The following is a 54,725-nucleotide window of genomic DNA, read 5'->3' on the forward strand; positions in this document are numbered from 1 at the left end:
CGGATCACCGCGGCGTACCCGCGGTACGCGGCTACGACATCCTGCGCAGCTCCCTCGCCAGCCATGTGCTGATCTACGGCTCGGGCACGATGGGCCTGATGATGCTCGAACTCGCCAAGCGCACCGGTGCCGCCACGGTCGACAAGGTGGACCTCAACGAGGACCGGCTCGATGGCGGTCCTGCACGGCTACGAGCGCGCCGCCGAACTGTTCGCCGCCGGAGTACTCGACCCGGTCGCCTTCATCAGCGACCGTCTGCCCCTGGCGGACTGCACCGGGGCCTGGCAGCAGTTCCAGGCCGGCAAGGGCCGGAAGATCCAGGTCCTGCCGTGACCGTCGGTCCGGGGCGGGCACCGGCAGGCCGGGACGCGTGACCCGTGTGCGCACGCCTTTGCATACGTCGGCGATATGTGGCGTTGCCTAGGCTGCGCACATGCGCGTGCTGATCGTGGAGGACGAGCCCTACCTGGCGGAAGCCGTCCGTGACGGTCTGCGGCTGGAGGCCATCGCCGCCGACATCGCCGGGGACGGAGACTCCGCCCTGGAGCTTCTCAGCGTCAACTCCTACGACCTCGCGGTGCTCGACCGGGACATCCCCGGCCCGTCCGGCGACGAGGTCGCCCGGCGCATCGTCGCCTCCGGCAGCGGCATCCCGATCCTCATGCTCACCGCTGCCGACCGGATCGACGACAAGGCTTCCGGATTCGAGCTCGGGGCCGACGACTACCTCACCAAACCGTTCGAGCTGCGGGAGCTCGTCATGCGGCTGCGGGCGCTCGACCGCAGACGCGCACGCGCCCGGCCCCCGGTCCGCGAGATCGCGGGCCTGCGGCTGGACCCCTTCCGCCGGGAGGTCTTCCGCGACGGCCGCTACGTGGCGCTGACCCGCAAACAGTTCGCCGTGCTCGATGTCCTGGTCGCCGCCGAAGGCGGTGTCGTCAGCGCCGAAGAGCTACTGGAGCGGGCCTGGGACAACAACGCCGACCCCTTCACCAACGCCGTCCGCATCACCGTCTCCGCCCTGCGTAAACGACTCGGGGAGCCATGGCTCATCGCCACGGTGCCGGGCGTCGGCTACCGCATCGACTCAGGCTCCCGCCTCGGCGACCCTCATGAATAGACGCCCAGGGCTCAGCGCCAGACTGAAACTGACGCTCAGCTACGCCGGATTCCTTCTCTTCGCCGGTGCTCTCCTGCTGGCCGTGATGTGGGTGTTCGTGCTGCGCTGGCTCCGGACCGACAACCCCAAAGCCATCCAGCACAAGGCCGGCGTTGTCATCATCACCGGGTTCGACCGCTCCGATGCCCTGCGCGGCTTCGTCCCCGCCGCGGCCGCGGCACTGGCCTTCCTCCTCGTGTTCGGCCTTCTGGGAGGATGGATCCTCGCCGGCCGGATGCTCGTACCCCTCACACGGATCGCGGACGCGGCACGGCTGGCGGCGAACGGATCGCTGTCCCACCGGATCGGCTTGGAGGGCCGCGAAGACGAGTTCCGCGAACTCGCCGACGTGTTCGACACCATGCTCGAGCGGCTCGAATCCCACGTCGCCGAGCATCAGAGGTTCGCCGCGAACGCCTCCCACGAACTGCGCACCCCGCTGGCGATCTCCCAGACGCTCCTCGACGCCGCCCGCAACGACCCCACTCGGGACCAGGGAGAACTCATCGAACGCCTCCACACCGTCAACGCGCGGGCGATCAACCTGACCGAGTCCCTCTTGCTGCTGAGCCGCGCCGACGGCAGAAGCTTCACCCGCGAGCCCGTCGACCTCTCCCTCATGGCCGAGGAAGCCGCCGAGACGCTGCTCCCCCTCGCCGAAAAGCGCCGGATCACGCTTGCCGTCACCGGCGAGCCAACACCGACGGTCGGCTCCGCGGCGCTCATCCTGCGGCTGGTGACGAACCTCGTCCAGAACGCCATCGTCCACAACCTTCCCACCGGCGGCACCGTAACGGTGCACACCGAAACGCAGCAGGACGCGAGCGTGCTGCGGGTCGAGAACACGGGCCTTCCGCTGCCACCGGAACTGGTACCGACCCTCACCGAACCCTTCCAACGCGGAACAGAACGCGTCCGCACGGACGAACATGCCGGCGTCGGCCTGGGACTGGCCATCGTGGACAGCATCGTCCGGGCCCACGACGGCACCCTTGACCTCGCCCCCCGCCCCGCCGGCGGCCTCGTCGTCACGATTCGACTTCCAGGGCAGCACTGCCCTGCGGTCATGCAGTAGCCGAGGGCCTCCGGCCGACGTCCAAGCGATGACGTGGCATGGGGTGCCGAGCCGGCTACGGACGGGGGCTGTACGCAGCTCGGGCCCCGGTCGGCGGCGACCGGATGCCGGGCCCGCGAATGGCAGGGTCAGTCCGCGGCCGCCCGCTCCCCAGCCGGGCGCCTGCGCCCGGCACGCTCGGTGAGCGACGGCGGCTGCCAGACGCCGTCGGCCCGATAGAGATCGGTGCCAGGCGCCACGATCTCGTCGATCCGGTCGAGCACCGCGTCGTCGAGCAGCAGGTCGGCCCCCTCCAGCAGCGAGGTGAGCTGGTCCATGGTGCGCGGACCGATGATCACCGATGTGACGGCCGGATGCACCAGCGGGAAGGCGACGGCCAGTTCCGGCAAGGTGCGGCCCAACTCCTCGGCGAGCGAAACGAGTTGCTCGACGGCCGCGAACTTCGCCGGGTTTCCCGGGACTGCGGGGTCGAAGCGGTGCGGGGTGCGCTGGGCGCGGCCGGTGGTGAGGTCGACCGGCCGGCCCTCGCGATAGGCGCCGGAGAGAAATCCCGAAGCGAGCGGCGACCAGGTCAGCACGCCCATGCCCAGCCGCTGCGCGGTGGGCAGCACGGACCGTTCGATGCCGCGCGCGAGAATCGAGTACGGAGGCTGCTCCGTGCGCAGCCGCATCAGTCCGCGCCGCTCCGCCACATGGTGAGCCTCGACCAGGTCCTCGGCGGGGAACGTGGAGCAGCCGAACGTCCGGATCTTGCCCGCCCGCACCAGGTCGGTGAGGACGGAGAGCGTCTCCTCGATGTCGGTGGTGTGGTCGGGGCGGTGCACCTGGTACAGGTCGATCCAGTCCGTGTCCAGGCGCCGCAGACTGTCCTCGACGGCCTCGAGGATCCAACGGCGCGAATTGCCGCTGCGGTTGCGTCCCTCTCCCAGCGGAAAGTGCACCTTCGTGGCGAGCACGACCTCGTCGCGTCTGCCCTTGAGAGCCTTGCCGACGATCTCCTCGCACTCGCCGGACGAGTACATGTCGGCGGTGTCCACGAAGTTGATGCCGGCATCGAGCGCCGCATGGATGATGCGTGTGCTGTCCTCGTGGTCGGGGTTGCCGACGGCGCCGAACATCATCGTGCCGAGGCAGTGCGTGCTGACCTCGATGCCGGTCTTGCCGAGGACTCGATAGCGCATGGCGTTGCTCCGTCGCAGACGAGGGCGGGTCGGGAGCGTGACTCTAGGACTTGGAGTGCACTTGACGGCAAGCCCGTCGGGGGATTCCGTCGAAGATCGGCCGCACGGCGGGAGGTGCGGGCGTGGCTACGATCGAGGGGAAGAACAGCCCCCGAAACGGTGAGATCGTCATCAACGACCGTCGCGGCGCTCGAGGTTGAAGTCGAACGCCACCGTTCCCGCGTCGAGCGCCGTGACTCCGCCGTCCACCGTGAGGACCGCGCCGTTGACGAACGACGCGGCGGGAGAGAGCAGCCAGGCAATCGCCTCGGCAACCTCGCACGGGTCGCCGGGGCGGCCTGCGGGCACCAGCTTCGTCGCCTCCTCGTAGGCCTTCTCGACTCCGGCGCCCAGTTCGGACTCCTCGGCGAAGCGAGCCATACGCCGATCAGCCATCTCGGTGCGCACCCAGCTGGGGCAGACGGTGTTGGCGCGCAGCCCCTGGCTGCCGTAGTCGACGGCCAGCGAGCGGCACAGCTGGAGCAGCGCGGCCTTGGAGGTGGCGTACGCGGCGTTGCCCGGCCCGTTGCGCAACGCCGAGACGGAGGCGACGGCGACGACCGAACCGCGGGTCTTCAGCAGGTGCGGGAGTGCGGCGCGCAGCAGCAGGAAGGGGCCTGTCACGTTGGTGCGCATCACCAGCTCCCAAGTCTCGTCCGAGAGATCGCCCACCGCGCCGCCGCGTCCGACACCCGCGTTGAGGACCAGCCCGTCGAGCCTGCCGTAGCGCGAGACGGTGGCGTCGACGAGTTCACCCACGGCGGTCGCGTCACTGAGATCAGCGGCGTGCGGCACGGCGCCGGTTTCGTCGGCGACCCGCTGCAGCGGTTCGGGCCGTCGTCCGCCGATGACGACGTCGTGTCCACCGGCCCGCAGCAGCCGGGCGGTTGCGGCGCCGATGCCGGTTCCGCCCCCGGTGACCACCACAACACGCTTGTCAGTCATGGCTGTTGGGGCTCCTCATCAACCGGAAACAGGCCTGCGTGATCTTACGCAGTCAGCTCACGCGTTGTTCGGCCAGGTCCAGCCAGTGCTCCACGTCGCTGGGGGTGAAGTGCCTGATGGCCCAGTCGACCATGCGAAGGCTCAGGTGAGCCCATGTGGGCCGCAGGATGTCCTCGGGCAGCGAGTCGAGGACGGCGTCGAGACGCTGTGCCACGCCCGGGCCGCTTTCCTGCGCGTGGAGGCCGAAGCGCAGGGTGACCAGGTCGAATCGACGATCACCGCGGGCGGCGCCGTCCCAGTCCACGACCCCGGTGATCGCCCCGCCGTCCGCCAGCAGGTTGCCGGGGTGGAAGTCGAAGTGCACCGCGTCGGCTTCGGTCAGCGGGGGCGGGCTCTCGGCGCCGACGGTGGCGATCCACCGTTCCAGCGCCGCACTGCGGCGGTTGTGCTCACGCAACGGACCGTGCAGGCAGTAGCCGGCACCGTCGTCCTGCAGGTGAAGGTCGACTGCCGGGATGTCGGGGCGCTCGGAAAGCCGGCCTGTCTGCAACTCGTTGAGCTGGAGCACCTGGTCCAGGCTCCGGTGGTCGAAGCGGTCGATCTTCCTGCCCGGCAGCAGCTCTTGCACGATGACGACCGCGTGGCCGACCTGGGTGACCAGTTCGGTGGCCGGAGCCGGATAGCCCGCCCGTCTCAGCGCCTCGGTCACGGCGAGCGGTCCGGCCCGCATCTCTTCGGCCCGGCTGTGTGGCCGCCACTTCAGCACGGACCGGCGACCGTCCGCCCAGCGCACGTAGGCAGCACCGACCTGGCCACCCGAGCAGGCGCCATCGAGAGTCAGCCGGACACCGGTCTGCGCATGCAGGGCGTCCACCATCCGGGCGGCATCGAGCCGCTCAGCACGCGCCCACCTTTGAGGAGAGGAACTCACCGGGTCGATTATCGATGGCACATTGACCTCAAGTGCGCTTGAGGGACGAGTCTTCAGGCATGGATACCGAAGAGACACAGCGACAGTTGCAGATCCTGACCGACCGCGCCGAGATCACCGACCTGTTGGACCGCTACCTGCGTTCCCTCGACAACGGGGTCTTCGACGAGGAATGGGCTCGCGCATTCCACACCGAAGACGTCACCGCGGAGATGCCCATCGGCACCGTCCACGGCCGCGATGCGCTGCTGGCCCGCGTCCGGCAGGCCATGGCACGGTTCGACCGAACCGTGCATCTGGGCACCAACGCCATCATCGAGATCGACGGTGCGCGGGCCACCACCCGAGGCGCCCAGCTGAGCACCCACGTCCTGGCGGACGGCACGGGCAGCGTCTTCATCTCCGCCGGCCATGCCGACGCCGAACTGGTCAGGACGGCCGACGGCTGGCGGATCTCCGCCTCGTCGCTACGGGTGGTGTGGACCCAGGGTCCCCCTCCGCGGCTGACGGAAGAACAGGAACCCGTCCTCCCCTAGGGGCCCGGCTTGACGGTCTTCATCATGAAATGCGACGTCACGTTCTTGATCCGGGGGATGGTCATGACCCGCCGGCTGAGGAAGGCCTCGTAGGCGGGCAGATCGGCGACGGCCACGCGGACGAAATGGTCTGGGCTGCCGAACAGCCTCCGCAACTCCAGCACTTCCTCCGCCTGCGCCAGCGTCTCCTCGAAGCGCTCGACGGTCTCCGCGTCCTGCGCCTCCAGCGCCACAGGCGTGCATCTGGCCTTCGGCCGTCGCACCATACTCAGCGTCGGCGCCGGCACGGCCGTGTATGTCGTACTGCTCAACGCCCTCTGAATCCCCCGTACCCCCGAACTCCCCGAAATCCCTGAGGAGAAGCACCAGTTGAGCCCCGGCTGCTACTACGAACCCATCGACGACCACCACTACAAGCCGACTCCGCATGCGAGCGGAGCCTGGGCCCCGGACGAGCAGCACTTCAGTCCGCTGGGCGGGCTCGTGGTCCACGCCCTCGACCGTCACCGGGCCGGCTGCCCGGACGACGGCCTGGTGCTCTCCCGGATCAGCTACGACATCCTGGGCCGCCTCGCCCTCGACGAGTGCGAGATCCGGGTGGAGACCGTCCGCCCCGGCCGGACCATCGAACTCCTCGAAGCCGTCGTACGGATCGCCGGCCGGCCGGTCGTCCGGGCCCGCGCCTGGTTCCTGGCCGCCTTCGACACCACCGCGGTCGCGGGTGGCCCCGAGGACCGCCTCACCCCGCCCGAGTCACTCAAGCCGTGGCATCTGTCCGAGGTCTGGCCCGGCGGGTACATCGACTCCGTGGATGTCCGCCCCGTCGCGCCGCCGCGGCCGGGCCGTACTGCCGCCTGGATCTCCACTCCCCTGGACCTGGTCGCCGGCACTCCGGTCACACCGCTGGCGTCCTATCTCGCCCTGGTCGACACCGCCAACGGCATCGCCGCCCGGCAGTCGCCCACCGCGTGGATGTTCCCGAACGTCGACCTGACCGTCCACCTGCACCGCCAACCGCGCGGCGACTGGACCGGATTGGACACCACGGTCGCCTTCGGCCCGTCCGGCCAGGGCCTCACCAGCACGGTCCTGCACGACGTCGACGGCCCGGTCGGACACGCCCAGCAGATCCTCACGGTCCGGCCCCTGCCCGGGAAATAAAACGGGGCCGGACGCCCGGCTCAGTGGACGATTCGATAGAGGTGTTCGGGGCGGCCGGTGGTTCCGTACCGAAGTTCGAGCCGGACCATTCCCTCGCGTACAAGGTACGAGAGATAGCGCTGGGCCGTGGCGCGGGAGACGCCGGTGAGTTCGGCGGCCTGGGCCGCGGACAGAGCCTCCTGAGAAGTGCGCAGGACCTGGTGCAGGAGGGCCAGGGTCGGCGCGGAGTGGCCCTTGGCCGGAACCCGTGGCACGGCCGGCGGGCGGGCGGCGCTGAAGAGGGCGTCCACGTCGGCCTGGTCGGTCCGAGGGGCCAGGCCGAGGGCGTCCACGCGGTGCTGGAGTTCACGGTAGGCGTTGAGCCGCTCGGCCAGGTCGGCCGCGCCGAACGGCTTGACCAGATAGCCCACGGCGCCGAGTTTCATGGCGGTCCGAACCGAGGCGATGTCCCGGTCGGCGGTGATCATGATCGCGTCGGGCCGGGCGCCGCCCTCGTCCCCACTGAGCTGCCGCAGCACATCCAGTCCGCTGCCGTCCGGCAGGAAGATGTCGAGCAGCAGCAGATCGGGGTGGAGGGTGCGCACCGCGTCCAGCGTCTCGGCGACGGTCGCGGCCCGGCCGACCACCTCGAAGCCCTCGACGCGGGAGGCGTAGTCGCAGTGGATGTTGCTGACGCGGAAGTCGTCGTCCACCACCAGAATTCTGATCATCCGCGGTCACCTCCGGTCGGCGAGGCAGTCGTGAACCGTGCGTCTCGTGGTGCGGGGGCGGCGTCCGTCAGGGGCAGTACGACGGTGAAGACCGCGCCCGGGCCCTCGCTGACCATGATCGTGCCGCCATGCCGCTGTGCCAGCCGGTGGACCAGGGCCAGGCCCAGGCCGCGCCGGGCGGTGCCCCGGTCGGGCCGGGTCGACCACCCGTCCTCGAAGATCGACTCGGTGGCGTCCGGCGGAATCCCAGGGCCGCTGTCCGCGACCCGCACCATCACCTGGTCGACGGCCTCGATCAGCGAGAGCCGCACCTCGCGGCCGCCCGCCGGAGGCGGTCCGCCGGCCGCCGCGTCGATCGCGTTGTCCAGCAGATTGCCGACGATGGTCAGCAGCCGGCGCAGATGCGGCGGGTCCTCGCCGAGCGCGGAGTCGTCGCTGAGCACCATCCGGACCCCGCGTTCCGCGGCCACCGTGGTCTTGGCGACGATCAGTCCGACGAGCAGGGCGTTGCCGATCCGCTCACGTACGGACTCGGTCAGCGCCTGGTCGGCGCCGGCCGACTCGACGGCGAACTCGTAGGCGGCGTCGTGATCGCCGATGTCCAGCAGGCCGGCGACGGTGTGCATGCGGTTGGTGAACTCGTGCTGCTGGGCGCGCAGGGCGTCGGTCAGCCCGCGTACGGAGTCCAGTTCACGCAGCAGCCCGATCAGCTCGGTGCGGTCGCGCACGGTGACGACGGCGCCCAGCTCCCTGCCGTGCAGGGCCACCGGCATCCGGTTGACGACCAGGCAGTGGTCGTCGGTGAGCACGCTGATGTCACTGCCCGCGAGGGTGCCGTCCAGGGCACGGCGCAGCCGCCCGTCCGGCAGCACCTCCTCCAGCGTGCTGCCGAGCGCGGTGCCGACGCCGAGCAGGTTGCGGGCCTCGTCGTTGACCACCGTGATCCTGCCGTCGGGGTCGAAGGCGACGACTCCCTCACGGATGCCGTGCAGCATCGCCTCCCGGTCCTGCAGCAGCCCGGCGATCTCCTCCAGTTCCAGCCCGAACGTCGTCCGCTTGAGCCGCCTGGCCAGCAGGAACGCGGCAGCCGAGCCCAGCGCGACGGCGATCGCGCTGTACAGGCCGAAGGTCGGCAGCTCACGCCACAGCTCACCCAGCACATGGTGCTCGGTGATGCCGGCGGACACCTCGCCGACCAGCTTGCCGCTGGGTCCGTACAGCGGGGCCTTGCCGTTGGCTGAGCGTCCCAGCCCGCCCGGGTCGGTGCCGACGTGCGACTTGCCGTCCAGCACCACGATCGGGTCACCCGTCGCTACACCGATCAGCGCCGGGTCGGGGTGGGAGTGCCGCACGCCGCGCAGGTCGAGTACGACCACGTACGAGGCGCTGGAGGCCTTGCGGATGCGTTCGGCCACCCGCTGCACCACGTCGCCGCCGCCCCCGTACTGCATGGCATGCCGGATCTGCGGTTCGGCGGCCGTGGTCTGCGCGATGGCCAGCGCCCGCTTCTCGTAGGCGCGGTCGATCTCGTCCCGCTGCGCGAAGGCGAACAGCACGAAACCGATCAGCCCGGTCAGCGCCAGGATGACCAGCTGGTTGGCGAGGATCCGCGCGGAGAGCCGCCCCTTCCCGCCACGGCCGATCGGGATACGGATGCGTCTCACGGGTGTCTCTGCCTGTCGTACCGGGCCCGGGCGCGGCCCCTGCGCCGTACCCGTGGTGGCGTGATTGTGCCCCCGCCATCGACTGTATGCCCACCCCCGGCCTCTTGAGCAGAACGAGCAGAACTCCGGGTAACACGGCTAACGCGGGTTACGGATGAAACAGCGACGTAACACCCGGGGGCCTCTAGCGTCTGCCTTCCTCGACCTCCGAGGTTAGGAAGGAGAGGCCTCAGATGGCTTCACGAAACGATGCGGCGGTGAGCCCGGTCGCCGAGAAGGTCGGCCAGGACAGCGCACGAGTCGAGATATCCGGGCTCACCAAACGATTTCTGACTCCTGCGGGTGAGGTGTTCACGGCGCTGCAGGACGTTTCGTTCACCGTGGAGCCCGGCCAGTTCTGCGCGGTGGTGGGTCCGACCGGCTGCGGCAAGTCGACGACACTGAGCATGGTGTCCGGGCTGGACCGACCCAGCGAGGGGTCGGTCAAGGTGGGCGGCCGTGAGGTGGACGGCGTCACCGACGGCGTGAGCTTCATGTTCCAGGCCGACGCGCTGCTGCCCTGGAAGACGGTCCTCGGCAATGTGCTGATGGGCCCGATCTTCCGCGGGGTGCCCAAGCAGAAGGCGCAGGCCTCGGCACGCGACTGGCTGCGCCGGGTGGGCCTCACCGGGTTCGAGGACCGCTATCCGCACCAGCTCTCCGGCGGTATGCGCAAGCGCGTGGCGATGGCCGCGGCGCTGATCAACGAACCCCGGATCCTGATCATGGACGAGCCGTTCGGCGCCCTGGACGTGCAGACCAAGGCGATCATGTCGAACGAGCTGCTCGGCCTGTGGGAGCAGATCCGGCCGTCGGTCATCTTCATCACCCACGACCTCGACGAGGCCGTGGCACTCGCCGACCGGGTCGTCGTCATGACGTCCGGCCCCGGCTCGGTCAAGGCGGTCTTCGACATCGACCTGCCGCGCCCGCGCGGCTCGGTCCAGGAGATCCGCTTCCAGCCCCGCTTCATCGAACTTCAGCACCAGATCTGGGACTCGCTGCGCGAGGAGGTGGAGCGCGCCTACGCACGCACCGCAGGAGGTACGGCATGAGCACGACGTCCACCGTTTCCGCAGCTCCGGTCAAGGGCGGCGCACAGCCCTCGGCCGCGGCAGCCGCCAAACGCAAGGTCCGCAAGCAGGCCGCACTCCAGTGGGCGGGCCGCATCATTCTCGCGGCCATCGTCATCGGCGGCTGGCAGGCGTTCACCACCTGGGGGATCGTCGACAAGTTCTTCTTCGGGCAGCCGACCGGCATAGCCAAGCGGCTGGTCGAACTCTTCCAGAAGGGCACCGAGAACGGGTCCTACTACGCGGACATCTGGACCACCGTCCAGGAGGCGCTGATCGGCTTCGTCCTCGGGACCGTCTCCGGAGTGGTCTTCGGCATCGCGCTGGGCCAGAGCCGCTACCTCTCCGGGGTGCTCGGTCCCTATATCAAGGTGGTCAACGCGATCCCGCGTATCGTCCTCGGCTCGATCTTCATGATCGCGTTCGGTATCGGTACGCTCCCGAAGGTCCTGCTCGCCGCGGTCCTGGTGTTCTTCATCGTCTTCTTCAACGCCTTCCAGGGCGTGCGCGAGGTCGACCCCAACATCCTCGCCAACGCCAAGGTGCTCGGCGCCTCGGAGCTGCAGATCATCCGGCACGTCACCGTGCCGTCCGCGCTCACCTGGATCATCGCAAGCCTGCACAGCGCCTTCGGCTTCGCCATCGTCGGCGCACTGGTCGGCGAGGTGCTCGGCGCGCAGAAGGGCCTCGGCCTGGTCATCAAGACCGCGCAGGACAACTTCGACCCCAATGGCGTGTTCGCGACCATGGTCGTCATCGCGGTGATCGTACTCGGCGCGGAGTGGCTGATCGGCAAGCTCGAACACCGGCTGCTCGCCTGGCGCCCGCCGGCCCCGTCCGAAGTCAGCTCCCTCTGACTCCGTCTCTGTCACCCCCCTCTGATTTCCCCCTCATCTTGATCCTCCCCTGAAGGAAAGTGGCCTGCCATGTCCAGACGACCCGCCGCCGTTGCCGCGTCTCTCCTCACCGTCCTCACCCTCGGTGCCGCCACCGCCTGTTCCAGCAGCTCGGGCAGCTCCAGCAGCTCCAGCGGCACGCCGACCGTCAAGCTCATGGTCGGCGGCATCGACAAGCAGATCTACCTCCCCTACGAGCTCGCCCAGAACCTCGGCTTCTACAAGAAGTACGGCGTCAACGTCTCGCTGAGCACCGAGAGCCAGGGCGGTCTCGGCGCTGAGGACGCCATGGCCTCCGGGCAGGTGGACATGGCGGGCGCCTGGTACGTCCACACCATCGACTTCCAGGTGAAGGGCAAGGCGGTCGAGGGCCTCGTCCAGCTGTCCGGCGCGCCGGGCGAGCGGGAGATGTGTGTCCCGAAGAGCGGCGTCCACTCCGGCGCGGACTTCAAGGGGAAGACGCTCGGCGTCACCGACATCGGGTCCGGCACCGACATGCTCACCCAGTTCATGGGCGCGCAGAAGGGCGTCAAGGCCAGCCAGTTCAGCCGGATCGGCGTCAGCCAGGGCGCCACGGCCATCGCCGCGCTGCAGAACGGCAAGACCGCCTGTGTCATGACGACGCAGCCGACGGTGGCCGCGATCGAGAAGAAGGGCATCGGCACCTCCGCGATCGACCTGGCCACCACCGCGGGCGCCCAGCAGGCGCTCGGCGGCACCTGGCCGGCCGCGACCGTCCTCGCCCAGACCAGCTGGGTCAACTCGCACAAGGACACGGCGCAGAAGGTCGTCGACGCGCTCGTCGCCACCATGCACTGGATCAACACGCACAGCGCGGCCGACATCGCGAACAAGCTGCCGCAGTCATACGTGTCGAACCAGCTGGTGACGAAGGCCGACTACATCAAGGCGCTGGACCAGGACAAGGGACAGTTCCTCCCGGACGGCATCATGCCGGCCGGCGGCCCGAAGACCGTTCTGGCCTCCGAGGAACTCGTCGGCCACGCGACCTCGAAGGTGAACCTCGGCACGACCTTCACCAATGAGTTCGCCCTCAAGGCCAACAAGACCGAGGGCTTCAAGGTCACCACGACCCCGGCGGGCTCGAACGGCTGAGTTCCACCGACACCGATGCCCCGCCGGAGAATCCGGCGGGGCATCGGCGCGGTCTTTCAGAAGTACAGGTAGGCGGTGGGAGTGCTGTGGGTGCCGTTAATACCGGACCCCACTACTTCCAGCACCTTGGAGTACTGGCTGGGGAGAAGCTTGTAACTCGCGTTCGCGGTTTCGGTCGCACCGCCGTTCGCGTAGACCTTCTTGTACTGCTCATTTCCACTCTTGTCGATCCAGACGACCTCAAGGTACACCTGGGAGCAGTAGATGGAATTCGCCGACGAGTCCCCGATGAACACATAGCCGCCGTACGTCGAGCTGTACGAGGAGTGCCCGCTGACGGTGACCGTGCAGTTTCCGTACGACACGTTCTTGCTCTGCTTGGGGTAATTCACGCCGGACGCGAACGCGCTGGTCGCCGCGAGGACAACCGCCGCACCGGACACGCCGGTCACCGTCAGAGCTCGCTTGAGGCTTTTCAGCATTCCTTTTCCTCTCTCTGGGCAGGCGAGAGCAATTTGCGGGACGGATCAGCACATCCCGACCCGCAAACCGAAAGAACGCCCCCCGTTGAATTTTCGCCCGGACTCTTCCGGACTTGATCAGGCTGCGACACGCGCATACCCCGCAGCAAGAGGCACGGGCACTTGATGATCGAGACTTTACGCTCGATTGATTACCTTCAGCCAATTCGGCGTGCCACCCTCAAGGAAACCTCAAATTCTCTGAGCGCATACTCCGTCGGCATGAGTAAAGGGCTGAGCCCGGACCGTTCAGTCCGTGCTCGGGCGCGCGAGTCCGAGGTCGTAGGCGAAGATCACGGCCTGAATGCGGTCCCGTGCGCCGATCTTGGCGAGGACGCGGCCCACATGGGTCTTGACGGTGGACTCGGACAGGACGAAGTGTGCGGCGATCTCGCCGTTGGTCCATCCCTTGCCGACGGCGACGAGAATCTCCCGCTCGCGGTCGGTGAGGGAGCTCAGCCTCGGGTCCTCGGCGTGGCCGCCCCGGTGTGCGGGGACGTACTGGGCGAACTCGTCCAGGAGGCGGCGGGTGAGCGCGGGCGCGATCACCGCGTCACCGAGGGCGACGGCACGGATGCCCGCGAGGAGTTCGTCAGGGCGCGCGTCCTTGAGGAGGAAGCCGCTGGCACCGGCGCGCAGAGCGGCGTGAACGTACTCGTCGAGGTCGAAGGTGGTGAGCACGAGGACACGCGACCGCTCGCCGGCGGCGACGATACGGCGGGTGGCCTCGATGCCGTCCATGCCTGGCATCCGGATGTCCATCAGGACGACGTCCGGCCGCAGTTCGGCGGCCTTGCGGACGGCCTCGCCGCCATGCGCTGCCTCACCGACGACCTCGGTCTCGGGGACGGATTCCAGGAGGATGCGGAAGCCGTACCGCTGCAGCGGCTGGTCGTCCACGACGAGCACCGTGGTCACCGGACACCTTCCTGGGGCGTGAGGTCGAGGACGGCCTCGACGCTCCATCCTCCGCCGCCCGCCGGTCCCGCGCTGACGGTCCCGCCGTACAGCGCCGCCCGTTCCCGCATGCCCACCAGGCCGTGTCCTTCCTCGTACGGTCCGGGCGGTGTCGCCGGGCCGGTGTCCTGGACCCGGATGTTCAGCCGGGTCTCCGTCTCGACGATCGCCAGGTGTACCCGGGTGTCGGCGTCGGCGTGTTTCAGGGTGTTGGTGAGGGCTTCCTGGACGATGCGATACGCCGTCAACTGCACCCCACTGTCGAGGGCGTCCACGTCGCCGGAGGTCCGGTAGACGACCTCCAGCCCGGCGGCGCGCACCTTGGCGCACAGTGCGCCGATGTCCGCGATGCCGGGCTGAGGGCTGAGTTCGGGCCCGGCCGAGGGTCCGTCCGCCGCCTCGCGCAGCACACCGAGTACGCGCCGCAGCTCGCCGAGGGCCTGGCGGCCGGTGTCGCCGATGAGCTGGAGGGCTTCCTTGCCGCGTTCGGGTGCGCTGTCGGTGGCGTAGGCGCCGGCGTCGGCGAGCGTGATCATGACGGACAGGTTGTGGCCCACGATGTCGTGCATCTCGCGGGCGACCCGGGCGCGTTCGGTCACCGCTGCCAGCCTGCTGCGCTGGTCCCGCTCGACCTCCAGCCGGGCGGCCCGCTCGCGCAGTCCGGCCAGCTGGGCCCGGCGGATGCGGACCATCAGGCCGAGCGCGAGGGCCGCGGTGGTCGTGCTCAGCAGGAAGAACAGCGCGTCCCAGACCGACATCGCCGCGGACACGCGTACGGCGACCAGCACCATGGCGCCCGCCATGGCGGCGCAGGCCCACGGCAGCTGCCGCAGCCGTCCGTGCAGGGCCAGGCTGTACAGGGCGATGAAGAGGGCGACGTCCGCGCGCAGTGCCGCGCCGAGGGACCACTGCAGGACGAACACCGCGGCGATGACACCGAAGGCCGCCAGGGGCCTGCGCCGCCGCCACAGCAGGGGCAGTACCAGTCCGGCCTGCAGCGCCAGCATCCCGGCGACGGGCAGCTGGGTGAAGGCGAGCCGGAACCGGCGCGGGCCGTCGCCGTCGCCGGAACCGCCGTGCAGCAGGTCGGCCAGACAGAACATCAGGAAGACCAGGACCACGACCGCGGTGTCGAGCACCCACGGACGGGTCCGGTCGGCCTGCCGCAACCGCTGGCCGCCCCGGGACAGACGGGCGACCAGCGGTCCCATCCCGCTGATGTCATCGGTGGTCACGGACGTCACCTGTCCATGGTGCGTCAGACGTCGCTGCGCGCGAGCCGGTAGGCCGCGCCGCACAGCGCCAGCACCGTCCAGCACAGGAAGACCAGCAGCCCGGCGCCGGGCGACAAGGTCGTCGAGTCGTGCGTCAGGGCGAACATCGACTCTCCCGCATTGGACGGCAGGTAGGGGCTGATGTTGTCCTGCCAGGAGCTCGGCAGCAGCGAGATCAGGCCCGGGATCAGCATGAAGGTGGCCACGAGCACCGAGATCCCGCCGGCCACCGAGCGCAGCAGCGCGCCCAGCGCGGTGCCGATCACCGCGACCAGGCCGAGATACAGCCCCGCGCCCAGCAGGCTGCGCAGGACACCCGCGTGCGAGAGGCCCATGGCCGCGGGCGTGCCCGAGACGATGCCGCTGCCGAACAGGAAGGCGACGAACGCGCCCAGCGTCGCCACCGCCAGTGCGACGAGCCCGAACACGGTCGCCTTGGACCACAGCACGGGCAGCCGGCGGGGCACCGCCGCGAGCGTGGAGCGGATCATGCCGGTCGAGTACTCCCCCGCCGTGACCAGCACGCCGAGGACGCCCAGGGCCAGCTGGGCGAAGTTCGTACCGAAGAGGGACAGGCTCACGGCCGTCGACGTGGCGAAGTCCCGGTCCATGTGGCCCGAGTTGATCCCGGACTTGTACCGGCTCGCGGCGATCAGTCCGAACGCGACCATGAACAGCAGGCCGAGGCCCAGGGTGATCCAGGTCGAGCGCAGGGACCACAGCTTGGCCCACTCCGAGGACAGCACGCGTCGTCCGGTCACCCGGTAGGCGGGGCGGGCCGGTGCGGTGCGGGGTTCCTCGGTGGTTGCGGTGAGGGTGCTCATGCCGGCCTCCCGAGGGTCTCGATCCCGGTCGTGGAGCCGTGGTACTCCACGGCCTCCCTGGTCAGGTCCATGAATGCCTCCTCCAGCGACACCGTCCTCGCGCTCAGCTCGAACAGGGGGATCCCGTGTTCGGCCGCCGTCAGCCCGATCTGGCGGGCGGTCAACCCGGTCACCTGCAGTTCCTCGGAGCCGACACGCCCCGTGATGTCGACGCCCGGCCCCGCCAGAACGTCCCGCAGCCGCGCCGGGTCCTGTGTGGCGACCGTCACCGTGTCGCCGCCCGCCTCGCGGATCAGGTCCCCGACGGTGGTGTCGGCCAGCAGCCGTCCCCGGCCCACGATGATGAGATGGTCCGCCACCAGCGCCATCTCGCTCATGAGATGCGAGGAGACGAACACCGTGCGGCCCTCGTCGGCGAGCGCCTTGAGCAGGTTGCGGATCCAGAGCACGCCCTCCGGGTCCAGGCCGTTGACCGGCTCGTCCAGCATCACCGTCTGCGGATCGCCCAGCAGCGCGGCCGCGATGCCCAGCCGCTGGCCCATCCCGAGGGAGAAGGCACCGGCCCGCTTCTTCGCCACACTGGCGAGGCCGGAGAGGTCGATGACCTCGTCGACCCGGCGGCGCGGAATGCCGTGGGTCAGCGCGAGGGCCCGGAGGTGGTTGTACGCCGAGCGGCCCGGGTGTATCGACTTCGCCTCCAGCAGGGCCCCGACCTCCTGGAGCGGGGCGCGGTGGCGGGCGTAGTGGTGGCCGTTCACGGTGACGGAGCCGGTCGTCGGGGCGTCGAGTCCGACGATCATGCGCATGGTGGTGGACTTTCCCGCGCCGTTGGGCCCCAGGAAGCCGGTCACCGTGCCCGGCTTGACGACGAAGTCCAGCCCGTCGACGGCCGTCTTGTCGCCGTACCTCTTGGTCAACTGCCGTGCGTCGATCATTCGCGTTCTCTCTGTCGGCCTGCGGCGTCCGTCGCTTCCGACGCCTCACCGGCAACGTTAGGAGCCGATCCGCCGGATCCCGTGGTACTGGGAGGCTGACCCGCACGGTGCAGGTGGTACCGCGGTACTACACGGTTACGTGCGGTGTCCGCGTTCGTGGGCTCCGGGACGGCCGCACCGGGCATCCGGTGGCTGGGCGGGCCCCGCATTGCGGCATCCGGGTGCTAGAGCCCCGCCTCCGGCCCGGTCACCGTCCCGCACGCCGTATCGATTCCTACGTTGATCATATGATCACCCACTTCTCGCCCCGGACAGCCCTCACCACCTGCGCGCTCTGTGCGGCAGCCGTCCTTGCGCTGACACCCGTCGCGGTCGCCGCCGGCGCGGAACCCACCCCGCCCGGCGTGCCGGGGGCGGCGGTGCCGGATCCGTCGTTCCTGTATCGCGAGGGCACTCAGGTGCGGCCCCATCACGGGGCGCCTCGGGTTCCGGACGTGTCCGCGTTGTCCTGGCTGGTGGCGGACGCCCGGAGCGGGGACGTGCTGGCCGCGCACGAGGCGCATCGCAAACTGCCGCCTGCCAGCACGTTGAAGACGCTGTTCGCGCTGACCGTGCTGCCGGCGCTGCCGGTGGGTGACCGGCACACGGTGCGGGAGGAGGAGCTGGAGGGCATCGGTGAGGGCAGCAGCCGGGTCGGGGTCGCCGAGGGGCGGACGTACCGGATCGCCGATCTGTGGCGCGGGGTCTTCCTCAACTCCGGGAACGACGCCGTGCACGTGCTGGCCTCGCTGAACGGCGGCTTGCAGACGACGGTCGAGCGGATGCAGGCCAAGGCCCGAGCGCTGGGCGCCCTCGACACGCAGGTGCGGTCGCCCGACGGGTACGACACGCCGGGCCAGGTGTCGTCGGCGTACGACCTGGCGGTGTTCGGCCGGGCGGGGCTGCGCAATCCGGACTTCGCGCGGTACTGCGGGACGGCCGTGTCGAGGTTCCCCGGCGGGGGCGGCTGGTCGTACGAGATCGAGAACACCAATCGGCTGCTGACCGGGGCGGACGGCGTGGAGCCGTACCCGGGACTGATCGGGGTCAAGAACGGCTACACCACCGACGCGGGCAACACCCTGGTCGCCGCCGCCCGCCGGGGCGGGCGCACACTCGTCGTCACCGTGATGAACCCTCAGGCGGGCGGTGGGTTCACCGTCTACGAAGAGGCGCGCGACCTGCTCGACTGGGGGTTCGAGGCCGCGGGGCGGGTCGAACCGGTGGGCTCGCTGGACGCACTGCTGGCCAAGCCGCGGCCGGGGCCGCACGCCACGCCCGTGGCCGTCGCGCCGGACGGCGGCTCGGGGTGGCCGACGGCGGGCGTCGTCTCGGGTGCCGCCGTGCTCGGGGCCGCAGCGGTGGTGCTGGTGCTGTGGGGCAGGCGTGGAATGTCGGCGCGGAGTTGACCCACCGGCAGCCACAGCAGCAGACCGAGGGTGATCCAGGTGTAGGTGTTGCTGCCCAGGAAGCCGTCCACACCGGACGCGTCGTGGAACCAGAGCCACACCACACTGGTGCACAGCACCGCGTACAGGGCGCCCGCGACGCGCGCGTGTCCGGCGCGGATCAGCACCGCGAAGGACGGCAACAGCCATACCAGGTGGTGGACCCAGGTGATGGGGCTGACGAGGCAGGCGGTCAGGCCGGTGAGGGCGAAGGCGGCCGGCCAGTCGGCCGCGGTGACGGCCCGGCGGGTGCGCCAGGCCCAGATGCCGAGGACCACCAGGACCGTCGCGGCCCAGACCGCGCGGTCCGTCACCCCGAGCCGGGCCAGGATGCCCTGCAGCGACTGGTTGGAGACGTAGTCGAGGCGGCCCACCCGGTTGGTGTCCCACAGGGCCTGGGTCCAGTAGAAACGGGACGCGCCCGGAGCCACCCAGGCGGCGAGCGCCGTGGCCGCCGCCGCGACGGCCGTCGCGGCCGCCGCGGCACGCCGGCGGCCGGCGAGCAGGAGCAGGCCGACGAAGAGGGCGGGGGTGAGTTTGACCGCGGCCGCCAGGCCGATGCCGACGCCCGCCCGGCGCTCCCGCCCGGTGGTCAGCAGCCAGGCGTCGGTGAGGACGAGGGCCAGCAGCAGCAGGTTGACCTGGCCGAAGCTGAAGGTGTCACGGAGCGGTTCGAACAGAGCGAGCACGCACGCGCCCAGGGCACATCCGAACCAGCCGAACCGGCGCCATGCGCCCTCGGTCAGGATGTGCAGGACCCAGGCCAGGGCCGCCAGGTTCAACAGCAGGGAGCCGGCGATCGCCGTGCGCAGGCCGACGAGGGCCATGGGCAGCATGCTGACGGCGGCGAACGGCGGGTAGGTGAAACCGTATGCCGTCTCCGGCACCTGGTAGTCGTAGAGGTGTCCGCCGTGGTGCATCCAGCTGTTGACGGCACCGTAGTAGACACGCAGGTCGAACCAGCCGCGCAGCAGCGGCACAGTCCCGGTGAAGGCCGTGACGACGACGGCCAGGGCGAGAACCAGGACGAGGCGGCCACGGTCGGTACGAGGCAGAGTCATGCCGCTTCTCCCAACGCGGGTACCTGGGCCGCCTGGTGCACCTGCCACAGAACGACCACGGCCAGAGCCCCACCGGACACGGCCAGCATCAACTGCCCACTGTCGACCGGACCTCCGCTCGGCAGGGTGGCGAGGGCGAGTACACCCGCCACCGCCGCCACCCGGTGGCGTACCGAGGTGGTGGGGGCCGCCGCGGCGATGAGGAACAGCCCCCACAGGGCGTACCAGGGGCGGATCGCCGGGCCGAAGGCGGCCACGGCTGCGAGACTCAGGCCGAGCGCGTAGACCGGGCGGGGGCGCAGCCGCCACCATATGGCCGCGATCACGAGCGCGGTGATCGCGAGGCCGAGCAGATGCCAGACCGGCAGGGCAAGGGGTGCGAGATCGCTGCCGAGGTGTTCCAGCAGGGCTCCGGTGGCGCGGCCGAGGAGGCTGGTCAGGGCCCAGTTGTGCGGCGAGACGGGGGTGTCGAGGGCGCCTATCCAGCCGTACCCCGTGCCGGCGAATGCCGTTGCGGCGACGGTGGTGGCCCCGGCGGCGAGGGCGGTCGACAGGACGACCTTCGCGGGGTGTCGCCCGGCCCGCGCCTGGAGGACGACGACCGCGGCGAGCCCGAGCACGGCGGGCGCCTTGACCAGGGCCGCGAGGGTGACCAGCACGGCGCCCAGGACGGGCCGGCGGCCCAGTGCGGCGACCAGGCCGGCGCCGAGCAGACCGAGCATGATGGCGTCGTTGTGGGCGCCGGCGACCAGGTGGAGCAGCACCAGCGGGTTGAGGGCGCCGAGCCAGAGGGCGGCGGCCGGATCGGCGCCGCTGTGCCGGGCCAGCCGGGGCAGTGCGGCCGCCATCAGCGCCACGCCGAGCAGCGCGACCAGCCGCATCCCGACCAGCCCGGCGGGGAGTTCGCCGCGGGTCAGTCCGGACAGCGCGGAGGCGACGGCGAGGAACACCGGGCCGTAGGGGGCGCCGGTGTGCTGCCACAGCGGGGCGACCTCGTCGGCGAGCGGGCCGCCGAGCTGGGCGGGCCCGTATGAGTAGACGTCCATGTGGGCGTCGACCATGGCGCCCTGCGCCAGGTAGCTGTAGACGTCCCGGCTGAACAGCGGCGGAGCGAGCAGCAGCGGGGCCGCCCAGACGGCGAGCACGAGCAGCAGCTCGCGCGGGGTGGGCGCGTCGGCGCTGCGCACGAGCCGCCCGAGCAGCAGCCAGGCGGCTATCAGCAGGACGACGCCGAAGTACACGCCGACCAGGCCCAGGGCCGCGCGGGCGGTCGCCGGGGCCAGGAGATCCCGCACGGGCAGGGCGCCGGCCGTCTCACCTCCGAGCGCGAGGAAGGCGGTGCCGGCCAGGCCCAGGACCTGACAGCGGCGGAGATCGACGGGGAAAGCCATGGCCAACACTCGGGAAGCGTGTCAACGCCGGGTGGCCGGAAATTGACGCGCCGCCTTCCGGGCGGGGACCTGCGTGTGACCGGCACGTGATCGGACGGGCGGAGCGATGACTTCTTCGCGGCCGACCGGTCTCCCCTGCATCCGAGGTGTCCGACCTGCGCCGGCCACGGAACGGACGTGACGACCGTGCCGGACCACGCCGCATACGCCAAGGTCAACGGCCTGGAGATGTACTGCGAGAGCTACGGGACCCCCGGCACCCGCGAGGGCACCCGGCGGCCACCGGTGCTGCTGCGCGGCGGGGTCCACACCGTCGGCCTGTCCTTCGCGGCCGTACTGCCCGCGCTCACCGGCGGCCGCCGGGCAGTGGCGCCCGAGTTTCAGGGGCACGGCCACACGGCCGACACCCCTCGTGTGATGACGGTGGCGAACCTGGCCTCGGACGTCGTGGCGCTGATCGACGAACTCGGTTTCGTGCAGGCCGACTTCATCGGCTTCAGTCTCGGTGGGCCGGCCGCGCTCGAGATCGCGGTACGTCACCCCGAGCGCGTCGGGCGGCTGGTGCTCGCCGCCACGCAGTGCTGGCAGGACGGCTGCCACGACGACGTCCGTACACCGGACTACACCTCTCCCCGGCTGCCCGGCCGGGCGGACTTCCAGGAGATGGCCGACGCCTACGCGGCCGTCGCCCCGGACCCCGGGCATTCCAGGACTTCCTCGCCAAGGTCACGGCCACCGCTCACGCCCCGCTCCCCTGGGCGGCCGATGACCTGCGCGGGCTGGGAGGCGCCCACGCTCCTCGTCGTCGGCGACACCCACTTCGTACGTGTGGAGCACGCGGCCGAGATGCAGGGGCTGGTCCCCGGGGGCGGAGCTGGCGGTCCTGCCCGCCACCACACATGTGGTCCTGATGCGGCGCACGTCCCTGCTGGTGCCGCTGCTGACCGGCTTCTCGGCTGACTGCCCGCTCGAAGGCGCGCCTCAGAAGACCGACAGGCCGGTCAGGGTCGTGAAGCGGTCCAGCGCCGCGACGCCCGCCACGGAGTTGCCGCGCTCGTCGAGGCCGGGGCTCCACACGCACAGGGTGCAGCGCCCGGGGACGACCGCGATGATGCCGCCGCCCACGCCGCTCTTGCCGGGCAGGCCCACGCGGTAGGCGAATTCGCCCGCCGCGTCGTACGTTCCGCAGGTCAGCATCACCGCGTTGACCTGCTTGGCCTGGCTCTGGGTGAGCAGTCTGCCGCCGTCGGCGCGGATGCCGTGGCGGGCCAGGAAGCCGGTGGCGAGGGCGAGGTCGGCGCAGGAGGCGGTGAGAGAGCACTGGCGGAAGTACTGGTCCAGCAGCACCGGGATCGGGTTGTCGATGTTGCCGTAGGACGCCATGAAATGGGCGAGGGCGGCGTTGCGGTCGCCGTGTGCGGACTCGGAGGCGGCGACGTCCTTGTCGAAGTCCAGGGCCGGGTTGCCGCTCTCGGTGCGCAGGAAGGTCAGCAGTTCGCCCGCCGCGTCTCCGGTTCGGGTCTGCAGGCGGTCGGTGACGACGAGGGCGCCCGCGTTGATGAACGGGTTGCGCGGGATGCCGTTCTCGTACTCCAGCTGGATCAGGGAGTTGAAGGGGTTGCCGGAGGGTTCGCGGCCGACGTGCTCCCACAGTTCGTCCCCCTCGCGGGCCAGGTCGAGGGCGAGGGTGAAGACCTTGGTGAGGGACTGCGTGGAGAACGGTTCGCGCCAGTCACCCACGCCGTACACCGTCCCGTCCAGTTCCGCGACGGCCATGCCGAAGCGACGCGGGTCGCAGGCAGCGAGTGCCGGGATGTAGTCGGCGGGGCGGCCTCGGCCAGGGGTGCGTTCGATCTCCTCGGCGATGCGCTCCAGGACCGGCTGGAAGGCGTGGGACGACGTCGTTGTCATGATCACTATTGTGCCTCCGGGGCGGTCCTGGCGCGCGGCCGTGGGTCAGGCTATGACGGAGCCGCTGCCCGCGACGACCTCGGGCCGCAGCAGGTCGGCGAGCCGGTCGGCGGGCAACAGGCCCTTCTCCAGGACGAGTTCGGCGACACCGCGTCCGGTGGCGAGAGCCTCCTTGGCGATGTCGGTGGCGGCCGTGTACCCGATGTGCGGGTTGAGGGCGGTCACCAGGCCGATGGAGTTCTCCACGCTCCTGCGCAGTGCCTCGGTGTTGGCGGTGATGCCGTCGACGCACCGCTCGGCGAGCGTCAGGCAGGCGCTCTGCAGGTGCGTGATCGACTCCGACAGGGAGTGCAGGATGATCGGCTCGAAGGCGTTGAGCTGCAGCTGTCCGGCCTCGGCGGCCATGGTGATGGTGACGTCGTTGCCGATCACCTCGAAGGCGACCTGGTTGACGACCTCGGGGATCACCGGGTTGACCTTGCCGGGCATGATGCTCGAACCTGCCTGCACCGGTGGCAGGTTGATCTCACCGAGGCCCGCGCGCGGCCCGGAGGACAGCAGCCGCAGGTCGTTGCAGCTCTTGGAGAGCTTGACGGCGATCCGCTTGAGGACCCCGGACATCTGCACGAACGCGCCGCAGTCCTGGGTGGCTTCGACCAGGTTGGCGGCGGTGACCAGGGGCAGACCGGTGATCTCGGCGAGGTGGCGGCGGGCCGACTCGGCGTATCCGGCGGGGGCGTTGAGTCCGGTACCGATGGCCGTGGCGCCCAGGTTGATCTCATGGATCAACTGGACGGCCTCGTCAAGACGGTTACGGTCCTCGTCAATCATGACAGCGTATGACGAGAACTCTTGACCGAGCGTCATGGGCACCGCGTCCTGCAACTGTGTACGGCCCATCTTGAGCACGTTGCGGAATTCGACGGCCTTGCGGGCGAAGGCGTCCTGCAGTACGGCCATCGCCTTGAGCAGTCCACGGACCGCGAAGACCGTCGCTATCTTGACGGCGGTCGGGTAGACGTCATTGGTGGACTGGCCGAGGTTGACGTCCTCGTTGGGGTGCAGGTGCTGGTACCGGCCCTTCTCGAACCCCAGCAGCTCCAGCGCCCGGTTGGCGACGACCTCGTTGGCGTTCATGTTGGTCGAGGTGCCGGCGCCGCCCTGGATGACGTCGACGACGAACTGGTCGTGCAGCTTGCCGTCACGGATCTCGCGGCAGGCCTCGACGATGGCGGCGGCCTTCTTCGGCTCCAGCAGGCCGAGTTCCTCGTTGGCGAGGGCGGCGGCCTCCTTGACGGCGGCCAGAGCGTCGATCAGGTGCGGGTAGGCGGAGATCGGGGTGCCCGTGATGGGGAAGTTCTCCGTGGCGCGCAGGGTGTGAACACCCCAGTACGCGTCGGCGGGGACGTCGCGGTCTCCGAGCAGGTCGTGTTCGCTGCGGGTGGCGGCGGTCATGAGGTGCGGGTCCTCTTTCTGAGGGTGGTGAGGGTTGGGATGCCGGCGACGTCGGGGGTGGGGTGGACCCGGCTCGGGCGGTACGGGGTGACGCCCGCCCGAGCCGGTCGAGGCACCGGCCCGGTGGTGACGGGACCGGTGGTTCGGGGGCCGGTCGTCGGCGAGCCGGCCGCGTGGATCCGGCCGGCGAGCGACCGGATGGGGTGTGTTCCTCCGGTGGCCACCGCGCACACTCGGTGGCCACCGGAGGCGGCTCTCAGGCGCAGGCGCGGACCGCGAGGGGTTCCAGGGCGCGGACCGGACGGACCGAGCCGACCTGTTCGCCTCCGCCCAGGAGGGGTTCGCCCGCGAACGCCGTGAGGAGGGCGGGGTCGACACCGGCCCGGGCGAGAGCGGCGGCGGTGACGGGGATCCGGGCGCGGTTCGCGCCGTCGGAGATCTTGACGGCGACGGCGCGGCCGTCGGGGAGGGCGGCGACCTCCACGCCCTCGAAGCCGTCCTTCGCGAGGAGGCCGGGGACGGCCCGCATCAGGGCGGCGACGTCACGGCCGGCGCCGGAGGCCATCTCGGCGTGATCGCGCATGGCGTTCGCCACCCGGGCCTCCGGAGTGCCCTCGGCCGCCGTGGTGATACGGGCGGCGGCCCGGACGAGGCCGTGCAGGGAGATGGAGAAGAGGGGGGCGCCGCACCCGTCGACGGTCGTCTGTGCGATGCGCTGTCCGGTGAGGTCCTCCACGATCTCCGCGATCGCCTGCTGGAGGGGGTGGCCGGGGTCGAGGTAGCCCTCCAGGGACCAGCCGTTGAGCTTGCAGGTGTACAGCATGGCCGCGTGCTTGCCTGAGCAGTTCTGGGCCAGTCGGGAGGGCTCACGGCCCTCGCGCATCCACGTGTCGCGGACCGCCGGGTCGTACGGCATGTCCTTGACGTTGCGCAGGTCGTCCTCCGTGACGCCCGCCAGTTCGAGGATCCGCCGGGTCCCGGCGAGGTGGCGTTCCTCGCCGGAGTGGCTGGCGGCGGCGAGCGAGAGCAGTTCCCCGTCCAGCGGCAGCCCCGCCCGCACCATGGCGGCGGCCTGGACCGGCTTGAGCGCCGAGCGCGGGTAGAGGGCGGCCTCGATGTCACCGAGCTGGAGCTGGACCTGCCCGTCGGCGCCGAGGACGGCGACGGACCCGTAGTGGATGCCCTCGACGACCCCGCCGCGTATGAGGTGGGCGAGGGGGGCGTGGAGGGGCTCGCGGACGAGGGGTGGGTCCGCGACGGAACTGCTGTACATCTCTGCCTACTTGTCGTGGAGCGGCGCGTGAGTCACGCGTCGGCGCCGGGAGTGGGTTCTGACTGGGTGGACTTGCGTGCGACCCGGCCGCGGATGCCGAACCATCCGCCGACCAGCGCTCCGACGATCAGCGGCAGGCACAGCACGGTGGTGCGGCCGGCCCCTCCGTCGGCGTACATGAGGACCAGGACGGAGGCGAGGAAGGCCAGCGTCACGAGTTCGGTCCACGGGGAGCCCGGCAGTCGGTAGCCCGGGCGGGTCAGCTCGCCCTTCTGGGTCTTCTGCCAGAAGAGCAGGTGACAGATCATGATCATGCCCCAGGTGGAGAGGATGCCGATCGCCGCGAAGTTCAGGACGATCTCGAAGGCGTCCGCCGGGACCACGAAGTTGAGGCCGACGCCCAGCACACAGATGCTGCTGGTGAGCAGGATGCCGCCGTACGGGACCTGGCTGCGGCTCATCACCGAGGTGAACTTGGGGGCGGAGCCGGACATCGCCATGGAGCGCAGGATGCGGCCGGTGGAGTACAGGCCGGAGTTGAGCGAGGACATGGCCGCGGTGAGGACGACGAGGTTCATCACGCCGCCGGCCGCCGGGATGCCGATGTGGGACAGCACCGTCACGAAGGGGCTCTCGGCGGCGCTGTACTTGTTCCACGGCAGCAGCATCGAGAGCAGGACGACCGACCCGACGTAGAAGAGGCCGACGCGCCACATGATCGAGTTGATCGCCTTCGGCATGATCTTCTCGGGGTTCTGCGTCTCACCCGCGGCCACGCCCACCAGCTCGACGGAGGCGTAGGCGAAGACGACGCCCTGGATGATCAGCAGCATGGGCAGCAGGCCGTTGGGGAAGACGCCGCCGTTGTCCGTGATCAGGGCGGGGCCGGGGTGGGCACCGTCGACGGGGTGCTGGGTGACCAGCAGGAAGATGCCGATGCACATGAAGACCACGAGCGCGCTGACCTTGACGATCGCGAACCAGAACTCGAGTTCACCGAAGATCTTGACCGAGATCAGGTTGACCGTGAGGACGACCGCCAACGCGATCAATGCGATCAACCATTGAGGGATGTCGGAGAACATGCCCCAGTAGTGCGTGTAGGTGGCCACCGCGGTGATGTCGGCGATACCGGTGGTCGCCCAGTTCAGGAAGTACATCCAGCCCGCGGTGTACGCGCCCTTCTCACCCATGAACTCGCGGGCGTACGACACGAAGGCGCCGGAGGAGGGCCGGTAGAGGACGAGTTCGCCGAGGGCGCGCACGACCAGGAAGGCGAAGACGCCGCAGACCGCGTAGGCGATGAACAGGGACGGTCCGGCGTCGGCGAGGCGGCCGCCCGCGCCGAGGAAGAGGCCGGTGCCGATCGCGCCACCGATGGCGATCATGTTGACGTGCCGGGACTTCAGCGACTTGCTGTAGCCCGCGTCGCCTGCGTCGACATGTGCGGCCGGTGTGCGCGTCTCGTCTTTGAGGTGCTCGCTCACGCCTCGGGTCCGCCTTCCGTGGGGATGTCCGTGCGCGCGGGGCGCACGATGTCGGTGAGGGTCGTCTCGACGCGGTCGAGGTGGTGCGCCATGGCGTCCACCGCGTCGAGTTCGGAACCGTCCATCAGCGCCTCGACGATCGCCCGGTGCTCGCGGTTGGACTGCTCGCGGCGTCCGCCCAGCTCGTTGAGGAAGGCCGACTGACGCGCCAGTGCGTCCCGGATCTCCTCGATGACCCGGCGGAAGACCGGGTTCTGGGCGGCCTGGGCGACAGCGAGGTGGAACAGCGTGTCGAGGGCGACCCACGAGGTGGTGTCGGTCTCCCGCTCCATGCGCTCAAGCAGGTGCGCCAGGTGGTCGAGGTCCTCGGGGGTGCGGCGCACGGCCGCGTAACCCGCCACCGGGATCTCCACATGGCGGCGCACCTCCAGCAGGTCGCTGGCCGCGTAGTCGCCGAAGGTGGGGTCCTCGACGGTGCTGGCGACGACGAAGGTGCCCTTGCCCGTCTTGGAGACGGTCAGGCCCATCGTCTGCAGGGCCCGCAGGGCCTCGCGCAGCACGGGCCGGCTGACCTCGAGGGTGCGGCACAGCTCCGCCTCGGAGGGGAGCTTGTCCCCCACGGCGTACTCACCGTTCTCGATGGCGGAACGCAGATGTGCCAGGACCGCTTCCATGGCGCTGATGCGCCGCGGACCCTGACTGGCTGTCTTGCTGTCTGACAGGTTCACGGGAGTGATCCTGCGGGTGGCGGGCAGGGGCTGTCAAGAGGCCGGGCGACGGGAGAGGCGAACGACTCGCCACCGTGCTGAAGCCTCGCGTGCAAGGCTGGGTAGACGGGTTCCTGTCCGGGACGGACCGAGATGCGGAGGACGGTATGGACTGGGCTCGGTTCGCACAGCAGATGGCGGCGATGGCCAGGGATCTCCTCGCCCAGCAGTCGGTCGATGCCACGCTGGGACGGATCACCCACTCGGCCACCGAGCTGGTGGAGGGCTGCGCCGCGGCCGGCATTCTGATGCTGCACGGCACCGAGGTGGAGACGCTCGCCCCCACGGAGCAGCTGGTCGTCGACAGTGACAACCTGCAGGGGCGGCTGGGCGAGGGGCCGTGCTTCGATGCCGCCCGCAACACGGCCGGCGAGAGGGTGTTCCGCATCGCCGACTTCACCCGGGAGCAGCCGTGCTGGCCGGCCTACGCCCCGCAGGCCCACGCGCTCGGCGTGGGCAGCATGATGGGATTCCTGCTGTTCACCGAGGACGAAGAGCTCGGTGCGCTGAACCTCTACTCCCGCAAGCCCGGTGCCTTCACCGAGGCCAGCGAGCTGGCCGGCTGGCTGCTGGCCTCCCATGCCGCCGTCGCCTTCTCCAGCGCCCGCGCGCAGGCACAGATGGAACGAGCCGTCGCCACCCGCCACCTCATCGGCGAAGCCATGGGCATCCTCATGGGCGCCCATGACCTCACCGAGGAGCAGGCTTTCGACACCCTTCGGCGCTTCTCACAGGAGAACAACATCAAACTCCGTGAGGTCGCCCGCCGGGTCTGCGAGCAGGGCAGCGTGTCCTGACCACGGAAGCGGCCCCTCCGGCTCGTTGTCTGAACCAGAGGAGCCTGACCGGGCCGGCCCCCAGGGGAACGCCGCTCGACCCGACCTGAATCCCAAGTCCCCAGCACCGCACCCCTCACGCATCCCAGCCATGTCAGACGTGCGCGAGGAGGCGCTCCAGGGGCCGGGGGACGCGCTCAAGTTCCAGTTGCTCGACCAGCGCCCGCGCGTAGAGCGCCTTGCGGCCGCTGCGTGTGCCCATGAAGCGGCGCAGCTGGTGCTCCACGGGGCGGCCCCGCTGTGCCGGCTGGCCCTGGAAGGTGTGGAAGGGGCGTGTCTCGCCCTGGGCGTCGATCACCTGCTGCACGTCCTCGGCCCCGAGCGCTCGGATCAGCTCGTCCTCCAGGTCGGCGACGCACAGATGGAATCCGAGCGCCTCCAGTCCGGCGCGGGTCAGAGCGGACCCGAGCCCGACGCGCTCCAGATGACGCCGGAAGTGCCGCTCCTCGCCGATGTCGCACAGACCGGCCAGCGGGAGGCCCAGCCCTGGAGGGCCGCACACGTCCAGGAAACGCCCGATGTTCGTCGCTCCTCCGAGCGGCACCACCGCGACGCCCTGCGCACCGAGGTCGCGCCCGTGGCGCGCGGCCAGCGCTTCGAGCGCGACCTGGTCACTGCTCCCTTCGACGAGCACGATCATCCGCACACCGCCGTCGGCCGGCTGCCGCGCCGCCTCGGCGGCCGCACCGGCCCCCGCTCCCCCGGCAGCCCACGCCCCCAGCGCCCGGCAAAACCGCCTCATCTCGTCCACGAGACCTCGCTGCCCCGCGCCATCGTGGCACGGCGGAGATCCCGTACGCACGCACGTTTTCTCGGGGCGATGCCTCGAGAAAACAGCGAATGCGGGGGCTCCCGGCATCGCCGCACACCAGGGGCTCGTGCACGGCGATCTCCTGCTCTCCGAGAGGCGCCCGTCTCCGCGTCCGCGGTCAGCTGCTGAGGCCACCCGTGCTGAGCAGACCCAGCAGCAGCACGCCGACGACGATCCGGTAGACGACGAAGGCGTTGAAGGAGTGCTTGGCGACGAACTTCAGCAGCCAGGCGATGGAGGCGTAGGCGACGACGAAGGAGACGATCGTGCCGACGGCCAGCGGGGCGGCGCCCACGCCCGTGCCCAGGGCGTCCTTGAGCTCGTAGAGACCGGCGCCGGTCAGGGCCGGGATGCCGAGGAAGAAGGAGAGACGGGTGGCGGCGACGCGGTCCAGGTCGAGGATCAGGGCCGTCGACATGGTGGCGCCGGAGCGGGAGAAGCCGGGGAAGAGCAGGGCGAGGATCTGCGAGCCGCCGACCAGCATCGCGTCCTTGAACGTGGTGTCGTCCTCACCGCGCTTGTGGCGGCCCATCTGGTCCGCCGCCCACATCACACCACTGCCGACGATCAGCGAGGCGGCGACCACCCACAGCGAGGCGAGCGGGCCCTCGATGAGCGGCTTGGCGGCCAGGCCCACGACCACGATCGGGATGGTCGCGTAGATCACCCACCAGGCGAACTTGTAGTCGTGGTGGTACCGCTCCTCCTTGTTGCGCAGGCCGCGGCCCCAGGCGGAGACGATCCGCACGATGTCCTTGAAGAAGTAGAGGAGCACGGCGGCGATCGCGCCGACCTGGATCACGGCCGAGAAGCCGACGACGGCCTTGTCGTCGACCGGAATGCTCATGAGCCCTTCGGTGATCTTCAGATGTCCGGTGGAGGAGACGGGAAGGAACTCGGTCAGCCCTTCCACTACTCCGAGGACGGCGGCCTGACCGACGTTGATGACGCTCATGGGATCCAGTTCTGAGGAGTTGGTCGACAGTGCTGTAGACAGTCTTACTACGCCCGGGAGGGAGGCCGGTCACCTACCCCCACAGGGCCTGGGCGATCGACACCCCGGCGAATGCCGCACCGAGGCCCGCCGTCACACTCCCGACGACGTTGGCGGCAGCGTAGAGCCCCGCCCCGGACCCGGTCAGCCGCAGGGTCTCGTAGGAGAAGGTCGAGTACGTCGTCAGGGCCCCGCACAGGCCGGTGCCGAGGAGCAGCTGCAGATGGGGGCCGGCGGCCCCCTCGGCCACCGCGCCGGTCAGCAGGCCGAGGACCAGACACCCGGTGACGTTCACCACGAAGGTGCCCCAGGGGAAGACCGAGTCGTGCCGCGACTGCACGGCGCGGTCGGTGAGGTAGCGCAGCGGGGCACCGGCCATGGCGCCCGCGACGACCAACAGCCAGTTCACAACGACCTCTTACCCTTCGTGTCCGTTTCACCGGGGCTGTCCCCGCGGCCCACGTAACGGATGACCTCGCAGTCGTCGAGCATGACGAGGCCCTCGCCGACGAGTTCGTCGAGCTGCGGAAGGAAGGCGCGGACGCGTTCCTCGGTGTCGACGACGACGATCGCGACGGGCAGGTCCTCGCTCAGGGACAGCAGCCGCGAGGTGTGGATCAGGGAGGAGGCGCCGAAGCCCTCGATACCGCGGAAGACGCTGGCACCGGCGAGGCCCGCGGCGTGGGCGCGGTGCACGATCTCCGAGTAGAGCGGCTTGTGGTGCCAGGTGTCGTTCTCGCCGATGAAGACGGTCACCCGCAGGGCGTTGCCGGTCAGCCTCGTCATGGCTGCCTCCACTTCAGGACGCGGCGGGCCGCGGTGACCGCGAGCCACACCGCCGTGAGCGCCGCGAGCAGGGTCGCGGCGAGGTAGGCCAGCCCGGTGCGGGGGTGACCCGCGTCGACCAGCTTCTGGATGTCGACGGCGTAGGTGGAGAAGGTGGTGAAGCCGCCGAGCACGCCGGTGCCGAAGAAGGGGCGCACGAGGCGGTGGGCGGCCCATACGTCGGTGATGACGACCATGAACACGCCGATCACGGCGCAGCCGACGACATTGGTCCAGAAGGTCGCCCAGGGGAATCCGCCGGGCTGGGTGGGCCACCACAGGGACAGGGCGTATCGGGCGGTGGCGCCGAGGGCTCCGCCGAGTGCGACCACCGCGACGACGGGGGCCTGGCTGCGCCAGGCGGGCCGTCGCGGGGCACGGGGGCGGGCGCGGACGCTCTCGGCTTGCGGGGCTGTCATGGTCGTACGTCTCCTACTCGCCGGGGCCCGGGGCGTGCGGGCGCCGCTCCTTCGCAAGTAGGGACCGTTGGCGGCACCACTGCCGCGGTTCGGGTACGGCGGGCCCCACCGCCGCGCCGCGAGGGGTGCTCACGGCCGGGCAACAGGGTAGCGCCCGGCCCGGACCCGGGTCACTTCGGGGCAGGTCGCTCACACACGGCGATACCCCGCTCCCACAAACTGCCCAGGACCAGGTGGCCGGCGGCCTCGCAGACACTGGTCACCATGCGGTAGCCGGAGCGGCGGCGGGCGAGGCGGTGGACGATCGTCCCCTGGTCGTCGACCGCGAGGGCGCCGATGGTGCCGGTGGGGCGGAAGGGGGCGCGGACGGCGATGCGGGCTGCGGCGCCGCGGACGGCGGGGGCGGTGCGGTGCAGCAGGTCGAGCGGGGGAACGGGGGGCCCGGCCAGGGAGACCCAGACCGGGCCGTCCGGGGTGCCGCGCCAGAGGTTGTCGGGCATGCCCGGGAGGTTCTCGACGAAGGGGTCGCTCCGTCCGGCCCGGTCGCCGGTTAGCCAGTAGCGGGTCAGCCGGCGCGCCCCGGTCTCGGCGACGACCAGGAACGATTCATCAGCGCTCAACGCCAGCCCGTTGGCGAACTGGAGCCCTTCAAGCAGGACTTCGGGGCTCTCGCTGCCCGGGGCGAGGCGCAGCAGGCGGCCGGTTCCGGTGTGCTCGACGAGGTCGCCGATCCACTGGTCCAAGGGGTAGCGGCGACTGGAGACGGTGAAACAGACGCTGCCGTCGGACAGGGCGACCGCATTGCTGCAGAACCGCAGCCTCTCCCCCGCCACCGAGTCGGCGAGGATCCGCACGATGCCCTCGCCGAGGTCGACGCGCAGCAGCCCGAGTTCGGCGTCGCACACCAACAGGGCGTCGTCCGGGAGTAGTTCGAGGCCGAGTGGCCGGCCGCCGGTTTCGGCGAGCACTTCGACGCGGGCGCCCGAGGGCTCCGTCAGTCCGTCGATGCGCAGGATGCGTCCGTCCTCCACTCCGGTCAGCACCCGGCCGCGGGCGTCGGAGACGACGTCCTCGGGGCCGCGGCCGCCGATGGCGACGTACCGGAGCGGGACCAGTTCACTGGGACGGTCCATGAAAACCTCCTCGTCGAGGTCGGGACAGTTCATGCTGGCATGTGTAGGGATGCCCACCGGGTGCCGGGTCACCCGATCAGGTTTACCGGGACGCGTTCCCGGCCACTCAGGACACCACCACCGGTAGCTCCGGGCCGGAGGAAGGGGTGGTCCCCATGTCACGGCTGGCCGCCTGGCACCGGCTGGGGCTCGCCGAGCTGCACCGGCGCGGCGCGGAGCTGGAGTTGATGCACCGGGCCATGGGCTTCGCGACACTCGCCCTGGTCACGCTGGCGCCGCTGCTGATCGTGGTGGCCGCGGCGGATCCGTTCGGGCATGGCGGCTTCGCGCTGTGGCTGGTGGACGGCATGGCCCTGAACGGCCGGTCCGCCGCCGCGCTCGCGCATGTCTTCGGCCCGACCCGCAAGGTGATCAGCACCACCAGCGCGCTGAGCCTGGCACTGCTGGCGCTGTTCGGCATGTCCTTCGCGTCGAGCGTGCAGAACGGCTACGAACGGATCTGGAAGACGGCCGCCGCTCCGTGGCACCACCTGTGGCGGCACGCGGTCTGGCTGGTCATGCTGATGGCGTACCTCTACGCGCAGGTGGAGACCCGGACCGTACTGGAGGGTCCGCCCCGCATCCTGCTCAGCATGGGGGTCGGCGTGCTGTTCTTCTGGTGGGGGCCGCACTTCCTGCTCAGCCGAAAGGTGCCCTGGCGGTATCTGCTGCCCGGTGCACTGGCCACCATGGCGGGCCTGGTCGGCCTGCGCGGCTTCTCGTATCTGGTCTTCACCCCGCTCCTGGTCACCAACGCGATCAGCTACGGCCCGGTCGGCACGGTCCTGGTGGTGGAGTCCTGGCTGGTCGGCGTGGGGTTCGTCGTCTACGGCGGTGCGCTGCTGGGGCGGCTCATCTGTGAGTGGCTCGGGCACCTCGACGAGCCGCCGGACCCGCCCGGGCGGACGGCACGGGCGCCGACGGACCGCGGGCAGGGGCCGTCGGCCCTGCGCTCCTAGCGGGGCGATACCGCAGCCCTGACGGCGCCTGCCTGGCCCTTTCGCACATGGGCGAGGGCCCGGCCGCTCCCCTGCGACCGGGCCCTCTCCACACAGGTTCAGCGGTGGCTGAACCAGCTCGTGGCCGAGGTGGCCTTGTTGTCGTAGTCGAAGAGGGCCTGGTTCTCCCAGCCGTTGCCGGAGGTGGAGTCGGTCGGGTCCCAGCCGTTGCCGGTGACCGCGGTCCAGGTCGCCTCCCAGTAGAAGACGCCGAGGCCCTTGTGGCCCGGGACGGCCTCCACGATGTTCGCGACGGCGTTCATCCAGGCCAGCTGGCCCGACTGGGTGGCCGGGTAGCCGCTGACCAGTTCGCCGGTGGTGTCGATCTGGTTGGTGAGCGAGTCCTTGCTGTCCAGCCGGAACGGGTAGGCCGTCTCGGCGATGAACACCGGCTTGCCGTAGCGGGAGACCACGTCGTCCAGGGTGGTCTGCGCTGCGGCCAGGGAACCGTGCCAGTAGCCGTAGTACGACAGGCCGATCACGTCGTAGTCGATCCCGTAGGTCCTGGCGTTGTCGAACCACCAGCGGACCGTGGCGTCGTCACCCGCGTTGGCGAGGTGCAGCGCCACCTGGGTGCCGGAGGAGACGGCCTTGACCGCACTGTAACCGGAGTTGATCAGGCCGGCGAGCTGCGACCAGTTGTCCGTGGAACCTTCGGACCAGAGCATGCCGCCGTTGATCTCGTTGCCGACCTGGACCATGTCGGCGGTGGTGCCCTGGCCCTTGAGCGCGTTGAGCACGTCGTACGTGTGGTTGTACACGTCCGTCTTCAGCTGGCTGTAGCTGTGCCCGGACCAGGCGGCGGGCTTGGTCTGCTTGCCCGGGTCGGCCCAGGTGTCCGAGTAGTGGAAGTCGACCAGCAGCTTCATGCCGGCCGCCTTGATGCGCTTGGCCATGGCGAGCACGTGCGTCTTGTTGTTGTAGCCGTCGGCGGGGTTGACCCACACCTTCAGACGCGCGTAGTTCATGCCGGCGTTCTTGAGGATGGTGACCGCGTCGCCGGCGGTGCCGGAGCCGGTCCTGTAGACACCGCCGAGGGCCTCGCTCTTGGCGAGGGAGGAGATGTCGGCCCCCTTGACGGCCAGGCCGGTGGAGCCGGACGCGAAGGTCAGGTCGTCAACATTGATCCAGTTGCCGGCGTTCGCGTCACTGTTGATGCTGATCGTGCACTGGCTGTTGGTCACATTGATCGACGTGACGATGCGGACCCAGCTGCTGGTGGACACCGGAAGGTCGGTGCGCTGGTCGGAGCTGCCGCAGTTCTTCAGGGATATGTAGGCGGAGTTCTGCCCGCCGCTGGAGCGGGTCCAGGCGGTGAGGGTGTAGGTGCCGTCGGTCAGCCCCGACAGGTACTGGTACGTCTCCACCTTGTAGGCGGAGGCCGAGTAGTGGGACAGGCGGTAACTGCCGCTGTGGCCACCGGACTCGGTGTACGAGGCGGCGTTCTGGCCCGCTGCCGAGTACGTCGACCAGCCGGTCGGCGTGGCGGTGCCGGTGCCGTCGGACTCGAAGCCGCCGTTGGTGAGCGTGCCGGCCGCCTGCGCGCTGGGTGCGGGCAGGGCGATCAGGGCGAGCCCGGCCACGAGCGGCAGCAGCAGGACCCTGAGGGTGCGTCTGGGATGGAACATCGTCGTCCGTCGTCCCTTCGACGAATGGGGATGGGGAGATCCCTGAGGATGGGGGTGTCCCTCCGGTGGGTGCGGAGGGAGGACCCCTCCGCCCGCGGCTCTCGTGGCACGCACGGGCGGAGGGGAGTCGGCTCAGCCGTCGAGTCGTACGACCCGGACGGCTCCCGCGGGGACTTCGAGCCGGCCCGCGGCACGTTCGCCGGTCAGCAGCTCGGTGCCGTGCGCCTCCAGCGGCACCTTGGCGTCCGACGCGGTGTGGTTGACTGCGAACAGGTAGCTGCCCGACTCGCCGGTGCGGCGCACCACCTCGACATCCCGGGGCAGATCGGCGTGCGGGGCGACACGCGCGTCCTCGATCGCCCAGCCGAGCAGGGCGTCCAGGCCCTCCGCGCCCAGCCGGGTGGAGACGTACCAGGCGGTGCCCTCGCCTAGGCGGTGGCGGGTGACGGCCGGGTGGCCCGCGGTCAAGCCGTCGGCGTAGGTCCACACGGTCTCGGCGCCGCGCGGGACGACGAACTCCGTCCACACGTCGCCGCTGAGCTCGGAGCCGTCCGGGCCGCTGACGCGCACCGACTGGCCCTGCAGCAGCGGCGAGAACTCCTCGACAGTCAGCCCGAGCACATCGCGGAGCGCGCCCGGGTAGGGGCCCTCGTGGACGGCGTCGTGCTCGTCGACGATGCCGGAGAAGTACGAGACGACGAGGGTGCCGCCTCCTTCGACGTACTCCTTGAGGTTGTCGCCGGCCGCCTCCGTCATCAGGTACAGGGCGGGCACGACCACAAGGGGGTATCTCGACAAGTCGGCTTCCGGGTGGGCGAAGTCGACGGTGAGGTGGCGGTCGTAGAGGGCCTCGTAGAACGCGTCGGCGCGTTCGCGGGCGTCGTGGTCCTCGCTGGGGCGCCATTCGAGGTTCTGTGCCCACCAGGAGTGCCAGTCCCACAGGACGGCGACGTCGGCCTGGGTGCGGGTGCCGCGGACCTGGCCCAACGAGTCGAGAGCGGCGCCCAGTTCGACGACCTCGCGCCAGACACGGGTCCCCGTGCCGCCGTGCGGGAGCATCGCCGAGTGGAACTTCTCGGCGCCGCGCCGGGACTGGCGCCACTGGAAGAACAGGGCGCCGTCGGAGCCGCGGGCCACGTGGGCGAGGGAGTTGCGGGCCATCTGGCCGGGGGCCTTCGCGGGGTTGCGGGGCTGCCAGTTGACGCCCGAGGTGGAGTGCTCCAGCAGCAGCCAGGGGGCGCCGCCGGCGACGGAGCGGGTGAGGTCGGCGGCCATCGCGAGGTTGACGTGGGTGCGGCGGCCGTCGGTGATCAGATAGTGGTCGTTGGTGACGAGGTCGACCTCGCGGCCCCAGGCCCAGTAGTCGACGGAGTCGCACTGGCTGAGGGCGGTCATGAAGTTCGTCGTGACCGGGATGCCCGGCGAGAGGCGGTGCAGGATGTCCCGCTCCATACGGAAGTTCTCGCGCATGGTGGCGTCGGCGAAGCGCTTGTAGTCCAGCGCCTGTGCCGGGTTGACGGCGGTCGGGGTGGCGCGCGGCGGGTTGATCTGCTCGAAGTCGGTGTAGCGCTGCCCCCAGAAGGCCGTGCCCCACGCCTCGTTGACGGCCTCGACGGTCGCGTAAGTCGCCTCCAGCCAGCGGCGGAAGTGCGCGGCGCAGGAGTCGCAGTAGCAGGCCGAGACGGGGACGCCGTACTCGTTGTGGACGTGCCACATCGCTAGGGCCGGGTGGTCGCCGTAGCGCTCCGCGAGCCGGGTGGTGATGCCGGCCGCGGCCGCGCGGTAGTCGGCGTTGCTGTGACAGATGGCGGCGCGGGAGCCGAACTCGTGGCGCACGCCCCCGGGGGTCACGGGAAGGGCCTCCGGGTGCGCCCGGTAGAACCAGACCGGCGGGCACACGGTGGGTGTGCCCAGGTCGGCGCGTATGCCGTGCTCGTGCAGCAGGTCCAGCAGACGGTCCAGCCAGCCGAAGTCGTACACCCCCGGTGAGGGCTCCAGGAGCGCCCAGGAGAAGATCCCGACGCTCACCATGGTGACGCCGGCCTCCCGCATCAGCCGGACGTCCTCCTGCCAGACGCTTTCCGGCCACTGCTCGGGGTTGTAGTCCCCACCGAAGGCGAGCCTGGTGAGGCCCCTGGGGCTGGTCTCCGGCATGGATCTCTCCCGTTTTGTCGATCATTTGGGAACGTGCACACACAGCGGCGGCGGTGTGAGCCCAACATAACCGCACAGCAACAACCATTGACAAGTGTCCGGGATGTTTCTCTACTGTGAACGCTCACAGAGCATCACAGGTCCTCGCGACGGGCGGGGATCCGGCTCCTGTGATTCGCATGGCAGGTTTCCGCACCAGGCGGGGACCCAGGTCAGGGGAGAGATCCATGCCCAACACGAAGCGCACCCGCCTCGTGGCATCCACCATCGCCGTCGCCCTCGGCGCCACCGCCCTCACCGCCTGCGGCTCGTCCGACAGCGACAGCAAGACCGAATCGGGACCGGTCTCGCTGACGTACTGGACCTGGACGCCCGGCATGGACAAGGTCGTGGACCTGTGGAACAAGGGTCCGGGCAAGAAGGCCCAGATCACGGTCACGGTGAAGAAGCAGGCGTCCGGCGACTCGCTGGTCACCAAGATCCTCACCGCGCACAAGGCGAAGAAGGCGCCCGACCTGGTGCAGGCCGAGTACCAGGCGCTGCCGACGCTGGTCAGCAACGACGCGCTGGCCGACATATCGAAGGACCTCGGCGACACCAAGAGCAAGTTCGCCGACGGCGTGTGGCAGCAGACCACGCTGGGCACGGACGCGGTCTACGCGGTGCCGCAGGACATCGGGCCGATGATGTTCTACTACCGCCAGGACCTGTTCAAGAAGTACGGCCTGAGCGTCCCCACCACCTGGGAGCAGTTCGCCGAGACGGCCCGCGCGCTGAAGAAGAAGGCCCCGGACAAGGACCTCACCACCTTCTCCGCCAACGACTCCGGCCTGTTCGCGGGTCTCGCCCAGCAGGCCGGCGCCAAGTGGTGGACGACCTCCGGCGACAAGTGGAAGGTCGGCATCAACGACGCGGCCACCAAGAAGGTCGCCGACTTCTGGGGCGGCCTGGTCAAGGAGGGCGCCGTCGACAACCAGCCGATGTACACCCCGGCCTGGAACAAGGCGATCGACACCGGCAAGCAGATCGCCTGGGTCTCCGCCGTGTGGGCGCCGGGCACGCTGACCACCGCGGCGCCCCAGACCAAGGGCAAGTGGGCCATGGCCCCACTCCCCCAGTGGTCCGCGGGCGACAACGTCACCGGCAGCTGGGGCGGCTCCTCCACCGCCGTCACCACCGACTCCGCGCACACGGCGGCCGCCGCCAAGTTCGCCGCCTGGCTGAACACCGACGGTGGCGCGCTGCAGGCGCTGGCCAAGGACAGCGGCATCTACCCGGCCGCCACCAACGCACAGACCAGCGGCGCCTTCGCCCAGCCGCCGGCCTACTTCTCGAACCAGTCGGACTTCTACACCGAGGCCGCCGCGATCGCGAAGACCACGGCGCCCTCGGCCTGGGGCCCGAACGTGAACGTCGCCTACACGACCTTCAACGACGCCTTCGGCACCGCCGCCAAGAACAAGTCGGACTTCACCGCCGCCCTGAACACGATGCAGGACGCCACGGTCGCCGACCTCAAGAAGCAGGGCTTCGAGGTTTCCGAGTGACCACCGCACGCCGGAGGCCGTACGGGGTCAAGGGGGCCCCGTACGCCTTCCTCCTCCCCGCCACGATCCTCTTCGCGCTGTTCTTCGCGCTGCCCATCGGCTACGCGGTCTATCTCAGCTTCCGCAAGGTGCACGTCTCCGGCCTCGGCCTGGGCTCGGGCGCCCGGAAGGAGGTCTGGGCAGGACTGGAGAACTACACCGACGCCGTCACCGACAACGAACTGCTGGACGGGGCGCTGCGCGTCCTCGGCTACGGCTGCATCGTCGTCCCGGTGATGCTCGGCCTCGCCCTGCTGTTCGCGCTGATGCTCGACTCGGACAAGGTGCGGTTCGCGCCGTTCACCCGGCTCGCGATCTTCCTGCCGTACGCCATTCCCGGCGTGGTGGCGGCCCTGATGTGGGGCTTCCTGTACCTGCCGGACGTCAGCCCGTTCTACTACCTGCTCCAGAAGCTGCACATGCCGCAGCCGAATCTGCTCGACGGCGGTCCGCTGTATCTCGCGATGGCGAACATCGCGGTCTGGGGCGGCACCGGCTTCAACATGATCGTCATCTACACCTCCCTGCAGTCGATCCCGGCCGAGGTGTACGAGGCGGCGAAGCTGGACGGCGCCACGCCACTGCAGATCGCCCTGAAGATCAAGATCCCGATGGTGGCTCCCTCGCTGGTGCTGACCTTCTTCTTCTCGATCATCGCGACGCTCCAGGTGTTCAACGAGCCGATGACCCTCAAGCCGCTCACCAACTCCCTGCCACTGACCTGGAGTCCGCTGATGAACGTGTACGCGGACGCGTTCCGCAAGGGCGACATCTACCAGGCGGCCTCGGAGGCCGTGATCATCGCGCTGGCCACGCTCGTCCTGTCCTTCGGCTTCCTGCGGGCCGCGAACCGTCGTCAGAAGCAGGAGGCAACGCGATGAGTTCCCTCGCCGTACACAAGGCGCCCTCGGCGGCCGGTACGACCGGTGCCACCCAGAGCCGCCCGCCGCTGCGCAGCCGTATCGCACTGGTCCCGACGATCACCCTGGTGCTCGGCGCGATCTACACGCTGCTGCCGGTGGCGTGGGTGATCATCGCGTCCACCAAGTCCGGCCGTGAGCTGTTCTCCACGTTCACGTTCCTGCCGGGCACCGGCCTCGCCGACAACATCAAGCAGCTCAACGCGTATCGCGACGGCGTGTACTGGAAGTGGATGGGCAACTCCGCCCTGTACGCCGGTCTCGGCGCCCTGCTGTCCACGGTGGTGTCGTCCTTCAGCGGGTACGCGCTCGCGACGTACCGCTTCCGCGGCCGCGAGACGATGTTCAACGTCCTGCTCGCCGGTGTGCTGATGCCGCCGATCATCCTCGCCATCCCGCAGTACCTGCTGCTGGCGAAGGCCGACCTCACGGACTCCTACCTGTCCGTGATGCTGCCGCAGATCCTCTCGCCCTACGGCGTCTACCTCGCGCGCATCTATGCGGCCGCGGCCGTCCCGGGCGACGTGGTGGAGGCCGGGCGGATGGACGGGGCGAGCGAGTGGCGGATCTTCACCCGGGTCGCGCTGCCGATGATGGTGCCCGGCCTGGTGACGGTGTTCCTGTTCCAGTTCGTGGCGATCTGGAACAACTTCCTGCTCCCGTACATCATGCTCAGCGACGACGAGAAGTTCCCGATCACGCTCGGCCTGTACACGCTCCTGGAGCAGGGTTCCAACCAGCCCGCGCTGTACACCCTGGTGATCACCGGTGCCTTCCTCGCGGTGCTCCCGCTGATCGCGCTGTTCCTGGTCATCCAGCGCTTCTGGAGCCTCGATCTGCTCTCCGGGGCCGTAAAGTCATGACCATGAGCAACACGGGGGGCCGACGCAGACCGCCGACGATCCACGACGTGGCCCGCGAGGCGGGTGTCTCACGGGGCACCGTCTCGCGAGTGCTCAACGGCGGGCACTACGTCAGCCCGTCCGCCCAGGAGGCGGTCAACGCCGCGATCCGCAAGACGGGTTACGTCGTCAACCGGCACGCCCGTTCGCTGATCACCGGGCGTTCGGACTCGGTAGGCTTCCTGCTGACGGAGCCTCAGGAGCGGTTCTTCGAGGACCCGAACTTCAACGTCCTGCTGAGCGCGTGCACCCAGGCGCTGGCCGCCCACGACATCCCGCTGCTGCTGATGCTGGCGGGCACCGAGGACGAACGGCGGCGCATAACGCGGTACATCACGGCGGGGCACGTCGACGGTGTGCTGCTGGTCTCCAGCCACTCCGGGGACCCGGTCGCGGAGCAGCTGCGCGAGGCGGGGGTGCCCCTCGTCCAGTGCGGCAAGCCCATGGGGCTCGGCTCCAAGGTGAGTTACGTGGCGGCGGACGACCGGGACGGCGCCCGTGACATGGTGCGCCATCTGCTGTCGCGGGGGCGCCGCCGGATCGGCATGGTGAGCGGCCCGCTGGACACCCCGGGCGGGGTGGACCGCCTCGCCGGCTACAAGGAGGTGCTCACGGAGGCGGGCGTCGAGATCGACGAGCGGCTCATCGTCTCCGGTGACTACAGCCGGGCCAGCGGCGAGGCGGGCTGCGCGCGGCTGCTGGCGCAGGCCCCGGACATGGACGCCGTCTTCGTGGCCTCCGACCTGATGGCACAGGGCGCTCTGGCGGCGCTGCGCCGGGCTGGCCGCCGGGTGCCCGAGGACGTGTCCGTGGGCGGCTTCGACGACTCCGTCGCGGCGACCGAGGCCACCCCCGCCCTCACCACGATCCGCCAGCCCTACGACCGCATCAGCTCCGAGATGGTACGGGTACTGCTGGCACAGATCGGGGGCGAGGACCCGGCGGCGGTGATTCTGCCGACGGAGCTGGTGAAGCGGGAGTCGACGTAAGGACCCCACTGAGGGCGCGCCGAACGGTGATGCGGCCGTCGGCGCCCCTCGGTCCTGGCTCGCACGGGTCAACCGATCAGGATCGAAGAAGCGGATTCCCCCTCCCCCGCCCTAGCGTGAATGCACCGACGAAATCCGTCGGCCCACCACTGCGGAGGAGCACGCCATGACCGCCGGCCTCAAGACGATCATCTACCCCGTCAAGGACCTCGCCCGGGCGAAGGCCCTGTTCAGCGCCCTGCTGGAGGTGGAGCCGTACGCGGATGCGCCGTACTACGTCGGCTTCAAGGACGCCGGTCAGGATGTCGGCCTCGACCCCAACGGACACGCGAAGGGCCTCACCGGGCCGGTGCCGTACTGGCACGTCGACGACATCCGCGGGCGGCTCGCCGCACTCGTGGACGCCGGCGCGGAAGTCGTGCAGGACGTCCAGGACGTCGGCAACGGCAGGCTCGTCGCCTCACTGAAGGACGCCGACGGCAATCTGGTCGGGCTGCTCCAGGACCCGCCCGCCTGACGAGCACCAGCTGCATGCACCCGCATTCATTGCACAGTCAACAAATGGCTGGTTCGGTGTTACCGTGCGGGTATGGCAGTGAAAACGGCCGATGTCCGGCTCGAGGACAGATGGCGGGACATCCTCTCCGTGCACGCCCGCACGATGTGCGAGATCGACCGGGCTCTGCACCCGCACGGCCTGGGCGCGAGCGACTTCGAGGTGCTCGACATCCTCGCGTCCGAGGCTCCCGGCGAGGGCGACCAGTGCCGGGTGCAGAACCTCGCGGGACGGGTCCATCTCAGCCAGAGCGCGCTGTCCCGGCTCATCGGCCGGCTGGAGAAGGACGGCCTGGTGGAGCGCTCCGTCTGCGCGGAGGACCGGCGCGGCGTGTATGTCACCCTGACCGGGAAGGGCCGCGCCCTGCACACCGAGGTGCTGCCGCTGCAGCGCGAGGTGCTGTCCCGGCTGCTGGGCTGATCCGCCCCACCTCACGGTTCTCGTCCTGGAGCTCGCGTTCAGCGGAGCTCCTCGGCCAGCCCGACGACGATGCCCTCGGGGCCGCGGACGTAGCAGAGCCGATAGATGTCCTCGTACCGCACGATCTCGCCGACCAGTTCGGCACCGTGGGTGCGCAGGCGGGCGACGACGTCCTCGATGTCGTCGACGGCGAACATGATGCGCCGGATACCGAGCGTGTTGGCCGACGCGTCCTTCGGTTCGGCGGTGATGGCCCTCGGCCGGTGGAACTTCGCCAGCTCCACCCGGCCGTGGCCGTCCGGGACCCGCAGCATGGCGACGTCCTGCCGGACGTCGTCGAGCCCGATGACACGTTCCGCCCAGCGCCCTTCGAGCGGCCCCTCGCCCTCCAGCTCCATGCCGAGTTCGACGAAGAACGAGATCACGGCCTCAAGGTCGTCGACGACGATGAGCACGTTGTCCATCCGCCGGATCGCCATGCCGGGCCTCCTGCGCCTGTACGGGCGAGCGTCACAACTGTGCGGTCGTCTGCTCTCCGGCCGCGCTGCCTTCGAGCCACTGGGACCAGCTCAGGTTGAACGCGGCGTAGCCGTTGTCGGCCGGGGCCTTGCCACGGGGCGAACCGGTGACGGTGACCGGGTCGCCCTGCTTGATCTGGCCGTAGAACCACTTGGCGTCCGACATGGAGAGGTGGACGCAGCCGTGCGAGCCGCGGGCGCTGCCGCTGCCCGGGTTGGGGTCGCCGGTCGAGTAGTGCACGTAGGTGCCGGACTGGGTCAGGTGGACGTCCCAGGGCAGCGTCAGGTCGTAGAAGTTGGGGCTGCTCTTGTCGCAGCTGATGCCGACACTGCAGGAGGTCATGTGGACCTTCTCCTGCTTGTCGATGACGGCCATCGTGCCGTCCCACGTCGGGTACTGGGCGCTTCCCGCGTTGATCGACAGGGTGCGCACCAGCTTGCCGTTCCGTGTCACCTTCATGGTGTGGCCGGTGACCGAGACATCCGCGCGCACGTCGTCCCCGACAGTGAAGGTGTGCGTGTAGCCGTGCACGCCGTAGCGCCCGTTGCCGTTGCTGACGCCCGTCAGGTCGGCGTCGATCTTCACCTTCGTGCCGGAGGGCCAGTACGTCTTCGGCCGCCAGTCGGCGCGCCTGTCGCCCATCCAGTGCCAGGCGCCGGCCACCGACTGCGAGGCGCTCACCTTCATGTGCTTCTCGACGGTGGCCCGCGCCTTGGCCGCCACCGGGTTCGTGAAGATCACCGAGATCGGCATGGCCACGCCGACGGTGGTTCCGGTCTGCGGGGTGATCGTATCCAGCAGCATCGGCGGCCCGGCGGGCTTCGTCGGTGATGGCGAGGCACTCGCGCTCGCCTTGCCCGCCTTTCCGTCGTCCGCGCTCGCCTTGCTGCTGCCCGCCCCGCCGCAGGCACTCGCGCCCGCCAGCATCGCGACCGTGACGAGTGCGACTCCTATGCCCTTGCGCCGTCCCACGACCTGCCCCGCTCTCTCGCTCCTCGGCCCTGAGGGGCCTGCTTCCCTGTCAGACAGTTACGACACGGGCGGCAGTTGCATCAGGCGGGTAGATCTTTAGTGATCCATGTCACGCCGGCGCGGACCCTCGCAGAATGAACGCGATCACGTCGTCCAGCCCGTGCTCGTCCGCCTCCGGGGGCAGCATGCCGGCCACCGCGAGGTCGGCGTAGCCGTGCAGGGTCGCGAAGACCGGGAGGCCGACGCGCTCCATCGGACCCTCGCGCACCTGCCCCTGGGCCTGACCCTCGCCGATCAGCCGGACGACCAGGTCCGACCATCGCTGCTCGGCCTCGCGCAGCGCGTCGGAGGCCTCCGGATCGTGCTTGATCGAGTACATCAGGTCCAGCAGCTCGGCGTTCTCCCGGGCGAACCCCACATACGCCCGGACCATGGCGTCGAGCCGCTCGGCGAAGGTCTCCCCGACACCGTCCCGCGAGGCCCCGAGGACGGCGGTCAGCCGCTCGAAGCCGGTCAGCGCGAGCGCGTCGAGGAGCGCCTGCTTGTCCTTGAAGTGGCGGCTCGGCGCGGCATGGCTGACGCCGAGGTCGCGGGCGAGTTCACGCAGTGACAGCGCGGCCGGGCCCTTCTCGCGGAGCGTGTCCTCGGCACGGGTCAGCAGGGCGGCGCGGAGGTCTCCGTGGTGGTAGCGGCGAGTGCGGGTGTGCATGGGCGTCAGTGTATCGGTCATGTTTATGGCGCCTACATTGTTGGCGGCGTCACCATTGTTGTCATTGACAGCATTGTTGGCACCGCCTACATTGACGCCATGACTACTGAACCCAGCAAGTGGAACGTCACCGACATCCCCGACCAGACCGGCCGTACCGCCGTCGTGACCGGCGCCAACAGCGGACTCGGCATCGCCACCGTCGAGGCGCTGGCCGGTGCGGGCGCGCATGTGGTGCTCGCCGTGCGGGACCTGAAGCGCGGCGAGGCCGCCGCCGCGGGCGTGCGAGGGAGCGTGGAGGTGCGCCGGCTCGACCTCGCCGATCTCGCCTCGGTGCGCGAGTTCGCCGCCGGGTGGCAGGGCGGCCTTGATCTGCTCGTCAACAACGCGGGCGTCATGAACATCCCGGAGTCCGCCACCAAGGACGGCTTCGAGATGCAGTTCGGCACCAATCACCTGGGGCACTTCGCCCTGACGAACCTGTTGCTGCCGCACATCACCGACCGAGTGGTGACCGTGTCGTCAGGCGCGCACAAGATGCCGGGCAGCCCGCGCATCCACTTCGACAACCTGAACCTGACCGGCGAGTACGCGCCGATCACGGCGTACAGCCAGTCCAAGCTGGCCAACCTGCTCTTCACCCTCGAACTGCAGCGCCGCCTCGCCGAGTCGGGCTCATCCGTACGGGCCCTGGCCGCGCACCCCGGCTACGCCGCCACAAACCTCCAGAGCCATGACGGCAGTGCGCTGCGACGAGCCCTCATGCTGGTCGGCAACCGTTTCATGGCCCAGGACAGCAGGGCAGGCGCCCTGCCGACCCTCTACGCCGCCGTGCAGGACCTGCCCGGCGCGAGCTATGTCGGCCCGGACGGCTTCGGCGAGATGCGCGGCGCCCCGACCCTGGTGGGCCGCTCACCGGCGGCCAGTGACCCGTCCACCGCGCGCCGTCTGTGGACCGTCTCCGAGGAGCTGACCGGGGTCGCGTTCCCTCAGCCGGCCTCGATCCCGGCCTAGCCCGCCATCAGATCGTTCCGGCGGCGGGCGTCGTCATCCGGTCGAACGATGCCTCAGTGCCGGCCGGTTCGAGTACACGGTCCAGCCGGAGCGTGGGCGTCACGTGCTCTCGAAGACGCGGACGAGTCCCATGCCGAAGGCGCCGTTGGGCGGGTGCAGGACGAGCACACGGGTGCCGTCGAGCGGCTCGGTGCCGGCCGGGACGCCCTCGGGGTACACATGGCCGCCGTGCCCGTCTAAGAGGCGGAAGCGGCGTATCGCGGGATCGCTCCCGCCCAGGTTCGGATCGCGGTCGGTTGCCGCCTCGGCCCACTGGCGCGCTGGGCGCTCCCCCACGACCAACCCCTGCTCGGGATCACCGGTCCGCGAGCAGCGTGTGCAGCTGGAAGCCGTCCCCGGTACCGCCCCTCGCCAGGGCGTACTCGCGGCGGCCGCGGGAGGGGCCGGCACGAGCAACGGCTCGTCGTCGACAACCGCCGCCTGCCCTGCCCGGCCGGCGCGCTGTGAACGGTCACCGACCGCGGCGTGCTCGCGCAGACCGACCTCGACCGGTGCGGCGACGGCACTGCCAGGGTCTTCACCAGCCGGTCGGTGCTCGCGCTCGCCGGCTCCGGCAGCGGTCTCCACCGGGTCGCCCCGGCCCAGAACTCCGGCACCGCCGCGTCGAGCATCATGGCTTCCGAGGCTCGTCGCGGCGTAGTAGCCCTGCATACCGCGCAGCCATGGGGCGAGCGCCTCGATCACCGCGGTCGCGCTCTCGGGGCCGCCGGTGCGGGCGGCCCCGGCGAGCCGGCCCGTGGCTTGGCGGTAGCCGGGCCGGAGCGGGACCGCGTCTGCGCGACGAGTTCGTCGAGGAGCCGGGTGATCCGTGTGGGCAGGGACGCACGCCGGCAAGCGCTCCGGCCGGCCCATGGTCAGGGCCCGCTGCCACCGGGCGGGCCCAGTTGCCCCGGCCGGTTCTCTCCGGGCCGCCGATCAGCCGGCCGCCGGGGCGGGATCGGCGCCGATGCGAAGGCGCGCGGCCCCGTCCACAGTGCGGGTACCGCGTCGTAGCGGCGGCACATCTCGTAGGCGATCGCCTCGTAGTTGACCCGCCAGCCGTGGAAGTGCGGCCAGGCGTCGGCGACGCCGCGTTCGGCGCGGAAGCCCGCCGCCTCCAGCATCGCGACCGCGGCCTCGAACTCGACGTAGGTGAGACGGAGGGCGGCGTCCGGAGGGGGATCCGGGTCGAAGGGGAAGCGCTGGACGCGAGCGATGTCGCGCAGGGCGGTGAAGCCGGCCCGCAGCACGAGGCGGGCCTCCGGCGGGGCGCTGCTCGGGGTGAGCGCCAACTGTACGGCCGCCGCGTCCATCACGGCGACCAGACCGACCAGCCAGTGCCGGTAGGGCCGCGGCGATCGGAACGCCATCAGGACCGGGTACGTGGAGTGGCTCTCCCCCATGTCGGAGGCCAGCCGCTCCCAGGCCCGGTACAGCTCCGGAAGCGCGGTCTCGGTGTCGACCAGCCACTGCCGGGCCAGGATCTCCGGACCCCAGGCGGGCTCGCCGGCCCGGGACTGCAGCAGGGTCACCTCCAGCTCGCGTCGGTTGTAGGCGGCGTAGAGCGTGGGCAGGTAGGCGATCTGCAGCGCGATCAGGACCGGTCCCGTGGCCGCCGCGACGAAGTCGAGTGCCGACAGCCGCAGCCGGTCCCCGCTGGCGAAGCCGAGGGTGAGCAGGCTGGAGCCGGCCTCCCGGAAGGAACTGCCCCAGGTCAGCCCGGACACCGCGTGCAGCAGCAGCCCGAAGCCGACCAGCGCTCCGCCGAGCCAGGTACCGAGCATGCCGACCAGGATCAGCGGAGCGAGCCAGGTCTGCGCGCGGTCGATGGCGCCGTAGCCGCCACGGATGGCCAACAGCCGCAGCAGGCGGCGCAGCACCCACCACAGCCGGTACACCAGCACCGAGTACAGGCCCCGGGGCACCACCAGGGTCCGCAGCACGCTGGCTCCCATGACCGCCAGCAGCAGCCCGCCGGCCACGCCGGAGATCCACGTCATGCGGCCATTGTGGACCGCTCCGGCGTGCGGTGATCAGTTACGGCCGCCCGGTCACCGTGGGGTGCCGAAGCGGCACTGGGTCGCCGGCGAACTCGAACCCGCCGCCCGCGCGTCGTAGCGGCGGCTCAAAGACGCGTTCGGCCGCGCGGGATCCTCAACCCGGGCAAAGATCGGACTCCCGGCGAAAGGTGCCCTCGATGAAATGCCACAATCCGCCGTGTTCTGCGGGCGGTCGCCGCGCATCCGGGAGCCACACGGCGGCCGTGGCAGTCGTATCGTCTGGGCACGGCGACCGCGGGCGTCCGGGTATGAGCGGGGTCGGCGCCGTTCATACCCGGGCCCGGCGCCTCCCCGTCCGCCCGGCTGTCAGGGCCTGGCCAGCAGGGTCCGTACGCCCTCGGAGGTCAGCGTCAGCGGGTGCTCGGACCCGGCGTCGATGGTGAGCGACAGATCGTCGGTGGGCCACTGCGAGGCCAGCGCGCCGAGCGGCACCAGGCGGTAGCGGGAGACGAACGGCAGCAGCCCGGCCATCTCCCCTTCCGAGGTGAACACGGGCACCACCGGGTCGCCGCCCGGCTGCTCCAGCACCGGCAGCGCCACCGCGCCCGGGTCCGCCGCGTCCTCCTGGCTTGCGTCGTCGGGTACGGGAACAAGCACCTCGCTGCCGGCGAGCGTGTCCAGCGCCGCCGTGTCCTCGGTGTTCACGGCCAGCGCGTCCAGCGCCTGCCGGGCCGGTGTGGTGGTGTGGTCGTTGGCAGGTATCTCCATGGCAGATCCCCTGGTAGCGGCGGTCGTACGGTCCGCCCGGGACAAGATCGGCCCCCGGCACGGTCCTGCTCGCGTACCCGATCGGGAGCGGCCCATTCATCCGTTCCCCGGGAATTCACCGCAGGTGGTCGCCTCAGGGAATCAGTGGTATGTCCTGCGAGGGCAGCCCCAGGCGGTCGCAGCCGACCCGGCGGGTCAGCGGCTCGGCCATGCTCGCACCCACATGCGTCCAGTACGTGGCCGCGTCCCGGAAGTAGCGCTGCATCCGCTCGCCGTCGCGGGCGTGCCGGGAGCCGGCCGTGCGGAAGAGGATGCCCTGCAGCACGTCCCAGGCCGCACGCCCGGCGTTCAGGAACATCAGCGCGAGCCGGTTGTCCTCGACGACGGTGAAGGGGGCCCGGCCGGTGACATTGCGCCGGCAGGTCTCCATCCAGTCCTGCGCGGTCTGCCGCAGCGCGGCCTCGGCCATGTCGATGATGCCCAGCGCCTCGCCGAGGTGGCGCTGGTAGTCGTGCAGGTCGGCCCGGGTGCGGTCGGGTTCCACGGCGAGGGGGCGGGCAGCGACGATCCGGGCGTACTCGTCGGCGGCCGCGTACGCGGTTCCGATCATGACGGCGGCCAGCTCACCGTGGAAGAAGCTCGGCGCCCGCCCGGCGTACATCGGATTGCCGTGCAGTTTCGACCCGGCACTGCCGCCCTCGACCGGCAGGTCCAGCAGGAAGGCCTCGCGGGTGAGGTACTCCGGGATGCGGGCCTGCTCCATGTGGATGCTGTTGGAGCCGCTGCCGCGCAGTCCCAGGACGCCGTGCCAGTCGTCGAGCACCGTCCACACCGAGCGCGGCGCGACGAACAGCACGGGCGGCCCCGGAGCCTCGCCCGGTGCGGCCGGGGCGCGCAGGCTCTGGCCGACGTAGTGCGTGGAGTAGGGGGCGCCTGAGGAGTACGGCCAGGTGCCGTCCAGGACGACATGGCCGTCGCCGTCGGGCTGTGCGACCCCGACGGGTAACACGGTGGACGCGGCCCGGAAGTCTCCGTCGGCGCCGAAGATCTGTTCCTGCGCCCGCTCGTCGAAGAGGGTGGCGACCTGGAGCACATGGGCGGCGGTCAGCGAGAGCGCCCACCCGGTGGAGGGGCAGCCGCGCGCGATCTCGGTGACCACGCGGTAGAAGACCGGAAGGCCGAACTCGTAGCCGCCGTAGCGACGCGGCTGGAGCATCCGGTAGAAGCCGGCCCGGAGGAAGTCCTCGTGGGTGTCCTTGGGGTAGTGCGTCAACCGCTCGGTCTCCGGCTGACGTTCGAGCAGGACGGGCCTGAGCGCGACGGCGCGCTCGATGATGTCGTGTTCGGTGAGGTCGGGTTCGGGAACGGCGAGCACGGTGCCTCCTGACGGGTCGGGCCGTCGGTCACGTGACGCGACAGAGGTGATTGAACACGGCAAGTGCCTTGCGGGTACCGACCGGATAAGGCCAAGGTCGCCCGACACTCAGGTGAGCGGACGGCACGGCAGCGCCCGCTCGTCGGCGCCGCCTCGCCCGTCCGGCTCCACCCGGTACACCTGGGCGCCCGGAACCCGCGTCACCGTCTCCGTCAGCCGCCCGTCCAGGAAGAGCGCGCCCACCCCGTCGTCGAGTGCCCATCCGGCGGGCAGCGAGCCGTCGGCGACCGCTGCACGGTACGAGGGACGGCGGCCCGGTTCGCTGTCGTAGTGGGGGCAGACCGAGCCGGGCAGCAGGCCCAGTCCGTCCGGGAGGAAGGTGAGGGGGCCGAAGGAGTCGGTGTGCGATCCCTCGGCCCAGCAGTTGGCGCCGGCGCTGATGCCGCACAGCAGCGTGCCGCGGTCGTATGCCTCGCGCAGCAGCCGGTCCACGCCGTGTGTGCGCCATACCGCCAGCATGTTCGCGGTGTTGCCGCCGCCCACGAGGACGACATCCTGCGCCAGCACGAACGCCCGCAGTGCTTCGTCGTCCAACTCCCGCCGGAACAAAGGCAGTACGGACGGCTCACCGGCGTGGCGTGACCGGAACACGTCGTAGAACCGTCGGATGTACTCGGCGGCGTCCCCGCTGGCGGTGGGCACGAAGCACACACGGGGACCAGCGGTGCGCGCGTGGCCCAGCAGCCAGTCGTCCAGCAGGCCGTCGTCGTCGAGGCTGAAACCGCCGCCGAGGAGGGCCAGTCGACGCTGTCGTACGGGAAGGACGGCCACAAAGCGCCTCCTGAGGTGGGGTGTGCGGAAATCCTGCCGTGTCCGGGGCCGGGCGCGCCGGCGGATATCACCGCCAGATGCGTGGCCCCGTCGAGCGCGTCCGCACGGCGCGGTCGGGATCGGACCGGTGCACGAGGTCGCGCAACGCGATTCAGGTGACCAGTCCCGGCAGCGGTGCCGCGGCGGGCGGGGCCCCGTGCCGGACGTACCACTCGGTGGACAGCAGCCGGGCCCGCTCGCCCGGTGGCAGTACGGCGAGCCGCCCCGGCAGAGCGCCCCGCTCCACCTCGCTGCGGTGGGCCAGTACGGCCTTCAGCTTCCGCTCGATCCACGGTCCGACGTCGACGACGGCAGCGACCCACTCGTCCGGCACGCTGGACATCTCCCTGCCCGGCCGCAGCAGCGCGCCGCCCAGGGCACGGGCGGCGGAATCAGGGTGAGTGGCGAGATAGAGCGCACTCGGCCGCCAGGGCGCACCGGCCTCCGGATACAACCGCCCCCATCCGGCGGCCTCCGCCGCCAGGACGGTCACCCGGTGGGCCTGGACATGGTCGGGATGCCCGCTCAACCCGCCGTAAGCGTCGTGTGTGACCACGACCTCCGGCCGGAACTCCCTGATGTGCGCCACCAGACGCCCCACCGCCTCGTCCAGCGGCGCGTCACACAGCCGCGCGGCCCCCGGCGCCGACTCCGGCACCCGCGCATCGGCGTACCCGAGCACCCGCGGCTTACCGGCCCCCAGGACCCGCAACGCCTCCGCCAACTCCGCGGCCCGCCATGTCCCCTCGGCCCAGGTCGCGGTGACGACAGCGGTCCGGGCCCCGGAGTCCGCGTGCTGCGCGAGCACTCCTCCGGCCGAGAGGGACTCGTCGTCGGGGTGTGCGAAGACCGCGAGGAGGCTGGGCAGGGGCACAGTGGATTCCTTTCCCGGGGCAGCGGGTCGCTACTCCGGTGGTTCGCCGGCGCTCGAGCCCGGCTCCGTTCCCCCCGCCTCCCCCAGCAGTTCGGCGACGGTGGTCACGCGGACCAGCGGGCGGTACAGGTCCATGACGTGCAGCGCCTTGGCGTGCGAGTCGTCGTCCGCGCCCGCGCAGGCGTCGGCGGCGACCAGCACCTCCACGCCGGCGTCGGCGGCGGCGAGGGCGGTGGACAGGACACAGCAGTCGGTACTGACGCCGGCCAGGACCAGGCGGCCCTCCGGGCCGAGGTGCCGGGCGAGTTCCGGGGTCCACTTGCCGAAGGTGGTGGCGTCGACGACGTGCCGCGCGTGAGGGGCGAACTCGTCGGCCAGTTGCCAGAGTCGGGCGTCCGGCGGCTGGAGTGCGAAGGGCCACTGCTCGTAGTACGTCCGCCAGGCGCCGTCGGGTCCGGCGGGTGCCAGGAAGCGGGTGAAGGCGACCCGGTCGCCGTAGGCCGGCAGCAGACGTCGTACGCCTGCCGCGGCTTCGGTGAAACGGGGCGTGGACCAGGGGCTGCCGGGGTCGGCGAAGACGCGCTGCATGTCGATGACGGCGAGCAGGCCGGTGGCGGGCGAGGTCATGCGATCGGCACCTCCTCCCCCGTGGCCGGGCTCGGGGCCTCGGTCTCCTGTGCGCGAACACGGGTGCGGCCCAGGGCCAGGGTGCCGAGGAAGGCGAGTGCGAGGGCGGCGAGGACGCCGAGGTTGGCGTAGGCCCAGGAACCGGACTTGCCGCCGAGGCCGAGCGGTTCGAGGAGGTAGCCCTGCCAACTCAGCCAACTGGCCGCGGAGTTGGTGACCAGCCCCCAGCCGAGGGCGGTTGCGGCGAGGGTGAGGAGGAGCGGGGCGGGCGGTACGTCGCCGTAGCGGCCGGCGGGGCGGTAGAGGTCCCCCTCGTCGTAGTGGCGGCGGCGCAGGGCGAGGTCGGCGAGCATGATGCCGCACCAGGCGGCGATGGGGACGCCGAGGGTCGTCAGGAAGCCCATGAACTGGGCGAGGAAGTCGTCGGCGATGAAGACGATGTAGATCGAGCCGGCGATCATCAGGACGCCGTCGACGAGCGCGGCCAGGTAGCGGGGGATCCTGAGTCCCGCCGACAGCAGGGCGAGGCCGGAGGAGTAGATGTCGAGGACCGCGCCGCCGACCAGGCCGAGCACTGCGACCACGGCGAAGGGAACGAGGAACCAGGTCGGCAGGATGGTGGTGAGGGCGCCGATGGGGTCGGCGGCGACGGCCGTGTTGAGTTGGGTGGAGGAGCCGGCCAGAAGCAGGCCGAAGACCAGCAGGAGCAGCGGGGCCACGGACGCTCCGAAGGTGGTCCAGCCGATCACGCCTCGGCTGGACGAACTCCGGGGCAGATAGCGGGAGTAGTCGGCGGCGGCGTTGACCCAGCCGAGGCCGAAGCCGGTCATCATGAACACCAGCGCGCCGATGAACTCCTGGGCGGAGCCCGCCGGGAGGGCGCTGACGGTGCTCCAGTGGATGTGATCGGCGACGAGCGCGATGTAGACGACGGTCAGGACGCCCGTCACCACGGTGATCACGGTCTGCAGCCGCATGATCAGGTCGAAACCCATCACGCCGCCGATCACGGTGAGGGCGCCCACCACGATCAGCGCGACGACCTGGGTCCCGGTGCCGCCGCCCCAGCCGAGCCGACCGAAGACGGTGGCGGTCGCCATGGTGGCGAGGGAACACAGCACGGTCTCCCAGCCGACGGTGAGCACCCAGGAGATCACCGAGGGCAGCCGGTTGCCGCGCACGCCGTACGCGGCGCGGCTGAGGACCATGGTGGGCGCCGAGCCGCGCTTGCCGGCCACCGCGATGAAGCCGCAGAGCAGGAACGAGAAGACGATGCCGGTGACGCCCGCGGTCAGCGCCTGCCAGAAGGAGATCCGGAAGCCGAGCGCGAAGGCGCCGTAACTCAGCCCGAGGATGGAGACGTTGGCGCCGAACCAGGGCCAGAACAGGGTCCGGGGGGTGCCCTTGCGCTCGGCGTCGGCGATGACGTCGAGACCGTGCGTCTCCACCTGGAGCTGTCGGCCCGCGGCTCTGTTGTCGGGAGTGTCCGGGGAGTCTGCCATCGTCGTCCTACCTGTCCGGGCGGGTGTTGCCCGAAGCCTTGTCGGCCCAGGTCGGGGCGTCAAGGCTGCACCGGACGGGGGTGCCGTGCGCGACGGCGCAGAAGGGCGCGATCTGGTGAACCGCGAGGGCGGTCTCGTCCGATGAAGGGACGAACAGGCAAGGTCCCGGTACCCGTGCGGGCACCGGGACCTTCAGAAAGGAACCGGATCGACGACCGTTTTCGTCGCGGGCACGGCCAGGACTGCGGCGAGCAGACGTTGGCGCAGGTGTGGTTGCCCGGCGGGTCAGGCTGTCGTTTCGGAGCGCACCGGTGCCGTCCAGTGGGTGTGGAAGGTGCCGGGGCAGTCGGTGCGGCGGTAGGTGTGGGCGCCGAAGTA

The 54,725-nt window shown here is 70.4% G+C and carries 55 protein-coding genes and 2 pseudogenes (1 of these 57 running past the window's edge); 19 read left to right on the plus strand and 38 right to left on the minus strand.

The annotated features are described in order from the left end of the window. Positions 1 to 20: 20 nt before the first annotated feature. The 3 genes and pseudogenes from LJ657_RS14705 to LJ657_RS14715 all read left to right on the plus strand — a co-directional run. Positions 21 to 333: pseudogene (locus LJ657_RS14705) on the plus strand (alcohol dehydrogenase); the annotation flags it as partial. Positions 334 to 433: 100 nt separating this feature from the next. Continuing rightward, positions 434 to 1,120, plus strand: coding sequence for a response regulator transcription factor (locus LJ657_RS14710; protein ID WP_232649033.1), 687 nt, complete (start codon positions 434 to 436; stop codon positions 1,118 to 1,120). After that, on the plus strand, positions 1,113 to 2,234 hold the full coding sequence (locus tag LJ657_RS14715; RefSeq protein WP_232649034.1) for a sensor histidine kinase: 1,122 nt from the start codon (positions 1,113 to 1,115) through the stop codon (positions 2,232 to 2,234). Before LJ657_RS14710 ends, LJ657_RS14715 begins: the two co-directional genes overlap by 8 nt. A gap of 128 nt (positions 2,235 to 2,362) precedes the next feature. Here the strand turns inward: LJ657_RS14715 and LJ657_RS14720 are convergent, their stop codons facing one another. The 3 genes from LJ657_RS14720 to LJ657_RS14730 form a co-directional block, all read right to left on the minus strand. Continuing rightward, entirely contained in the window at positions 2,363 to 3,415 is a 1,053-nt protein-coding gene (locus LJ657_RS14720) for an aldo/keto reductase (RefSeq protein WP_232649035.1), read from the minus strand. 171 nt (positions 3,416 to 3,586) lie between these two features. Continuing rightward, positions 3,587 to 4,399: an SDR family NAD(P)-dependent oxidoreductase gene (locus tag LJ657_RS14725; protein ID WP_232649036.1), complete on the minus strand. Its 813-nt coding sequence runs from the start codon at positions 4,397 to 4,399 to the stop codon at positions 3,587 to 3,589. Positions 4,400 to 4,451: 52 nt separating this feature from the next. Next, positions 4,452 to 5,330: a phosphotransferase gene (locus tag LJ657_RS14730; RefSeq protein WP_232649037.1), complete on the minus strand. Its 879-nt coding sequence runs from the start codon at positions 5,328 to 5,330 to the stop codon at positions 4,452 to 4,454. 59 nt (positions 5,331 to 5,389) lie between these two features. Here LJ657_RS14730 and LJ657_RS14735 point away from each other — a divergent pair, with 59 nt between their 5' ends. After that, positions 5,390 to 5,866, plus strand: a complete 477-nt coding sequence (locus LJ657_RS14735; RefSeq protein ID WP_232649038.1) for a nuclear transport factor 2 family protein — start codon at positions 5,390 to 5,392, stop codon at positions 5,864 to 5,866. Here LJ657_RS14735 and LJ657_RS14740 read toward each other — a convergent pair. Continuing rightward, positions 5,863 to 6,099, minus strand: a complete 237-nt coding sequence (locus LJ657_RS14740) for an Lrp/AsnC ligand binding domain-containing protein (RefSeq protein WP_232649039.1) — start codon at positions 6,097 to 6,099, stop codon at positions 5,863 to 5,865. The genes LJ657_RS14735 and LJ657_RS14740 overlap by 4 nt on opposite strands. 136 nt (positions 6,100 to 6,235) lie before the next feature. Here LJ657_RS14740 and LJ657_RS14745 point away from each other — a divergent pair, with 136 nt between their 5' ends. Continuing rightward, positions 6,236 to 7,027 carry a thioesterase family protein gene (locus tag LJ657_RS14745; RefSeq protein WP_232649040.1) on the plus strand — a complete coding sequence of 264 codons (792 nt, stop codon included), beginning with the start codon at positions 6,236 to 6,238 and terminating at the stop codon, positions 7,025 to 7,027. Between the two features lie 20 nt (positions 7,028 to 7,047). Here the strand turns inward: LJ657_RS14745 and LJ657_RS14750 are convergent, their stop codons facing one another. Both LJ657_RS14750 and LJ657_RS14755 read right to left on the minus strand, forming a co-directional pair. Continuing rightward, positions 7,048 to 7,737: a response regulator gene (locus LJ657_RS14750; RefSeq protein ID WP_232649041.1), complete on the minus strand. Its 690-nt coding sequence runs from the start codon at positions 7,735 to 7,737 to the stop codon at positions 7,048 to 7,050. After that, a complete protein-coding gene (locus LJ657_RS14755) occupies positions 7,734 to 9,401 on the minus strand; it encodes an ATP-binding protein (protein ID WP_232649042.1) in 1,668 nt (555 codons plus the stop codon). Before LJ657_RS14755 ends, LJ657_RS14750 begins: the two co-directional genes overlap by 4 nt. Before the next feature lie 233 nt (positions 9,402 to 9,634). Between LJ657_RS14755 and LJ657_RS14760 the strand changes: the two genes are divergently transcribed. The 3 genes from LJ657_RS14760 to LJ657_RS14770 all read left to right on the plus strand — a co-directional run bounded on the left by LJ657_RS14760 (position 9,635) and on the right by LJ657_RS14770 (position 12,525). Continuing rightward, positions 9,635 to 10,495 (plus strand): ABC transporter ATP-binding protein, encoded by an 861-nt coding sequence (locus LJ657_RS14760; RefSeq protein WP_232649043.1) that lies wholly within the window; start codon positions 9,635 to 9,637, stop codon positions 10,493 to 10,495. Further along, complete coding sequence (locus tag LJ657_RS14765; protein ID WP_232649044.1) at positions 10,492 to 11,370, plus strand: ABC transporter permease; 879 nt, start codon at positions 10,492 to 10,494, stop codon at positions 11,368 to 11,370. The genes LJ657_RS14760 and LJ657_RS14765 overlap by 4 nt, the downstream gene beginning before the upstream one ends. A 69-nt stretch (positions 11,371 to 11,439) precedes the next feature. Further along, a complete protein-coding gene (locus LJ657_RS14770) occupies positions 11,440 to 12,525 on the plus strand; it encodes an ABC transporter substrate-binding protein (protein WP_232649045.1) in 1,086 nt (361 codons plus the stop codon). A 56-nt stretch (positions 12,526 to 12,581) separates the two neighbouring features. On the opposite strand, the gene LJ657_RS14775 is transcribed toward LJ657_RS14770, so the two are convergent. The 5 genes from LJ657_RS14775 to LJ657_RS14795 form a co-directional block, all read right to left on the minus strand. Continuing rightward, positions 12,582 to 13,007, minus strand: coding sequence for a hypothetical protein (locus LJ657_RS14775; RefSeq protein ID WP_232649046.1), 426 nt, complete (start codon positions 13,005 to 13,007; stop codon positions 12,582 to 12,584). A gap of 288 nt (positions 13,008 to 13,295) precedes the next feature. After that, positions 13,296 to 13,964: a response regulator gene (locus LJ657_RS14780; protein WP_232649047.1), complete on the minus strand. Its 669-nt coding sequence runs from the start codon at positions 13,962 to 13,964 to the stop codon at positions 13,296 to 13,298. Next, the gene (locus LJ657_RS14785; RefSeq protein ID WP_232649048.1) at positions 13,961 to 15,238 is read right to left on the minus strand and encodes a sensor histidine kinase; all 1,278 of its coding nucleotides are present in this window, start codon (positions 15,236 to 15,238) and stop codon (positions 13,961 to 13,963) included. Before LJ657_RS14785 ends, LJ657_RS14780 begins: the two co-directional genes overlap by 4 nt. Positions 15,239 to 15,261: 23 nt before the next feature. Beyond that, on the minus strand, positions 15,262 to 16,101 hold the full coding sequence (locus tag LJ657_RS14790; RefSeq protein WP_232649049.1) for an ABC transporter permease: 840 nt from the start codon (positions 16,099 to 16,101) through the stop codon (positions 15,262 to 15,264). Then, complete coding sequence (locus tag LJ657_RS14795; protein ID WP_232649050.1) at positions 16,098 to 17,036, minus strand: ABC transporter ATP-binding protein; 939 nt, start codon at positions 17,034 to 17,036, stop codon at positions 16,098 to 16,100. The genes LJ657_RS14790 and LJ657_RS14795 overlap by 4 nt, the downstream gene beginning before the upstream one ends. Before the next feature lie 287 nt (positions 17,037 to 17,323). Here LJ657_RS14795 and LJ657_RS14800 point away from each other — a divergent pair. Next, positions 17,324 to 18,154: pseudogene (locus LJ657_RS14800) on the plus strand (D-alanyl-D-alanine carboxypeptidase family protein); the annotation flags it as partial. Positions 18,155 to 18,237: 83 nt separating this feature from the next. On the opposite strand, the gene LJ657_RS48565 reads toward LJ657_RS14800, so the two are convergent. Then, a complete protein-coding gene (locus LJ657_RS48565) occupies positions 18,238 to 19,584 on the minus strand; it encodes a glycosyltransferase 87 family protein (RefSeq protein WP_308117035.1) in 1,347 nt (448 codons plus the stop codon). After that, entirely contained in the window at positions 19,581 to 20,975 is a 1,395-nt protein-coding gene (mptB, locus tag LJ657_RS14810) for a polyprenol phosphomannose-dependent alpha 1,6 mannosyltransferase MptB (protein ID WP_232649052.1), read from the minus strand. Before mptB ends, LJ657_RS48565 begins: the two co-directional genes overlap by 4 nt. 177 nt (positions 20,976 to 21,152) lie before the next feature. On the opposite strand from mptB, the gene LJ657_RS14815 reads away from it, so the two are divergent. Beyond that, positions 21,153 to 21,935 (plus strand): alpha/beta fold hydrolase, encoded by a 783-nt coding sequence (locus LJ657_RS14815; RefSeq protein ID WP_232649053.1) that lies wholly within the window; start codon positions 21,153 to 21,155, stop codon positions 21,933 to 21,935. 21 nt (positions 21,936 to 21,956) lie between these two features. Here the strand turns inward: LJ657_RS14815 and LJ657_RS14820 are convergent, their stop codons facing one another. The 5 genes from LJ657_RS14820 to LJ657_RS14840 all read right to left on the minus strand — a co-directional run bounded on the left by LJ657_RS14820 (position 21,957) and on the right by LJ657_RS14840 (position 27,775). After that, entirely contained in the window at positions 21,957 to 22,886 is a 930-nt protein-coding gene (locus LJ657_RS14820) for a glutaminase (protein WP_232649054.1), read from the minus strand. Positions 22,887 to 22,931: 45 nt separating this feature from the next. Beyond that, complete coding sequence (gene aspA / locus LJ657_RS14825; RefSeq protein WP_232649055.1) at positions 22,932 to 24,341, minus strand: aspartate ammonia-lyase; 1,410 nt, start codon at positions 24,339 to 24,341, stop codon at positions 22,932 to 22,934. 256 nt (positions 24,342 to 24,597) lie between these two features. Continuing rightward, positions 24,598 to 25,614, minus strand: a complete 1,017-nt coding sequence (locus LJ657_RS14830; RefSeq protein ID WP_232649056.1) for an asparaginase — start codon at positions 25,612 to 25,614, stop codon at positions 24,598 to 24,600. A gap of 32 nt (positions 25,615 to 25,646) precedes the next feature. Next, complete coding sequence (locus LJ657_RS14835) at positions 25,647 to 27,101, minus strand: amino acid permease (protein ID WP_232649057.1); 1,455 nt, start codon at positions 27,099 to 27,101, stop codon at positions 25,647 to 25,649. Then, positions 27,098 to 27,775, minus strand: coding sequence for a FadR/GntR family transcriptional regulator (locus LJ657_RS14840; protein ID WP_232649234.1), 678 nt, complete (start codon positions 27,773 to 27,775; stop codon positions 27,098 to 27,100). The genes LJ657_RS14835 and LJ657_RS14840 overlap by 4 nt, the downstream gene beginning before the upstream one ends. A gap of 200 nt (positions 27,776 to 27,975) precedes the next feature. On the opposite strand from LJ657_RS14840, the gene LJ657_RS14845 reads away from it, so the two are divergent. Next, complete coding sequence (locus LJ657_RS14845; RefSeq protein WP_232649058.1) at positions 27,976 to 28,665, plus strand: GAF and ANTAR domain-containing protein; 690 nt, start codon at positions 27,976 to 27,978, stop codon at positions 28,663 to 28,665. Positions 28,666 to 28,798: 133 nt separating this feature from the next. Here the strand turns inward: LJ657_RS14845 and LJ657_RS14850 are convergent, their stop codons facing one another. The 6 genes from LJ657_RS14850 to LJ657_RS14875 form a co-directional block, all read right to left on the minus strand. Further along, on the minus strand, positions 28,799 to 29,455 hold the full coding sequence (locus tag LJ657_RS14850; RefSeq protein ID WP_232649059.1) for an ATP-dependent endonuclease: 657 nt from the start codon (positions 29,453 to 29,455) through the stop codon (positions 28,799 to 28,801). A gap of 178 nt (positions 29,456 to 29,633) precedes the next feature. Continuing rightward, a complete protein-coding gene (locus LJ657_RS14855) occupies positions 29,634 to 30,470 on the minus strand; it encodes an undecaprenyl-diphosphate phosphatase (protein ID WP_232649060.1) in 837 nt (278 codons plus the stop codon). A gap of 73 nt (positions 30,471 to 30,543) precedes the next feature. Further along, a complete protein-coding gene (crcB, locus tag LJ657_RS14860; RefSeq protein WP_232649061.1) occupies positions 30,544 to 30,918 on the minus strand; it encodes a fluoride efflux transporter CrcB in 375 nt (124 codons plus the stop codon). Continuing rightward, positions 30,915 to 31,295: a DUF190 domain-containing protein gene (locus tag LJ657_RS14865; protein ID WP_232649062.1), complete on the minus strand. Its 381-nt coding sequence runs from the start codon at positions 31,293 to 31,295 to the stop codon at positions 30,915 to 30,917. Before LJ657_RS14865 ends, crcB (LJ657_RS14860) begins: the two co-directional genes overlap by 4 nt. Next, the gene (gene crcB, locus LJ657_RS14870; RefSeq protein WP_232649063.1) at positions 31,292 to 31,753 is read right to left on the minus strand and encodes a fluoride efflux transporter CrcB; all 462 of its coding nucleotides are present in this window, start codon (positions 31,751 to 31,753) and stop codon (positions 31,292 to 31,294) included. The genes LJ657_RS14865 and crcB (LJ657_RS14870) overlap by 4 nt, the downstream gene beginning before the upstream one ends. A gap of 170 nt (positions 31,754 to 31,923) precedes the next feature. Next, positions 31,924 to 32,886: an SMP-30/gluconolactonase/LRE family protein gene (locus LJ657_RS14875; RefSeq protein WP_232649064.1), complete on the minus strand. Its 963-nt coding sequence runs from the start codon at positions 32,884 to 32,886 to the stop codon at positions 31,924 to 31,926. A gap of 155 nt (positions 32,887 to 33,041) precedes the next feature. Here LJ657_RS14875 and LJ657_RS14880 point away from each other — a divergent pair, with 155 nt between their 5' ends. Then, complete coding sequence (locus LJ657_RS14880) at positions 33,042 to 33,884, plus strand: ribonuclease BN (RefSeq protein ID WP_232649065.1); 843 nt, start codon at positions 33,042 to 33,044, stop codon at positions 33,882 to 33,884. Between the two features lie 98 nt (positions 33,885 to 33,982). On the opposite strand, the gene LJ657_RS14885 is transcribed toward LJ657_RS14880, so the two are convergent. Both LJ657_RS14885 and LJ657_RS14890 read right to left on the minus strand, forming a co-directional pair. Next, a complete protein-coding gene (locus LJ657_RS14885) occupies positions 33,983 to 35,551 on the minus strand; it encodes a glycoside hydrolase family 53 protein (RefSeq protein WP_232649066.1) in 1,569 nt (522 codons plus the stop codon). A 132-nt stretch (positions 35,552 to 35,683) separates the two neighbouring features. Further along, positions 35,684 to 37,705, minus strand: a complete 2,022-nt coding sequence (locus LJ657_RS14890; RefSeq protein WP_232649067.1) for a beta-galactosidase — start codon at positions 37,703 to 37,705, stop codon at positions 35,684 to 35,686. Between the two features lie 227 nt (positions 37,706 to 37,932). On the opposite strand from LJ657_RS14890, the gene LJ657_RS14895 reads away from it, so the two are divergent. The 6 genes from LJ657_RS14895 (at position 37,933) to LJ657_RS14920 (ending at position 43,078) form a co-directional block, all read left to right on the plus strand. Further along, entirely contained in the window at positions 37,933 to 39,252 is a 1,320-nt protein-coding gene (locus LJ657_RS14895) for an ABC transporter substrate-binding protein (RefSeq protein ID WP_232649068.1), read from the plus strand. Beyond that, positions 39,249 to 40,172, plus strand: coding sequence for a carbohydrate ABC transporter permease (locus tag LJ657_RS14900; protein ID WP_232649069.1), 924 nt, complete (start codon positions 39,249 to 39,251; stop codon positions 40,170 to 40,172). Before LJ657_RS14895 ends, LJ657_RS14900 begins: the two co-directional genes overlap by 4 nt. Continuing rightward, entirely contained in the window at positions 40,169 to 41,074 is a 906-nt protein-coding gene (locus LJ657_RS14905) for a carbohydrate ABC transporter permease (protein ID WP_232649070.1), read from the plus strand. The genes LJ657_RS14900 and LJ657_RS14905 overlap by 4 nt, the downstream gene beginning before the upstream one ends. Then, positions 41,071 to 42,102 (plus strand): LacI family DNA-binding transcriptional regulator, encoded by a 1,032-nt coding sequence (locus tag LJ657_RS14910; protein WP_232649071.1) that lies wholly within the window; start codon positions 41,071 to 41,073, stop codon positions 42,100 to 42,102. Before LJ657_RS14905 ends, LJ657_RS14910 begins: the two co-directional genes overlap by 4 nt. Positions 42,103 to 42,268: 166 nt before the next feature. Continuing rightward, complete coding sequence (locus LJ657_RS14915; RefSeq protein ID WP_232649072.1) at positions 42,269 to 42,619, plus strand: VOC family protein; 351 nt, start codon at positions 42,269 to 42,271, stop codon at positions 42,617 to 42,619. A 72-nt stretch (positions 42,620 to 42,691) separates the two neighbouring features. Next, on the plus strand, positions 42,692 to 43,078 hold the full coding sequence (locus LJ657_RS14920; RefSeq protein ID WP_232649073.1) for a MarR family winged helix-turn-helix transcriptional regulator: 387 nt from the start codon (positions 42,692 to 42,694) through the stop codon (positions 43,076 to 43,078). 38 nt (positions 43,079 to 43,116) lie between these two features. On the opposite strand, the gene LJ657_RS14925 is transcribed toward LJ657_RS14920, so the two are convergent. The 3 genes from LJ657_RS14925 to LJ657_RS14935 form a co-directional block, all read right to left on the minus strand. Beyond that, complete coding sequence (locus tag LJ657_RS14925; RefSeq protein ID WP_232649074.1) at positions 43,117 to 43,557, minus strand: VOC family protein; 441 nt, start codon at positions 43,555 to 43,557, stop codon at positions 43,117 to 43,119. Positions 43,558 to 43,588: 31 nt separating this feature from the next. Then, positions 43,589 to 44,569, minus strand: coding sequence for a L,D-transpeptidase (locus tag LJ657_RS14930; RefSeq protein WP_232649075.1), 981 nt, complete (start codon positions 44,567 to 44,569; stop codon positions 43,589 to 43,591). Positions 44,570 to 44,678: 109 nt separating this feature from the next. After that, complete coding sequence (locus LJ657_RS14935) at positions 44,679 to 45,278, minus strand: TetR/AcrR family transcriptional regulator (RefSeq protein WP_232649076.1); 600 nt, start codon at positions 45,276 to 45,278, stop codon at positions 44,679 to 44,681. Between the two features lie 99 nt (positions 45,279 to 45,377). Here LJ657_RS14935 and LJ657_RS14940 point away from each other — a divergent pair, with 99 nt between their 5' ends. Then, a complete protein-coding gene (locus LJ657_RS14940) occupies positions 45,378 to 46,292 on the plus strand; it encodes an oxidoreductase (protein WP_232649077.1) in 915 nt (304 codons plus the stop codon). 99 nt (positions 46,293 to 46,391) lie between these two features. Here LJ657_RS14940 and LJ657_RS14945 read toward each other — a convergent pair whose 3' ends face one another. The 9 genes from LJ657_RS14945 to gnd form a co-directional block, all read right to left on the minus strand. Then, positions 46,392 to 47,036, minus strand: coding sequence for a hypothetical protein (locus LJ657_RS14945; protein ID WP_232649078.1), 645 nt, complete (start codon positions 47,034 to 47,036; stop codon positions 46,392 to 46,394). A gap of 170 nt (positions 47,037 to 47,206) precedes the next feature. Beyond that, positions 47,207 to 48,331, minus strand: a complete 1,125-nt coding sequence (locus LJ657_RS14950; RefSeq protein ID WP_232649079.1) for a hypothetical protein — start codon at positions 48,329 to 48,331, stop codon at positions 47,207 to 47,209. 366 nt (positions 48,332 to 48,697) lie between these two features. Further along, positions 48,698 to 49,099, minus strand: coding sequence for an SseB family protein (locus LJ657_RS14955; RefSeq protein WP_232649080.1), 402 nt, complete (start codon positions 49,097 to 49,099; stop codon positions 48,698 to 48,700). A gap of 133 nt (positions 49,100 to 49,232) precedes the next feature. Beyond that, positions 49,233 to 50,474, minus strand: coding sequence for an acyl-CoA dehydrogenase family protein (locus tag LJ657_RS48570; RefSeq protein ID WP_232649081.1), 1,242 nt, complete (start codon positions 50,472 to 50,474; stop codon positions 49,233 to 49,235). Between the two features lie 108 nt (positions 50,475 to 50,582). Then, complete coding sequence (locus LJ657_RS14965; protein WP_232649082.1) at positions 50,583 to 51,305, minus strand: Type 1 glutamine amidotransferase-like domain-containing protein; 723 nt, start codon at positions 51,303 to 51,305, stop codon at positions 50,583 to 50,585. 151 nt (positions 51,306 to 51,456) lie between these two features. Continuing rightward, a complete protein-coding gene (locus tag LJ657_RS14970) occupies positions 51,457 to 52,218 on the minus strand; it encodes a PIG-L deacetylase family protein (protein ID WP_232649083.1) in 762 nt (253 codons plus the stop codon). A gap of 30 nt (positions 52,219 to 52,248) precedes the next feature. Next, positions 52,249 to 52,845, minus strand: a complete 597-nt coding sequence (locus LJ657_RS14975) for a cysteine hydrolase family protein (RefSeq protein ID WP_232649084.1) — start codon at positions 52,843 to 52,845, stop codon at positions 52,249 to 52,251. Beyond that, positions 52,842 to 54,347, minus strand: a complete 1,506-nt coding sequence (locus LJ657_RS14980; RefSeq protein ID WP_232649085.1) for a purine-cytosine permease family protein — start codon at positions 54,345 to 54,347, stop codon at positions 52,842 to 52,844. Before LJ657_RS14980 ends, LJ657_RS14975 begins: the two co-directional genes overlap by 4 nt. 285 nt (positions 54,348 to 54,632) lie before the next feature. After that, positions 54,633 to 54,725 carry the final stretch of an NADP-dependent phosphogluconate dehydrogenase gene (gnd, locus tag LJ657_RS14985; RefSeq protein ID WP_232649086.1) on the minus strand. 1,347 nt of this gene lie beyond the right edge of the window, so only the last 93 of its 1,440 coding nucleotides appear in the window; the start codon falls outside the window, past its right edge; the stop codon is at positions 54,633 to 54,635.

Source organism: Streptomyces guryensis (assembly GCF_021261325.1).
Classification (GTDB): domain Bacteria; phylum Actinomycetota; class Actinomycetes; order Streptomycetales; family Streptomycetaceae; genus Streptomyces; species Streptomyces guryensis.

What these genes read in the sequence shown, in the direction of transcription:
- LJ657_RS14710 (WP_232649033.1), top strand. Translation starts at nt 434, where the DNA reads ATGCGCGTGCTGATCGTGGAGGACGAGCCCTACCTGGCGGAAGCCGTC.
- LJ657_RS14715 (WP_232649034.1), top strand. Translation starts at nt 1,113, where the DNA reads ATGAATAGACGCCCAGGGCTCAGCGCCAGACTGAAACTGACGCTCAGC.
- LJ657_RS14720 (WP_232649035.1), bottom strand. Translation starts at nt 3,415, where the DNA reads ATGCGCTATCGAGTCCTCGGCAAGACCGGCATCGAGGTCAGCACGCAC.
- LJ657_RS14725 (WP_232649036.1), bottom strand. Translation starts at nt 4,399, where the DNA reads ATGACTGACAAGCGTGTTGTGGTGGTCACCGGGGGCGGAACCGGCATC.
- LJ657_RS14735 (WP_232649038.1), top strand. Translation starts at nt 5,390, where the DNA reads ATGGATACCGAAGAGACACAGCGACAGTTGCAGATCCTGACCGACCGC.
- LJ657_RS14750 (WP_232649041.1), bottom strand. Translation starts at nt 7,737, where the DNA reads ATGATCAGAATTCTGGTGGTGGACGACGACTTCCGCGTCAGCAACATC.
- LJ657_RS14760 (WP_232649043.1), top strand. Translation starts at nt 9,635, where the DNA reads ATGGCTTCACGAAACGATGCGGCGGTGAGCCCGGTCGCCGAGAAGGTC.
- LJ657_RS14765 (WP_232649044.1), top strand. Translation starts at nt 10,492, where the DNA reads ATGAGCACGACGTCCACCGTTTCCGCAGCTCCGGTCAAGGGCGGCGCA.
- LJ657_RS14770 (WP_232649045.1), top strand. Translation starts at nt 11,440, where the DNA reads ATGTCCAGACGACCCGCCGCCGTTGCCGCGTCTCTCCTCACCGTCCTC.
- LJ657_RS14775 (WP_232649046.1), bottom strand. Translation starts at nt 13,007, where the DNA reads ATGCTGAAAAGCCTCAAGCGAGCTCTGACGGTGACCGGCGTGTCCGGT.
- LJ657_RS14790 (WP_232649049.1), bottom strand. Translation starts at nt 16,101, where the DNA reads ATGAGCACCCTCACCGCAACCACCGAGGAACCCCGCACCGCACCGGCC.
- LJ657_RS14795 (WP_232649050.1), bottom strand. Translation starts at nt 17,036, where the DNA reads ATGATCGACGCACGGCAGTTGACCAAGAGGTACGGCGACAAGACGGCC.
- LJ657_RS48565 (WP_308117035.1), bottom strand. Translation starts at nt 19,584, where the DNA reads ATGACTCTGCCTCGTACCGACCGTGGCCGCCTCGTCCTGGTTCTCGCC.
- mptB (WP_232649052.1), bottom strand. Translation starts at nt 20,975, where the DNA reads ATGGCTTTCCCCGTCGATCTCCGCCGCTGTCAGGTCCTGGGCCTGGCC.
- LJ657_RS14820 (WP_232649054.1), bottom strand. Translation starts at nt 22,886, where the DNA reads ATGACAACGACGTCGTCCCACGCCTTCCAGCCGGTCCTGGAGCGCATC.
- aspA (WP_232649055.1), bottom strand. Translation starts at nt 24,341, where the DNA reads ATGACCGCCGCCACCCGCAGCGAACACGACCTGCTCGGAGACCGCGAC.
- LJ657_RS14830 (WP_232649056.1), bottom strand. Translation starts at nt 25,614, where the DNA reads ATGTACAGCAGTTCCGTCGCGGACCCACCCCTCGTCCGCGAGCCCCTC.
- LJ657_RS14840 (WP_232649234.1), bottom strand. Translation starts at nt 27,775, where the DNA reads ATGGAAGCGGTCCTGGCACATCTGCGTTCCGCCATCGAGAACGGTGAG.
- LJ657_RS14845 (WP_232649058.1), top strand. Translation starts at nt 27,976, where the DNA reads ATGGACTGGGCTCGGTTCGCACAGCAGATGGCGGCGATGGCCAGGGAT.
- LJ657_RS14855 (WP_232649060.1), bottom strand. Translation starts at nt 30,470, where the DNA reads ATGAGCGTCATCAACGTCGGTCAGGCCGCCGTCCTCGGAGTAGTGGAA.
- LJ657_RS14865 (WP_232649062.1), bottom strand. Translation starts at nt 31,295, where the DNA reads ATGACGAGGCTGACCGGCAACGCCCTGCGGGTGACCGTCTTCATCGGC.
- crcB (WP_232649063.1), bottom strand. Translation starts at nt 31,753, where the DNA reads ATGACAGCCCCGCAAGCCGAGAGCGTCCGCGCCCGCCCCCGTGCCCCG.
- LJ657_RS14875 (WP_232649064.1), bottom strand. Translation starts at nt 32,886, where the DNA reads ATGGACCGTCCCAGTGAACTGGTCCCGCTCCGGTACGTCGCCATCGGC.
- LJ657_RS14880 (WP_232649065.1), top strand. Translation starts at nt 33,042, where the DNA reads ATGTCACGGCTGGCCGCCTGGCACCGGCTGGGGCTCGCCGAGCTGCAC.
- LJ657_RS14885 (WP_232649066.1), bottom strand. Translation starts at nt 35,551, where the DNA reads ATGTTCCATCCCAGACGCACCCTCAGGGTCCTGCTGCTGCCGCTCGTG.
- LJ657_RS14890 (WP_232649067.1), bottom strand. Translation starts at nt 37,705, where the DNA reads ATGCCGGAGACCAGCCCCAGGGGCCTCACCAGGCTCGCCTTCGGTGGG.
- LJ657_RS14895 (WP_232649068.1), top strand. Translation starts at nt 37,933, where the DNA reads ATGCCCAACACGAAGCGCACCCGCCTCGTGGCATCCACCATCGCCGTC.
- LJ657_RS14905 (WP_232649070.1), top strand. Translation starts at nt 40,169, where the DNA reads ATGAGTTCCCTCGCCGTACACAAGGCGCCCTCGGCGGCCGGTACGACC.
- LJ657_RS14910 (WP_232649071.1), top strand. Translation starts at nt 41,071, where the DNA reads ATGACCATGAGCAACACGGGGGGCCGACGCAGACCGCCGACGATCCAC.
- LJ657_RS14915 (WP_232649072.1), top strand. Translation starts at nt 42,269, where the DNA reads ATGACCGCCGGCCTCAAGACGATCATCTACCCCGTCAAGGACCTCGCC.
- LJ657_RS14920 (WP_232649073.1), top strand. Translation starts at nt 42,692, where the DNA reads ATGGCAGTGAAAACGGCCGATGTCCGGCTCGAGGACAGATGGCGGGAC.
- LJ657_RS14925 (WP_232649074.1), bottom strand. Translation starts at nt 43,557, where the DNA reads ATGGCGATCCGGCGGATGGACAACGTGCTCATCGTCGTCGACGACCTT.
- LJ657_RS14935 (WP_232649076.1), bottom strand. Translation starts at nt 45,278, where the DNA reads ATGCACACCCGCACTCGCCGCTACCACCACGGAGACCTCCGCGCCGCC.
- LJ657_RS14940 (WP_232649077.1), top strand. Translation starts at nt 45,378, where the DNA reads ATGACTACTGAACCCAGCAAGTGGAACGTCACCGACATCCCCGACCAG.
- LJ657_RS14950 (WP_232649079.1), bottom strand. Translation starts at nt 48,331, where the DNA reads ATGACGTGGATCTCCGGCGTGGCCGGCGGGCTGCTGCTGGCGGTCATG.
- LJ657_RS14955 (WP_232649080.1), bottom strand. Translation starts at nt 49,099, where the DNA reads ATGGAGATACCTGCCAACGACCACACCACCACACCGGCCCGGCAGGCG.
- LJ657_RS14975 (WP_232649084.1), bottom strand. Translation starts at nt 52,845, where the DNA reads ATGACCTCGCCCGCCACCGGCCTGCTCGCCGTCATCGACATGCAGCGC.
- LJ657_RS14980 (WP_232649085.1), bottom strand. Translation starts at nt 54,347, where the DNA reads ATGGCAGACTCCCCGGACACTCCCGACAACAGAGCCGCGGGCCGACAG.